At 42.3% G+C, this 57,671-nt stretch carries 60 protein-coding genes (2 of these 60 cut by a window edge); 31 read left to right on the forward strand and 29 right to left on the reverse strand.

Annotation, left to right across the window (positions count from 1 at the left end; translation table 11 throughout):
• The 6 genes from ACTHPA_RS13005 to ACTHPA_RS13030 form a co-directional block, all read right to left on the reverse strand.
• Window positions 1-380, reverse strand: the beginning of a protein-coding gene (locus tag ACTHPA_RS13005) for an MBL fold metallo-hydrolase (RefSeq protein ID WP_440500776.1). It extends 541 nt beyond the left edge of the window; 380 of the gene's 921 nt are visible here — the first part of the coding sequence; it begins with the start codon at window positions 378-380; the stop codon falls past the left edge of the window.
• Between the two features lie 364 nt (window positions 381-744).
• The gene (locus ACTHPA_RS13010) at window positions 745-2,025 is read right to left on the reverse strand and encodes an amidohydrolase (protein WP_440500778.1); all 1,281 of its coding nucleotides are present in this window, start codon (window positions 2,023-2,025) and stop codon (window positions 745-747) included.
• Between the two features lie 37 nt (window positions 2,026-2,062).
• Window positions 2,063-3,580: an AbgT family transporter gene (locus ACTHPA_RS13015; RefSeq protein ID WP_440500779.1), complete on the reverse strand. Its 1,518-nt coding sequence runs from the start codon at window positions 3,578-3,580 to the stop codon at window positions 2,063-2,065.
• A gap of 9 nt (window positions 3,581-3,589) precedes the next feature.
• Window positions 3,590-5,035, reverse strand: coding sequence for a M20 family metallopeptidase (locus tag ACTHPA_RS13020; protein WP_440500781.1), 1,446 nt, complete (start codon window positions 5,033-5,035; stop codon window positions 3,590-3,592).
• Between the two features lie 18 nt (window positions 5,036-5,053).
• The gene (locus ACTHPA_RS13025) at window positions 5,054-6,319 is read right to left on the reverse strand and encodes a M20 family metallo-hydrolase (RefSeq protein WP_440500782.1); all 1,266 of its coding nucleotides are present in this window, start codon (window positions 6,317-6,319) and stop codon (window positions 5,054-5,056) included.
• A 3-nt stretch (window positions 6,320-6,322) separates the two neighbouring features.
• A complete protein-coding gene (locus tag ACTHPA_RS13030) occupies window positions 6,323-7,645 on the reverse strand; it encodes a hypothetical protein (RefSeq protein WP_440500783.1) in 1,323 nt (440 codons plus the stop codon).
• Window positions 7,646-7,943: 298 nt separating this feature from the next.
• On the opposite strand from ACTHPA_RS13030, the gene ACTHPA_RS13035 reads away from it, so the two are divergent.
• The gene (locus ACTHPA_RS13035) at window positions 7,944-11,588 is read left to right on the forward strand and encodes an ATP-binding domain-containing protein (RefSeq protein ID WP_440500784.1); all 3,645 of its coding nucleotides are present in this window, start codon (window positions 7,944-7,946) and stop codon (window positions 11,586-11,588) included.
• Window positions 11,589-11,816: 228 nt separating this feature from the next.
• Here the strand turns inward: ACTHPA_RS13035 and ACTHPA_RS13040 are convergent, their stop codons facing one another.
• Both ACTHPA_RS13040 and ACTHPA_RS13045 read right to left on the reverse strand, forming a co-directional pair.
• The gene (locus tag ACTHPA_RS13040) at window positions 11,817-13,283 is read right to left on the reverse strand and encodes a hypothetical protein (RefSeq protein WP_440500786.1); all 1,467 of its coding nucleotides are present in this window, start codon (window positions 13,281-13,283) and stop codon (window positions 11,817-11,819) included.
• Window positions 13,276-13,785 carry a sigma-70 family RNA polymerase sigma factor gene (locus ACTHPA_RS13045; protein WP_440500788.1) on the reverse strand — a complete coding sequence of 170 codons (510 nt, stop codon included), beginning with the start codon at window positions 13,783-13,785 and terminating at the stop codon, window positions 13,276-13,278. Before ACTHPA_RS13045 ends, ACTHPA_RS13040 begins: the two co-directional genes overlap by 8 nt.
• A 160-nt stretch (window positions 13,786-13,945) precedes the next feature.
• Here ACTHPA_RS13045 and ACTHPA_RS13050 point away from each other — a divergent pair, with 160 nt between their 5' ends.
• Together ACTHPA_RS13050 and ACTHPA_RS13055 are read left to right on the forward strand one after the other, a co-directional pair.
• On the forward strand, window positions 13,946-14,116 hold the full coding sequence (locus tag ACTHPA_RS13050; protein WP_440500789.1) for a hypothetical protein: 171 nt from the start codon (window positions 13,946-13,948) through the stop codon (window positions 14,114-14,116).
• Between the two features lie 36 nt (window positions 14,117-14,152).
• Window positions 14,153-15,532 carry an S-layer homology domain-containing protein gene (locus ACTHPA_RS13055; protein WP_440500791.1) on the forward strand — a complete coding sequence of 460 codons (1,380 nt, stop codon included), beginning with the start codon at window positions 14,153-14,155 and terminating at the stop codon, window positions 15,530-15,532.
• Window positions 15,533-16,029: 497 nt separating this feature from the next.
• Here ACTHPA_RS13055 and ACTHPA_RS13060 read toward each other — a convergent pair whose 3' ends face one another.
• The 4 genes from ACTHPA_RS13060 to ACTHPA_RS13075 form a co-directional block, all read right to left on the reverse strand.
• Entirely contained in the window at window positions 16,030-16,404 is a 375-nt protein-coding gene (locus ACTHPA_RS13060) for a hypothetical protein (protein ID WP_440500792.1), read from the reverse strand.
• 480 nt (window positions 16,405-16,884) lie between these two features.
• Window positions 16,885-17,424 carry a GNAT family N-acetyltransferase gene (locus tag ACTHPA_RS13065; RefSeq protein ID WP_440500794.1) on the reverse strand — a complete coding sequence of 180 codons (540 nt, stop codon included), beginning with the start codon at window positions 17,422-17,424 and terminating at the stop codon, window positions 16,885-16,887.
• A 270-nt stretch (window positions 17,425-17,694) separates the two neighbouring features.
• Entirely contained in the window at window positions 17,695-18,288 is a 594-nt protein-coding gene (locus ACTHPA_RS13070; protein ID WP_440500795.1) for a hypothetical protein, read from the reverse strand.
• Between the two features lie 96 nt (window positions 18,289-18,384).
• Window positions 18,385-18,702 carry a hypothetical protein gene (locus tag ACTHPA_RS13075; protein ID WP_440500797.1) on the reverse strand — a complete coding sequence of 106 codons (318 nt, stop codon included), beginning with the start codon at window positions 18,700-18,702 and terminating at the stop codon, window positions 18,385-18,387.
• Between the two features lie 464 nt (window positions 18,703-19,166).
• Between ACTHPA_RS13075 and ACTHPA_RS13080 the strand changes: the two genes are divergently transcribed.
• From ACTHPA_RS13080 to ACTHPA_RS13110, 7 genes are all read left to right on the forward strand, one after another.
• Window positions 19,167-19,763, forward strand: a complete 597-nt coding sequence (locus ACTHPA_RS13080; RefSeq protein ID WP_440500799.1) for a histidine phosphatase family protein — start codon at window positions 19,167-19,169, stop codon at window positions 19,761-19,763.
• A gap of 43 nt (window positions 19,764-19,806) precedes the next feature.
• On the forward strand, window positions 19,807-20,382 hold the full coding sequence (locus tag ACTHPA_RS13085) for a hypothetical protein (protein ID WP_440500800.1): 576 nt from the start codon (window positions 19,807-19,809) through the stop codon (window positions 20,380-20,382).
• Window positions 20,383-20,399: 17 nt separating this feature from the next.
• A complete protein-coding gene (locus ACTHPA_RS13090; protein ID WP_440500802.1) occupies window positions 20,400-20,597 on the forward strand; it encodes a hypothetical protein in 198 nt (65 codons plus the stop codon).
• A 724-nt stretch (window positions 20,598-21,321) separates the two neighbouring features.
• Window positions 21,322-21,639, forward strand: a complete 318-nt coding sequence (locus tag ACTHPA_RS13095) for a hypothetical protein (RefSeq protein WP_440500804.1) — start codon at window positions 21,322-21,324, stop codon at window positions 21,637-21,639.
• Between the two features lie 69 nt (window positions 21,640-21,708).
• Window positions 21,709-22,158 (forward strand): hypothetical protein, encoded by a 450-nt coding sequence (locus tag ACTHPA_RS13100; RefSeq protein ID WP_440500805.1) that lies wholly within the window; start codon window positions 21,709-21,711, stop codon window positions 22,156-22,158.
• Window positions 22,159-22,307: 149 nt separating this feature from the next.
• Complete coding sequence (locus tag ACTHPA_RS13105; RefSeq protein WP_440500806.1) at window positions 22,308-22,628, forward strand: hypothetical protein; 321 nt, start codon at window positions 22,308-22,310, stop codon at window positions 22,626-22,628.
• A gap of 216 nt (window positions 22,629-22,844) precedes the next feature.
• Window positions 22,845-23,075, forward strand: coding sequence for an ATP-dependent Lon protease (locus ACTHPA_RS13110; RefSeq protein WP_440500808.1), 231 nt, complete (start codon window positions 22,845-22,847; stop codon window positions 23,073-23,075).
• A gap of 84 nt (window positions 23,076-23,159) precedes the next feature.
• On the opposite strand, the gene ACTHPA_RS13115 is transcribed toward ACTHPA_RS13110, so the two are convergent.
• The 4 genes from ACTHPA_RS13115 to ACTHPA_RS13130 form a co-directional block, all read right to left on the reverse strand.
• Window positions 23,160-24,389, reverse strand: a complete 1,230-nt coding sequence (locus ACTHPA_RS13115; protein ID WP_440500809.1) for a dicarboxylate/amino acid:cation symporter — start codon at window positions 24,387-24,389, stop codon at window positions 23,160-23,162.
• Between the two features lie 35 nt (window positions 24,390-24,424).
• A complete protein-coding gene (dapF, locus tag ACTHPA_RS13120; RefSeq protein ID WP_440500810.1) occupies window positions 24,425-25,291 on the reverse strand; it encodes a diaminopimelate epimerase in 867 nt (288 codons plus the stop codon).
• A gap of 21 nt (window positions 25,292-25,312) precedes the next feature.
• Window positions 25,313-26,326 (reverse strand): D-cysteine desulfhydrase, encoded by a 1,014-nt coding sequence (locus tag ACTHPA_RS13125; RefSeq protein ID WP_440500811.1) that lies wholly within the window; start codon window positions 26,324-26,326, stop codon window positions 25,313-25,315.
• Between the two features lie 280 nt (window positions 26,327-26,606).
• Window positions 26,607-27,749, reverse strand: a complete 1,143-nt coding sequence (locus tag ACTHPA_RS13130; protein ID WP_440500813.1) for a glycosyl hydrolase family 18 protein — start codon at window positions 27,747-27,749, stop codon at window positions 26,607-26,609.
• 210 nt (window positions 27,750-27,959) lie between these two features.
• On the opposite strand from ACTHPA_RS13130, the gene ACTHPA_RS13135 reads away from it, so the two are divergent.
• Window positions 27,960-28,340 carry a KGG domain-containing protein gene (locus ACTHPA_RS13135; protein WP_440500814.1) on the forward strand — a complete coding sequence of 127 codons (381 nt, stop codon included), beginning with the start codon at window positions 27,960-27,962 and terminating at the stop codon, window positions 28,338-28,340.
• Between the two features lie 101 nt (window positions 28,341-28,441).
• Here ACTHPA_RS13135 and ACTHPA_RS13140 read toward each other — a convergent pair whose 3' ends face one another.
• Window positions 28,442-28,993: a hypothetical protein gene (locus ACTHPA_RS13140; protein WP_440500816.1), complete on the reverse strand. Its 552-nt coding sequence runs from the start codon at window positions 28,991-28,993 to the stop codon at window positions 28,442-28,444.
• A 73-nt stretch (window positions 28,994-29,066) separates the two neighbouring features.
• Window positions 29,067-29,243, reverse strand: a complete 177-nt coding sequence (locus tag ACTHPA_RS13145; protein WP_440500818.1) for a hypothetical protein — start codon at window positions 29,241-29,243, stop codon at window positions 29,067-29,069.
• A gap of 223 nt (window positions 29,244-29,466) precedes the next feature.
• Here ACTHPA_RS13145 and ACTHPA_RS13150 point away from each other — a divergent pair, with 223 nt between their 5' ends.
• The 5 genes from ACTHPA_RS13150 (at window position 29,467) to ACTHPA_RS13170 (ending at window position 35,346) form a co-directional block, all read left to right on the forward strand.
• A complete protein-coding gene (locus ACTHPA_RS13150) occupies window positions 29,467-30,600 on the forward strand; it encodes a polysaccharide deacetylase family protein (RefSeq protein ID WP_440500819.1) in 1,134 nt (377 codons plus the stop codon).
• A 23-nt stretch (window positions 30,601-30,623) separates the two neighbouring features.
• A complete protein-coding gene (locus tag ACTHPA_RS13155; protein ID WP_440500821.1) occupies window positions 30,624-31,121 on the forward strand; it encodes a sigma-70 family RNA polymerase sigma factor in 498 nt (165 codons plus the stop codon).
• Window positions 31,118-32,194, forward strand: coding sequence for a S26 family signal peptidase (locus ACTHPA_RS13160; protein WP_440500822.1), 1,077 nt, complete (start codon window positions 31,118-31,120; stop codon window positions 32,192-32,194). Before ACTHPA_RS13155 ends, ACTHPA_RS13160 begins: the two co-directional genes overlap by 4 nt.
• 193 nt (window positions 32,195-32,387) lie before the next feature.
• Entirely contained in the window at window positions 32,388-33,875 is a 1,488-nt protein-coding gene (locus ACTHPA_RS13165) for an S-layer homology domain-containing protein (RefSeq protein WP_440500824.1), read from the forward strand.
• 70 nt (window positions 33,876-33,945) lie between these two features.
• On the forward strand, window positions 33,946-35,346 hold the full coding sequence (locus tag ACTHPA_RS13170) for an S-layer homology domain-containing protein (RefSeq protein WP_440500826.1): 1,401 nt from the start codon (window positions 33,946-33,948) through the stop codon (window positions 35,344-35,346).
• A gap of 48 nt (window positions 35,347-35,394) precedes the next feature.
• On the opposite strand, the gene ACTHPA_RS13175 is transcribed toward ACTHPA_RS13170, so the two are convergent.
• The 3 genes from ACTHPA_RS13175 to ACTHPA_RS13185 all read right to left on the reverse strand — a co-directional run bounded on the left by ACTHPA_RS13175 (window position 35,395) and on the right by ACTHPA_RS13185 (window position 37,666).
• Window positions 35,395-35,652: a hexameric tyrosine-coordinated heme protein gene (locus ACTHPA_RS13175; protein WP_440500827.1), complete on the reverse strand. Its 258-nt coding sequence runs from the start codon at window positions 35,650-35,652 to the stop codon at window positions 35,395-35,397.
• 123 nt (window positions 35,653-35,775) lie between these two features.
• Entirely contained in the window at window positions 35,776-36,666 is an 891-nt protein-coding gene (locus ACTHPA_RS13180) for a DMT family transporter (RefSeq protein WP_440500828.1), read from the reverse strand.
• A gap of 223 nt (window positions 36,667-36,889) precedes the next feature.
• Window positions 36,890-37,666, reverse strand: coding sequence for a YheC/YheD family protein (locus tag ACTHPA_RS13185; protein ID WP_440500829.1), 777 nt, complete (start codon window positions 37,664-37,666; stop codon window positions 36,890-36,892).
• Window positions 37,667-37,849: 183 nt separating this feature from the next.
• On the opposite strand from ACTHPA_RS13185, the gene ACTHPA_RS13190 reads away from it, so the two are divergent.
• The 6 genes from ACTHPA_RS13190 (at window position 37,850) to ACTHPA_RS13215 (ending at window position 42,767) form a co-directional block, all read left to right on the forward strand.
• Complete coding sequence (locus ACTHPA_RS13190; RefSeq protein WP_440500831.1) at window positions 37,850-38,623, forward strand: APH(3') family aminoglycoside O-phosphotransferase; 774 nt, start codon at window positions 37,850-37,852, stop codon at window positions 38,621-38,623.
• A gap of 181 nt (window positions 38,624-38,804) precedes the next feature.
• Window positions 38,805-39,770: a UV DNA damage repair endonuclease UvsE gene (gene uvsE / locus ACTHPA_RS13195; RefSeq protein ID WP_440500989.1), complete on the forward strand. Its 966-nt coding sequence runs from the start codon at window positions 38,805-38,807 to the stop codon at window positions 39,768-39,770.
• Window positions 39,771-40,001: 231 nt separating this feature from the next.
• Window positions 40,002-40,457 (forward strand): GNAT family N-acetyltransferase, encoded by a 456-nt coding sequence (locus tag ACTHPA_RS13200; protein WP_440500833.1) that lies wholly within the window; start codon window positions 40,002-40,004, stop codon window positions 40,455-40,457.
• Between the two features lie 15 nt (window positions 40,458-40,472).
• Complete coding sequence (locus ACTHPA_RS13205; RefSeq protein ID WP_440500834.1) at window positions 40,473-40,910, forward strand: hypothetical protein; 438 nt, start codon at window positions 40,473-40,475, stop codon at window positions 40,908-40,910.
• Between the two features lie 75 nt (window positions 40,911-40,985).
• Window positions 40,986-41,363: an SET domain-containing protein gene (locus tag ACTHPA_RS13210; protein WP_440500836.1), complete on the forward strand. Its 378-nt coding sequence runs from the start codon at window positions 40,986-40,988 to the stop codon at window positions 41,361-41,363.
• Between the two features lie 180 nt (window positions 41,364-41,543).
• Window positions 41,544-42,767 (forward strand): stalk domain-containing protein, encoded by a 1,224-nt coding sequence (locus ACTHPA_RS13215; RefSeq protein WP_440500837.1) that lies wholly within the window; start codon window positions 41,544-41,546, stop codon window positions 42,765-42,767.
• 48 nt (window positions 42,768-42,815) lie between these two features.
• On the opposite strand, the gene ACTHPA_RS13220 is transcribed toward ACTHPA_RS13215, so the two are convergent.
• From ACTHPA_RS13220 to ACTHPA_RS13235, 4 genes are all read right to left on the reverse strand, one after another.
• Window positions 42,816-44,063: a hypothetical protein gene (locus ACTHPA_RS13220; RefSeq protein ID WP_440500838.1), complete on the reverse strand. Its 1,248-nt coding sequence runs from the start codon at window positions 44,061-44,063 to the stop codon at window positions 42,816-42,818.
• 83 nt (window positions 44,064-44,146) lie between these two features.
• Window positions 44,147-44,701: an MEDS domain-containing protein gene (locus ACTHPA_RS13225; RefSeq protein WP_440500840.1), complete on the reverse strand. Its 555-nt coding sequence runs from the start codon at window positions 44,699-44,701 to the stop codon at window positions 44,147-44,149.
• Between the two features lie 106 nt (window positions 44,702-44,807).
• Complete coding sequence (gene guaD, locus ACTHPA_RS13230) at window positions 44,808-46,178, reverse strand: guanine deaminase (RefSeq protein ID WP_440500841.1); 1,371 nt, start codon at window positions 46,176-46,178, stop codon at window positions 44,808-44,810.
• Between the two features lie 182 nt (window positions 46,179-46,360).
• Complete coding sequence (locus tag ACTHPA_RS13235) at window positions 46,361-46,771, reverse strand: hypothetical protein (protein ID WP_440500843.1); 411 nt, start codon at window positions 46,769-46,771, stop codon at window positions 46,361-46,363.
• Between the two features lie 152 nt (window positions 46,772-46,923).
• Between ACTHPA_RS13235 and ACTHPA_RS13240 the strand changes: the two genes are divergently transcribed.
• The 9 genes from ACTHPA_RS13240 (at window position 46,924) to ACTHPA_RS13280 (ending at window position 54,278) form a co-directional block, all read left to right on the forward strand.
• On the forward strand, window positions 46,924-48,462 hold the full coding sequence (locus ACTHPA_RS13240) for a spore germination protein (RefSeq protein WP_440500844.1): 1,539 nt from the start codon (window positions 46,924-46,926) through the stop codon (window positions 48,460-48,462).
• The gene (locus ACTHPA_RS13245) at window positions 48,455-49,549 is read left to right on the forward strand and encodes a GerAB/ArcD/ProY family transporter (RefSeq protein ID WP_440500846.1); all 1,095 of its coding nucleotides are present in this window, start codon (window positions 48,455-48,457) and stop codon (window positions 49,547-49,549) included. The genes ACTHPA_RS13240 and ACTHPA_RS13245 overlap by 8 nt, the downstream gene beginning before the upstream one ends.
• Window positions 49,536-50,768 carry a Ger(x)C family spore germination protein gene (locus ACTHPA_RS13250; RefSeq protein ID WP_440500848.1) on the forward strand — a complete coding sequence of 411 codons (1,233 nt, stop codon included), beginning with the start codon at window positions 49,536-49,538 and terminating at the stop codon, window positions 50,766-50,768. The genes ACTHPA_RS13245 and ACTHPA_RS13250 overlap by 14 nt, the downstream gene beginning before the upstream one ends.
• A 332-nt stretch (window positions 50,769-51,100) precedes the next feature.
• On the forward strand, window positions 51,101-51,649 hold the full coding sequence (locus ACTHPA_RS13255) for a hypothetical protein (protein ID WP_440500849.1): 549 nt from the start codon (window positions 51,101-51,103) through the stop codon (window positions 51,647-51,649).
• A gap of 47 nt (window positions 51,650-51,696) precedes the next feature.
• Complete coding sequence (locus ACTHPA_RS13260) at window positions 51,697-52,152, forward strand: DUF4362 domain-containing protein (RefSeq protein WP_440500851.1); 456 nt, start codon at window positions 51,697-51,699, stop codon at window positions 52,150-52,152.
• Between the two features lie 133 nt (window positions 52,153-52,285).
• Entirely contained in the window at window positions 52,286-52,666 is a 381-nt protein-coding gene (locus ACTHPA_RS13265; protein WP_440500852.1) for a hypothetical protein, read from the forward strand.
• 66 nt (window positions 52,667-52,732) lie between these two features.
• The gene (locus ACTHPA_RS13270) at window positions 52,733-53,035 is read left to right on the forward strand and encodes a hypothetical protein (RefSeq protein WP_440500854.1); all 303 of its coding nucleotides are present in this window, start codon (window positions 52,733-52,735) and stop codon (window positions 53,033-53,035) included.
• 31 nt (window positions 53,036-53,066) lie between these two features.
• The gene (locus ACTHPA_RS13275) at window positions 53,067-53,567 is read left to right on the forward strand and encodes a GNAT family N-acetyltransferase (RefSeq protein ID WP_440500856.1); all 501 of its coding nucleotides are present in this window, start codon (window positions 53,067-53,069) and stop codon (window positions 53,565-53,567) included.
• Between the two features lie 27 nt (window positions 53,568-53,594).
• The gene (locus ACTHPA_RS13280) at window positions 53,595-54,278 is read left to right on the forward strand and encodes a DNA alkylation repair protein (protein ID WP_440500858.1); all 684 of its coding nucleotides are present in this window, start codon (window positions 53,595-53,597) and stop codon (window positions 54,276-54,278) included.
• A 176-nt stretch (window positions 54,279-54,454) separates the two neighbouring features.
• Here ACTHPA_RS13280 and ACTHPA_RS13285 read toward each other — a convergent pair whose 3' ends face one another.
• The 4 genes from ACTHPA_RS13285 to ACTHPA_RS13300 form a co-directional block, all read right to left on the reverse strand.
• Window positions 54,455-55,198 carry an amino acid ABC transporter ATP-binding protein gene (locus tag ACTHPA_RS13285; RefSeq protein WP_440500990.1) on the reverse strand — a complete coding sequence of 248 codons (744 nt, stop codon included), beginning with the start codon at window positions 55,196-55,198 and terminating at the stop codon, window positions 54,455-54,457.
• A gap of 33 nt (window positions 55,199-55,231) precedes the next feature.
• Window positions 55,232-55,888, reverse strand: a complete 657-nt coding sequence (locus tag ACTHPA_RS13290; RefSeq protein WP_440500859.1) for an amino acid ABC transporter permease — start codon at window positions 55,886-55,888, stop codon at window positions 55,232-55,234.
• A gap of 21 nt (window positions 55,889-55,909) precedes the next feature.
• Window positions 55,910-57,070, reverse strand: coding sequence for a saccharopine dehydrogenase family protein (locus tag ACTHPA_RS13295; RefSeq protein WP_440500860.1), 1,161 nt, complete (start codon window positions 57,068-57,070; stop codon window positions 55,910-55,912).
• A gap of 74 nt (window positions 57,071-57,144) precedes the next feature.
• Window positions 57,145-57,671, reverse strand: partial view of a transporter substrate-binding domain-containing protein gene (locus ACTHPA_RS13300; RefSeq protein ID WP_440500862.1) — the 3' portion only. 283 nt of this gene lie beyond the right edge of the window; only the last 527 of its 810 coding nucleotides appear in the window; its start codon lies off the right edge, out of view; the stop codon is at window positions 57,145-57,147.

Genomic DNA, 57,671 nt, shown 5'->3' on the forward strand with positions numbered 1-57,671 from the left:
AATCTTTTGATCGTTGGAAAATCCAAATGATCATAATGTCCGTGGGAAATGAAGACGACATCGATTTCAGGCAGATCCATCATAGCAATCCCTGGTGCCGTCAGTCGTTTCTGAAAGCCCATACGATTGGCCCAGACAGGATCGGTAAGCATATTGAGGCCATTCATCTGAATGAAAAACGTGGAATGCCCAATCCATGTAATCGACGTGTCCATTCGATTGCTCTTTAGTTCTTCGATTTGCTTGTATGGTGCCTGCTCGATTCGGATGCTAAGATCCTTTTTATTAATCTTGCGCTCCTTCTGCCAACGGCGAAAATCTGTAAATGTTTTTGTCGTTTCCACTTCATCCAAATTTACAAAACGGTGCTTCCGTGACATGACATACCTCCATTGGTTGTAATTGCTACTATTTTAACACTCGACCCAGTCGCATTACAGAATGTCTGACTGCTGTTTAAGGTTTTAATTTTATCCAACAGTATCGTTCATTTCCAGTGAGTTATCGGTCATTTCCCGGAAGTTATCGGTCATTTCGCGAGAGTTATCGGTCAATGTCACAAAGTTATCGATCATTTCCCGAGTTTTATTGTCATTTCGTGACTTAGGACCTAACCAAATTTGCGCTCAATATCCGATTCTCGAAGTCGCAGAATCGAGCCACCAACGAAAACAATTTCACGACAATAAAAAAAGCCGTTCCATTCAAGATTTCTCTCGAATGGGACGGCTTCAAGTCGTTCATTTACTTTGAGTGGCTTAATTCCTTCGCTGCTGCAAATAAAATTTCGACAGCAGGGAGGAGGGAATCTTCGTTGATATCGAAACATTCGTGGTGATGGCCGGCAGCGAGGTCGGTGCCGAAAATGCAGTATGTTGCTTGGCCGCCACGCTTTTGGACCGCTTCCAAGAAGTAGGTGGCGTCTTCTGAACCTGCGTTTGCTTCACTCGTGACTTCCACTTGTTCAATGAAAGCGTGCTGCTCGGCGATGTTGGCTAATTTCTTTGCCAAGTCTTCGGAGCATTTGCAGCTGATCGCTTCCCCTGCAGTTTCGATCGAGTACTCGATGCCATACATTTGTGCAGCGCCTTTTACGATGTTTTCAACTTGTTCTTTCATATAGTTGTTCACTTCGCTTGTTTCCCCGCGTGTTTCAGCGATGAGAGTGGCGCGGTTGGCGATGACGTTTCTTCCTGATCCGGCGTGGAGTTCTCCCACGTTAATGCGAGAGTCCCCGCCGGAATGACGGCAAATGGCATGCATATTCAATGCGGCGCTTGCAGCGGCAAGCAATGCATTTTTGCCGACTTCCGGTTCACCACCTGCGTGAGCAGCTTTTCCTGTGAACGTAATATTTAACTTCGTTGTCGCAAGAAAGCCGTTATTTGAAGCGACGAAATGATGTTGCGGCACGCCGGTTCCGATATGGGAAGCGATGAAGAAGTCTGTATCGTCAACAACCCCTGCACGAGCCATCGCTTTTGCTCCGCGTGTGCCTTCTTCGGCTGGTTGGAAGATCAGCTTGATGACACCGCTTAGCTCATCTTGCTTTTCAGCTAACAAAGTAGCAAGTCCGAGGCCGATGGAAGTGTGTGCATCGTGTCCGCATGCATGCATGGAGCCTTCCGCAGTAGAACGGAATCCTTCGGTTGCAGGTGTATGGTGTGCCGCATCAGATTCTAAAATCGGTAATGCGTCCATGTCCACACGGAACGTAACAGTAGGGCCGGGACGTTTCGTATCGAGCGTTGCGACGATTCCGGTGAACCCTTCCTCAAAATAAGGGAGGAAGCGTTCCACAGCTCCGTTTTCTTTTGCCCATGCGACATGTTCTTTCGTTTTTGCAGCGTCGGGTTTCCCCATGCATTCGTCTGCTTTCATCACTTCTTTGCCGAGCTGTAAATCAAAACCTAAGGATTCTAATATGCTTGCTACGATGGATGCCGTACGTATTTCTAGAAAACCTTGTTCAGGAAATCGGTGGAAGTCACGTCTCCAGTTAATGAGTTGCTTTTCTAGTTGCATAATAATGCCTCCTATAATGGTTGAAAGTCTCTATCAATTATAAGCGTGCGTGAATACCAGGTCCAAATGGAATTCCTAAGTAGAAGAATACGATGATCAAAATGATCCAAGTAACTAGGAAAACAAGGCTATACGGAATCATGAGGGACATATACGTTCCGATGCTTGCCTTCTTATCGTAACGTTGCATGAATGCCAATATGATGACCATATAAGGGAAGAGCGGCGTAATGATATTTGTTGATGAATCGGCAACACGATAAGCGACTTGTGTGAATGCCGGGTGGTAACCAAGTTCCATGAACATCGGTACGAAAATAGGTGCTTCAATTGCCCATTTCGCTGAACCGGATGTGATCAAGAAGTTCATGAGTGATGTGAAAATAATATAACCGATGATGAGCGGCATTCCTGTAAAGTTAACGCTTTCAAGGAATTCTGCCCCGTTAACGGCTACCCATGTACCTAGGTTAGACCAGTTGAAATAAGCAGTGAATTGTGCGATTGCAAAAACGAGTACGATATAGCTGGACAAGTCTTTGACGGATTCGGACATGTAATGGCTAACGTCTTTACTAGACTTGATTTTACCAATAGAAATTCCGAATGTGATCCCGATAATGATGAAGAAGAACAAAATGATCGGAATAATACCGCTCAAGAATGGTGAACTAGGAATTAATCCACCTTCTTCATTCGTCAATGGGCTGTTCGGAATAAGAATAGCTCCTACGACAACGGCAATATAGATAAGACCTGCAATGACAGAGTTTATAAACGCTTTTTTAGCATGCGGATGTTCTTCGGTTTCTTCGTCTTCCAATGCTTCGCCTTTATACGTACCGAGACGCGGTTCGATAAACTTGGAAGTTAATAGACCGCCGACGATCGTCAACACGATAACAGAAGCGATATTGAAGAACCAGTTATCTACAGGTGATACTGTGAATGATTCATCCATAATGCGCGCGGCTTCTGTAGAGATACCGGCAAGTAATGCGTCTGTTCCTGCAATAAACAAGTTTGCAGTGAACCCAGCGCCTGCACCAGCAAAACCGGCAGCAAGTCCGGCCAAAGGATGGCGTCCGACTTTATAGAAGACTAAGGCTGCAAGTGGCGGAATGAGCACGACGGCAGCATCGGAAGCAAGGTTCCCCATGATCCCTACAAATACGACTGTGTAAGTTAGTAAGAAAGGAGGTGATTTCAAAATCGTTTTACGTACTGCATAGTCTAGCAAACCAACTTTTTCTGCTAATCCAATCCCGAGCATCATAACGACAACAAGGCCAAGCGGTGCAAAGCCAGTGAAGTTATCGAGCATTGAAGACAACATGAATTGTAAACCTTCAGCGGAGATCAAGCTCTTAATCGGCATGACCTCTCCCTTGCCAGGATGGACAACGGAAGCGTTGAAAAGACTGAAAATCCAAGAAGTAATAATCATCAACACTGCTAAACCGACAAATAATGCGAACGGGTCAGGTAGTTTGTTACCAACCTTTTCAACAACATCCAAAAATCTTTGGAATAAACCTTTTTTCTTTTCCATCATTTCACCTCTTTAGTAGATTCTTTTTCCGCCCAGCGTAGATGGACTAACATCTTTCGGGATAGGGGGATTGTATGGGTTTTGGTGCTCAAATTGAGCATGTTCTTTTTTCACTTGTTCAAGTTTTTCGCTTGAAGTGAGTAGGTCGATGCCTGTCAAAGCCATAGCGGAAGCTGCACGCATCATACCGCGGTTTGCAAAATCGGAAAGCCCTTGTGCAGTCATTTGCCATGTGTGTAAAGCAGTTCCAAGAGTGCTTGTTGCAGCAGTGAGTTGGGCAGTAGGAAGCACCCAGCTGACATCCGCTACATCTGTCGAGCCGTAGAAAATTTCCTCGGATGCTACATAATCAGAAATTCGGTCATTCAAATATTTTCCTTCGAATTCACTGCCGTCTCCGATATAGCCAAATCCATTCATGACGTCTAAGTAAAATTCCTGCTCATCAGATGAGAACGTCTCCCAAATCTGTTTTGCATACGCCTCTTCTTCAGCTGACACTTCGCCAGCTCCGACTTCTTTCAAGTTTTTATGAAGGATTTGTTCCAAACTTCTATTTGGCACGTAGTTGGAGCATGCTTTAATGAATTCGATTTCCACGTTTGTTTCCGTCATGAGTGCAGCACCTTCAGCGATTTTGCAAATCCGTTTATAAATCCCTTCCACCTGATTGTTTTTCGGTGCACGGATCAAATAGAGAACTTCCGCTTGAGGTTGCACGACAGCAGGGGACAAACCGCCTGTATCCGTAATCGCATAGTGGACTCTTGCATCTTGAATGATATGTTCACGCAAATAATTGACACCGACGTTCATTAATTCAACAGCGTCCAGTGCACTACGACCGAGGTGCGGGGAGTTTGCTGCGTGTGCAGAAATTCCTTTGAAACGGAAAGCGACTTGGTAGTTTGCCAATGTCGGTCGGCTCATAATGGCGTTGCCGGGTGACGGATGCCATGTCAGTGCCGCATCGACACCTTCAAATGCACCGTCTCGCACCATGAACGTTTTCCCGGATCCGCCTTCTTCGCCTGGGCAGCCGTAAAAGACGACAGTTCCTTCTAAGTTGTTCGCTTCCAAATACGCTTTCGTTGCGCAAGCCGCTGCAAATGCGCCTGTACCGAGCAAGTTATGCCCGCATCCATGTCCGAAATGAGGTGATTCTTCAACGAGCTCTTTTTCAGCGGTTCCCGGCGTTTGGCTCAGTTCTGGTAAAGCGTCATATTCACCTAGAAACGCAATGACGGGTTTACCGGAACCATACGTTGCTTTGAAGGCAGTAGGGATATTTGCGAGATTGCGCTCAACCTCGAATCCTTGTTTTTCGCATTCTGCAGATAGAAATGCGGCAGATTCATATTCTTCAAATCGTGTTTCTGGATGGCGGAATATGTAGGCGGATACCTCGTTAAAGTAATCTGCTTTTTCTTCCATATACTTTTTGATGAATGTATTCATTTGATGTCCTCCTAGTTGTTATTCTAATGAAAGTGAGTTGTTGCCAGTTGTTTCTCGTAAATATTCAGCTAGCACCCTAGTTCCTTTCAAGAGATCTTCACTATCGGCGTGCTCTGACGGATGGTGGCTAACTCCATCTCGGCATGGGATGAATAAGAGCCCGCACGGCCAGCGTTTGGCCAAATTCATAACATCGTGTCCAGCCCCGCTATCTAGCGGCAATGAAGACAAGCCGATTTTCTCGCAAATATGTGTGAGCTTTGCTTGTATGGATGAATCGAGTTGGGTCGGTTCATCATCAACGAGCGTTTCAATGGTAATCGTAACCGGCCGATCCTTTTCAATGGATCTTGCATAGTCGGTAATTCTTTTCACGAGTTCGTGTTTTTCTTGTAAACGCGTACTTCGGATATCGACGCCTAACACGACTTCCCCTGGAATCATGCTTATTGCATTCGGGCTGTTTTGAATCGTGCTGACCGTCGCCACAAGCGGAACTTGTTGTTGTGCGATGATATCAACCGTTGCTTCCTCAATGAACGTAATGATTGGTGCAATGGCAACGAGTGCGTCTTGGCGTTCTTCCATCGGCGTAGTGCCTGTATGGTTTGTTTTCCCGACAGTAGTGATACGGAGTCGAGTTGGCTGCGCGATTGCCCGGACAATTCCCAATTCCTTTCCGGACTTCTCCAGCTTCGATGCTTGTTCAATATGCAATTCGACAAATTGTTCAAGCTGATGATCTTCGAGTCTGGCTTCGTGTAGCAGCTCCCAGTCCAAACCACAGTTTGCAAATGCTTCCCTCAAGGTGATGCCGTTATTATCTTCTAGAGAAGCATGTTTGGTTTTATCCAATATCCCGCAAATTGCTTTACTGCCAATCGTAGAAACATGGAAGCGCGCAGCTTCCTCGCAGGCAAATGCAATAACGGCAATGTTCTTTTTCGGTTGGAAGGACGCCTCTTTTAGTAGTTTCACTGCAGCGAGACTTGCCACTACACCCGCGGCGCCATCGTAACCTCCGCCGTTGTAAACGGTATCGAGATGTGAACCGGTGGCAATCCAGCTTGCTGAATCATCGACTTTCCACAAAGCCCATTGGTTGCCTGCCGCATCTTGATGCGTTTGAAGTCCAAGTTCCTTGGCGATGCAGCGGAATTGTTCCTGAGATGCCTGCTCTTCCTTCGTATAGCCAAGTCGTGAAAACCCGTCTGCCTGGTCCATCGTGTTGACAAGATTGACTTGCAGCAGCTTTTCTTCAATCCACGTAATCAGATGATGCATCGCTTACTCCTCCTTTCCGAAGAGGAGTTCTTGGTCCGAAAAACGGTACACATTGCTAGGGCGTCCTCTTGGTGTTGTTTGCGTTTTATCGTAAATTTCGATGATACCGGCTTGCTGCAATTCTAGTAAAATCCGGCGGGCGTTTCGCTTCGTGTTTGAGAACCATTGCGCCACATCATCAGCAGTGAATTCCTGTTTGTTGTATCTCTGGCAATAAAACGCCAACCGCAGCACATCTCGAGCGTTGCTGTCCGTCATTTGGAATCTTTCTTGCAAGATTGTACGCAACTCGGTCGTGTTCAACATACTTGCATAATCGCTGCGTACTTTTTGCGTAATGTCTTTTTTCGTTTTCACGATTAGAAGAGAGGGCTCTTCATCCGCTTTTAATTGATTGAGCCCATGTCGCACATGTTGTTCGGCTTCTAAAACGGTTTGTCCATAGCCGATTGTAAAACCGATATCCAATTGATCATTTAACTTGAACGTTTCGATCGTCGTAAGCAAGGATGATTCAATATCTTCATCGATTTCGCCTTTCGTCGTATAAATCGAGTAAAGTCCGTCTGCAATTTCTACGAAGGATCCATTCAATTTCTGCGTCAATGTGAAAAGGTGTTTTTTAACGACTAAGTCTTGAAGTTTCCACTCAAAGATCGATTTCTCGATATTATCATTGGCATTTAACACTTGGCATCCAATCACGGCCATCTGCAAGTTTTCAAAGCGTTTTGACTGCGCTTTTTTAATGAGCAGTTCAATTGATAACTTAATTGACATGTAGGAGGGGGTCAGCCGGTAGACGGGAACGTTGGATTCTTTTAGCCGATCATATACTTCTTTCATAGCAGTAATGGCAACTTCGGTTTTCTGATTTTTGTACCGTTCTTCGTGAAGGGAAGCGATCTTTTTCCCATCACCGTTACAAGAAGGAATCGTTTCGAAATGAAGATGCGTTAAGTCGTAAAAGGAGACTACTTTTTGCACTTCTTCAGCCGTAATATAATCAATGCTGACCGATCGAATGATCCGACCTTCTTTTGCTTGTATTTCCAATAGTTTTCCGAAGAAGCTTGAACCGTGCAAATAAGGAAAACTCGCTTGCTCTTGCTTCACTAAGCCATGTTGCAACGCGTACATATGATTCATAATTCCGGAAAATAGCCACTGATCTACGATTAGGCGTCCTTGCTCAATCAATGCAGGCAATTCGCGCACATTTTCGTATATGAAAGGAATGCATTTCGTGTTCGGAAACTCCTCCGCAACTGACAAAATCTTACCGACCGATTCGGCAGGCCCGACAACACCTATTGTCACTATCAATTTTCCACCCCCTCTGCATTGTAAAAATCGATTTAAGGTCAAATTCCTTTAAGTTTCCTTATACGTTACTATAAAGCGCTTACATTGTCTATATTTTTTTCTTTGGAAATATTAGATAGTTCACAAGAATATTGTTAGGGCATGTTTTAGAAAGAGTAATCATTTTCATCTTTCTTTGTTAACTTGCCTCGGGGTTTATTTACAGAAAAATAAGGAATCATTTCAAAAAATCAGGTATAATGTAGGATATATAGAGATATGAAAAAAGTAGGCTAATAGATTATAAGCGGGTGACATGATGAGGTTGTTCGGATTCTTATCTACTAAGCGAGATGATAAGGAAAAAGAGCTGAAAACGATAGATGAAGAAAGAGTGAAAAGCGCTTCACCGGTAGCCAATCCAGTAAAAGATCCGGATATCCACTATCTTGAAATGCAAAATCAACAACTGTATTTCGACTTAGAGATGAAAGATCAAACGAATAGGCAACTAGTTGCAGAACAAAAAAGATATGAAGAGCTATTTCAAAAGCAGTCTGCTGAACTGGAAAACTATAAGAAGATGATCCGGACGCTCGAAGGAGAAATGGAGAGGCGGCCGACGAAAGAAGAGCTTGACCAGAAAGACGAGCAAATTCAACGGTTGGCAATGCGGCTGAAAGCAGTTGGCCAGGGGCTCGTTTCAAAGGATGCCTATGAACTGGCACAATCGGAAACCGCGAAGGTGGAGCAACGACTTCGTATGATGACAGCTGCGGCCGAACAGTTGAAAGTTAGGGCAGATCGGCTCGAGGCGGAAGTTCAGTCAAATACGGCTGCGCCCTTACTTAAGGAATTAGAGAAAAAGTACGCTATTTTGCAGATGAGCCATTCATTACGAATCGTGGAAAACAATCGTTTAGCTCAACAGTTGGATGAAACAGAAATGAAATTCAAACAGCTGGAACAACTTTTGGAAAAATTGGAGATGCCTGCACCGATTACGATGGAGCAAGACGCCGGTTTTGAACAAGCGATCCACAACAGTGTTTCGATGAAGGACGTTGTCATGACTATCCTTGAGGAAGCCATTACCGTACAGATGGAGTTGGAAGAAGAGGAAAACGAGTTTTTGAAGGCGGCTGACATAGTACCGGAATTACAAGTGGATGACCAACCAATGCATGCCGAGAAGGAAATCGATGAAAAGAAGATGTTGCAGTCGATGTCAAAAGAGTTGCTGAAGACTGTTTCTACATTAAAAGAATCGAAGGTGCAAGAAGTATCTAAAGCACCTTCATTCCCGGCTTATAGTGAAGCCTCGTTTTTCCCACGTGATGACAACTCAGAGGTTGGCTTTTTGCGGAAAGTACTTAGTAAAGTAAAGTCCTTAATGAGACCGATCCGAAAAGTGGAGTTCGACAGTACATATAGTGTGGATTATGCATCTGCCTATGCTGAAGGGATTATACGGAAACGTTCATACGAACATAACAGCCGACTAAAAACAATTGAAGATTCCCCGTATTTGGCGCGTGTCGATTATGTCACTCGAAACGGCGCGGAAACGATGTATATCGGGGAACAAGGCATCGACGGCTATGTGACGAACTGGAAAGCGGAAGCGGCCTCGCTCTATTATTTGCGGACAGTCGGCCAACCGATTTCCCATAAGACGCTTGGCAATGTCATCGTCGATTACAGCCGGCAGATAGATATACGAAGAGGAAGTATTTATAAGCTCCATCCTCCACTTACGGCATCGAGCCAATACTTCCAAGATGAAGGTCTCATTTCCGCACTTTCGGACAAACGTGGTGTGGACATGCAAGCAATTGTCGCGACGTTGCAACGTGAGCAGTATGAAATCATCCGACTTCCGATGACAAAGCCGATCATTATCCAAGGTTCGGCGGGAAGCGGGAAGTCCGCAATCGCCTTACACCGATTAAGCTATCTGTTATACAAATACGAAGATCTTTCGCCGGAGCGTGTGGCCATCTTAGGACCGAATGAGGCCTTCTTGGCTCATATTAAAAACGTACTTCCTTCGCTAGGGGACTTCGGCATTAAACAGATGACATTCCTTAACATGGCTTGCGATATTCTTGGCTTATCACCGGCTAATATAAAGCGACATGGCTTAAACGAGCTTGAACTCATTCAAGCGAAAGGATCGTTGGAGTTCCAGTCGATTGTACAAAGGACGACCATGAGGAAACTCAATGATCTCCGTACATGGGCTGCACAGGTTTTGGTAGGTACAATTGCTGTTCCTATCTTGCCGATTTTGCGTGAAATGGAGAAGTATCCTGACCTGTCGCTGAAAGAGAGGGAAAACCTCTATTTCAACTTCTTTCTGAAGAGTCTTCAAAAAGAGTTGAAAGATCGGAATGAAGCGTCCCACGAATGGAAGCAATGGGTTCGGGAACAGGCGAAAGAGTTGGAGAAGCAGGAAATTGTCACTCTGCCTCTCTTCCAAAGCGAGTTTCTGTCAGAGCGTATCACCGAATTGGGGAAAAAATGGACGCAGGACGCGGTCGGTTATGCAGAGGACGCCTCCGCTGCGATGAAAAAGAAGATGGAGGAAAGCCGGCGTCAGTTCCTTGCGGCCATCCAGCATGCTGTCCAGGAGAAAATGGAGGAGCATAGCGCTATTTTAAAGGACAGTATCCTCGGAGTGATGGACGAGTCATTCATTATGGATGCATGGCGACACCAGATGAAGTGGAGGATGCGTGAACAGCGGGAAGAGGTTATTCTACAGCATATCGCATCGCAAACGGATGAGGTGTTGAATGCGGCCGGTCTCCTGGATGAGCCCGCCTTGAAAGCACAGCTGGAAAAAGTGCAAGGACAGCTGCTGCAGGAGTTTGCTGCAGAAAAGCAAGATTTTGTTGACGAACGGAAAGCCATGCTATTCGACGCTTTGTACAAAGAAAGCCTCGCGGGAATTGAACGAGCGTATTACAGACAGATTATGGGTGCGATCAAACGGGAGTACAATTACAATTACAGTTTCAGTAGTCGCTATCCGAGTTTTGCGTTTGAGGAAGACATCGTCATGTCTGATGCAGATCAGGCCAAGCTGCGAAGCTATGTGAAAAAGAACTTGAAAGCAAACTTGTTTGAGTGTTGTGAAGCCGCGGCCCAGACAGCGAGAGAGGAAGGGGTCTTGCCCGTGCAAGAGGATCCGTTCGGTGTGTATTATGAAGACTTGCCGGCATTGTTGCATGTCGACAGGCTGTTAAACGGGTCTCCGAAAGCTCATCTGCTGTCGTATTTGATCATCGATGAAGCGCAAGATTATATGCCGTATGAAATTACGGAACTGCATGCACTCACTCGGAAAAATGGCATTATGCTCATAGGGGATCTCGGACAGAATTTGAACCGAGCAAGCTCGCTGGAAGACTGGAATGTGCTAGGTGAATGGATTGGGGACCTATCGCTCCATGAATTGAAAGCCTCTTACCGGTCCACAGCACAAATTGTTAATGTGAGCAATGAAATCATTGAGCCTTTCGCGAACGGGAAATATTCACTTTCGAAGGAAACGTTCCGGGAGGGCGAACCGGTTCAGCTGACGGAGTTCACGGCCGGGACAGAAGAGGAGAAACTGATTGCCATTCTGGAAGAAGCCGTCTATGAACACCATCACGAGCCGGTCGCTGTCATTGTGAAGGATGAATCGATGATTGAGCGGTACCATTATATGATCGATCCGTATTTCTCTGTCGCCATCCAGACTGCGGGCGAACTGCCGACGGGCAAAAAGGTAGTGATCACCACTCCTTCCGCCGTCAAAGGGCTCGAGTTCAGAGCAGTTGTCATTGCCGGTTTCAATGACTATCAACCGACGGACGACGACCGGAAATTGGCCTACGTGGCAACGAGTAGGGCATTGCATCGTCTATATTTGATGGTGGAAAAAGGAAAAGGCAGTTTAGTAATGAAGCAATAATGGACCGGAAAACAACTTTTTAATGCAAGTAGGAATGGGCAGGAATTTCCTCAGCCTGATTGAAAACGCTTGTCAGCCTAGGCGCGAAGTCGAGCGAAGACGCGAATAGAACTAAAGTTCATGAGCGGACGAGCGAGACGAGCAACAACGGATGCGAGCGTTTGTCAACAGGCTGAATCCATCCTTGAGTGAGAACTCCAATAGGATGATTTTTTCTATTGCTTACATTCAATCAGTTATATTCGTAAACTTTTTTACCCATTCCCGGTCATTCCAAATATCCGGATCGTCTATCGTTTCATTTTCTCCGCGAACGATGAAATCATAACTATCTTTTGCACCTGTATACCAATCAACGATAACTAGCTTGCCGTTTTCATTACGGACAAGAAATTCGGTAGGTTCACCATAACCACCTTGGTATTTATTAATTGCGACAGGCAAGTGCAAGTAGAGAAATCCTCCATCCGCATCATCCGTAAATTCAACTTCCCACGCTTCGCTAATCTCAATATTTTTCACCTTATTATTAAAATGGGCGTACTTATCAGATTGGGACTGAACTTTCTTTTGCATATACTGTTTGAGGTTTTCATTTGTCACAAACATATTCAAGTCGATATCCGAGCCGTTCCAGACCGCTTTATAATAGTCAGTGAGCGCTCGTACACACATTTCAAAAGCCGTTTCAATATCCGCTTCAGAAAGTCCCTCGTCACTATTAGGCAGATATTTGGAATCGGGGGATTCGATCCTTTCCCAGTCCATCACCTTCTCATAAACAATGGGGTTTCCTTGCGTTCCGACGGGGTAAGCAAGTGCATCGTAAACCACTCTGATTTCCATGCCGGGGACAAGTTCTTCCGACATATCATCGATGACAAACCGGGAAGCGAGTCCTTTTAGTAACAACTTTTCCTTTTTCGAGGGAGCGTCCTCTACGAAGCCTTGCGTGACTAGGACTTGGTCACCCTCGATTGCGGCTACTGTCCCTTCGAGTTCGTCGTATTTCACGGACAAGTCAAAAGGAGGAATCGATTTTTGTTCCATGAACTCACTGATGGCACGCTCGTTTTTATTCTGAAATAAACGAATCGCTTCACCTCTCGTTATAGATTCTTCCTGTGAATGGCGAACGAGCCAATTGGATGCCCTTTCAGCCCTGGCTGTCCACGTAAGCAGGACATTGAAATACTCATCATACGTTATTCCAAAAGCGTCCGTCTGCGCTTGAAGGATGTCGTTCTTTTTCTCTTCTACTTCTTTTTCCAAATCAGCATAGAAAGCATCCCGTTGTTCCGCCACGGTTTCATCGATCGCTTCCATGTCTTCCGTGTAGCCGAGCGTTTTGGCATAATCAATTAGAGCGTCAATTTGCAACATGCTCTGCAAAACCGTCTGCCTCATCTCGTCGGAAGCCTCTGCTTCATTGCCGGCCGATTCAGTCCGAAGCATGAAGTCATAGATCAGTTCATTGACCTCATATTTCTCATCATCCGCAGTGGAAAAACCGTCCTGCAGAACGTTGAATGCAAAAAACAAGATTGCTGCGGCCACAAGGGCGGTAACTGCCGCTGGAATTGGATTTCTTTTTTTCTGCCTCTGTTTTCCGGTAAGGACTCTTTGTTTCACTTCTCCCAAGTCTTCCGATGTAATCCCGGACACGGCATCTAAACCTTTTTTCACTTCATTCACTAGATAGCACCTCCCAATCATCAGGTTTCAGTTTTTCCTTCAGTAGCTGCCGTGCCTTCACCATTCGTGCTTTCACAGTGTTTTCGGATAGATTTAATAAAGCGGCGATTTCTTTTATTTTGTAGCCTTCGTAATAATAAAAAATGATAATTTCTCGATACTTTATCGGCAGCTTCAATATCGTAATGGCGAGTTCTGCTCGCTCTTCATTCAAAACAAGCGGGTCTTGCTGCGTATGTATTGTCTCCGCCCAATTATGCGAAAACAGCAAATTCCGGAATGACCAGCTCCGCAAGTGATCTTTGCAACGGTTGACGGTCAGCTTTGTGAGATACGCGCGTAATGTCCCTCGTTCCTCATAATTCGATGAAGTATAAAAGGAAATGAAAACATCTTGCACAATATCTTTCGCCATTTCGCGATCACGCAAATAAAAGAAAGCCATTCTTAATAGATGTTCACCATGCGCATCCATGATTTTCTCCAATTCTACCTGCTCCATTGTCTCCACCGCCTCTTCCTAATAGTAACGGAGCTCAACGGGGAAAGGTTGTCGTTTTTAGATGAAATAAGTACATGTTGAAATTTTTTTAAAAACCTTTGAAACTTTTTCTGAAAAACTCCGTCTGTACAGTGCTAAATTGACAACAATGGGGTACATGATGAAGAAGATAATCGTGCCGTTATTTGGGAACAGCAATTGCTGGGACGGCACCCCCGAGTTCAAAAAGGCGGAAATGAAACACGCAGTAGTACGGAACCTCGGTCGGCATTGTCCAGAAGAAGCTGTCAACCAACCGCTTGAAGTAGAGGGCGTGTCGACTGGGTTTTAGTTGCTTGAGAAGTAGTTTTATAATTGGAGGACAATGATGATGAAAAGTAAACTGACTGCCATCGTGGCGGTGCTGCTCTTTTTGGCGGCCCTTCCACTTCAGGTAAACGCCGCAACGAATTTCTCAGATGTGAAATCGCATTGGGCGAAGAATGAGATTATGTACTTATCGGAACGCAATATTATAGGCGGTTACCCGGATGGCACTTTCCGTCCGAATGAACCGATCACACGTGCACAAGCTTCTGCCATGCTGATCAAGGCATTGAATATACCGTTGACAGAAAGTGCGTCTGTGGAGTTCAAGGACGTTTCGAAAAAGTCGCCGTATTATCAGATTCTAGCGACGGTAAACGAGAAAGGGATTCTACGAGGCGACGCCGGTTTCATGCGCCCAGGGGAAAAGACGTCACGTGCACAAATGGCTGCAATTTTGCGCCGTGCATTCGACATGCCGCTAGACAAGCAGGCGACATTCATTGACGTGACGCCAGCTCACTGGGCCTATCAGGACATTAATGGAATTGCGAAGCAGCGTGTTGCAGGCGGATCGGAAGGTAAATTCATGCCGAGCAATGTTGTTACTCGCGCTCAGTTTTCTGCATTTTTAGTGCGCGCGATGGATGATAAGATGAAACTTAGCAACTATCATACATACGTGAGTACGAAAGGGAAGAGCGTTGAACAGGATGGGTTTTCGTATTTCACTAAGCGGGATTCAGATGGATACTACCAAGTTATCAAAGAAAATAAGGAAACCGGCAAACGGGAAGTGTTATTGAAAGACAAAGAGATTCAGGAAAGCAAGTGGGATTTTGACTCGGTCATTTACTTGCATGATAACACCCGTATCATTCTTTACAACGAAGAGTTGTACATCCCTTACTGGAGAGGCGGGTTTGCGGAAGCGGATGAAGTTCCCTATGCTTTCGCTGTCATGAAGATGAAAACGGATGGACTAGGATTTGAAATTATGAAAGAGCCATCAGGTGAGTCATTCCGTAATTTATTCATATGGAATGATCGCATGTACTTTACGAATGCGGATTCCTACACGCCGCGTACAGCAGGCCCGGATGTTTTTGAGGAGGCGAAGCTTGTACTTTACTCGACCGCTCTTGACGGCATGAGCGATAAGAAAAAGGAACTCACCTTCGATGCGCGTGTGACGTTCGACTTTTACGAGGAGTCTCACAACCAACCTTACCTAAACCGCGAGGCTGGTGGAGAAAACTTGTCCGTACTATACGACCATTCGACGATGTATTATTTTAATAAAAAAGGCGTCTACAAGTACAGCCTGCTAGATAAGAAAACGACCAAGCTTTCGACAATTCTAGGGAAACGGATGGAAGTTACTGATAAGAAGCTGATCGTGACAGATACGGCAGGGAAGAAGCATGAGTTAAATAAATGATAACAAGGCTTGCTTAGCTGAAAGGTTAATCAGCATATACTTCAACAGCGATTTAGCCATTTGAAAAACGAGTAAAAGCGCTCAGATCTGAGCGCTTTTTTGCGTAATATGCTACTATCCTTATTGAACTAAAGCACTCGTTAGTGAAGCAATAAACTCTTAATTAGGCAAATCGAAATTCTTATGCTTATTAATACTTCCTTCTTTAATACCGAACTTCAATAACCCGTAACATAAAATGAGTATTTGTAACAGACTCTCTGTAAATGCATTCAATGGCAGTCCAAAAATAGTTAAAGTAATATCTAAGAGTAAGACAAGAATAACGGCAATAACCAAAAAGATTAATCCGACAAGTACAAATCTAACCAAGCCCCACTACACAAACTCCTTTTTTACTTATTGAATGCTGCCCCGTAAGTTCTAAAAGAATTGAACTCCTCAGCATCTTATCAATCTTCAAGTAAAGCAGCCTTTAGTTGAAGACTAAAGAATTACTATTGTTCCAATATACTTCTTAATTCATTAGTTTGCTCATTAGAAAGGGAAAAGTAACCATTTACACCTTCATTATATAAAATTGAACTACCATCGTTTTGATAGTATACATACAACCACAATTCGGCAATGCCTTCCTTTGGTCTTTCAAGTGAGAAAAATGTCTCTGGTTCATTATCTAAGTCATTCGGTTCTTCAATCTCTCTAACTTTTTTTATGATCGACCTCAAAGCTTCGATTGATTCAGAGTCCTTGATCTCCCTATCAAAACTTATTGCTTTTCCTTTGTCATTAAAAGAAGGAGTGCCAACCCGAATCACCTCTGATGCTGAACAACCTGAGAGCATTACAGATAAGATTAAGAACAATACCATCCATATAAACTTTTTAAATTAAATCATCTCGCTTCAAATAGTAATAATCTCTTTATTTGATATTTGTTCTATAAATCCTTATTCAACTAAACTGCCCTGTTAGTTGAAGAATGACATCTTCAAGCAAAGCACCCGTTAGCTCTACTTGTTTTATGATTCCACTGTCTCCATAAATGAGATTTTCAACATTATCCATTTCTTTTGCATTTTCCGCTTGTTTCTGGGGACTTATCGTAGGTGGAACTTCGGATGTAGCTCCTTTTAACGAGGCGTTATTGATAAATAGAGAGGTTATAACAAATAAAGTTATAATAGTAGTAATTAATGTGATTTTACTCTTTTTCAGTTAGTACACTCCTTTTTCCCTCTCTCAAACGTTTATCTCTCCTCTTTCTCTTTGATTCGTAAATACCTGCGATTAATTCAACTACCGTAGTTATTAGGTCTGCAACCCACATACCATGACACCTCCAAACTGCTTTATAATCCGAGTCTGGCACCTACTTCTGCATACTCTATATCTTTTCTTTCTGCATTCCAATTACCCCCTGTTTGTCCGTCCCATATCGCTCCTGTTTCAACGAAACCGACAGACGCAAACAACTTCCGGGCGGTTTCGTTTACCATCCAATATGATGTAGCAACTGCATTGGCTTTTCCTTGTGGAAACGACTTGATGTAATCAATAACTTTCATCATTGCTTGTTTGCCAAATCCTTTGCCTTGATGCTTTTTATCAATCATAAAGCGATTAAGTCCATAAGTAGATTTATCTCCATATTTTTCACGTAAAATTGAACTTTCCGCCAGTTCGTAAAATCCAATATCGACATATCCTATGACTTCATCGTTGTTGCATATAGCGAAGATCATAGGAGGTTTTTCGTCGTTGAGCATCCTCACATAGGCTCTAGCCAAACAATATATGCTGGAATCCACATTTCCTTTCTGCTCATCTGTTATGCTTAACTTCAACACTGCCTCAAAATTATCGTGGGTAATTTTTCTTAATTCAATCATGTTTCTTCCCTACTTTCGAAAAATTCTATTATTCGTTCTTTGTTATTCAAGTATCCTGACCCGTTAGCAGAAAGGTAGCCGCCCGATTTAACAATTGCACCCGTTTTATTTCTCGCCTGTTAGTATTCAACAGAATGGCCCGATTGTTGAACACAAGTTAAACATCAATCTTCAACTAAACTGCCTCGTTAGTTCAATGAGAAAAAAGATTGCCGATGCATTTTTACTAAAGCACCCGTTAGTTGAATAATATTCACACAATTCCAATCCTCACTTATTAAATTCAGCTTTCAGAAGATAAACTACGTCATATTTTTCTAACTCATTCATATGACCATCAACATCTTGATAAAAATCGGTAGTAAGACTACTCATATGACCATCAGTTGAATAGCAGATACTTGCTAATACTACTTCTCCTTCAATTGAATTGTTCTCTCCTTGGATGTTGCCCCAAACACTTGACATAGCATCTAAATCATCTGAATTTGTCTCGATGCGACTTGTAGAACCAATGCTATTATTACTGCTAATTCCAATATTAAAGGTATATTGCTTTCTGCCAACTGCTTTTGAGGTTGCAAAAATAACAGAACCATTTTCCTCTACCTGTGATGTTATAGAACTTATTCTATTATTAACCAATTTACCTAATTCGTACTTTTCAATCCATACTGATACTTCTTCATACTCACTGTCAACATTGAAATCAAAAACAAATGAATTATCCGAAGTGGTCGAGAGTATCGCATTCTCTCTCTCTGTTAGTTCAACAGCAGAAATAGTATTTGACTTCGCATTGTTAGTAACACAGGCACTTAAAACAAATACCAGTAGAGCCGCCATAATTAATAACCTTTCCATTTATTTCCCCCTTTTAGCTTTTATCTAGACAAATACTTCTTCAACTAACCTGCACCGTTAGTTCGGTAAGGAAAAATGCTGAGAAGTGCATGATAGTCATTGTTTTTCTTCTTTTGTACTCTTGGATTTGATTAGCGAATAAATATCTTTGACATGAAATACAAGCAAGCCTATCATAAGCAACCAAACAAAATATACCTTGTAACCAATATCCTCCAGCATATATTCACGATATTTAAACGTAAAGTAGCAAATAAATATAAATAATAGCAGGTCCCAGACTACGGTCACTATTTCTTTTAGTTCTTTTTTGTCATTCAGTAATCCAGTTAAGATCAGTCTCACGATTAGAAAGGCAAAAATTGCACTTGGATAATTTGACATATCTACATGAAAACCACGAAAAGCATCCATTGATAACCTCCTTTATTTTTATGAATATAGTGATAATTTCATTCGCCATAAAATATAAGGATCTTGCTATGATAGGCGTTGGTACAACCAAATAAACATACATTCTTACTTCCTAGTTTTTAAAACCACCCCTGTTTATAATTTTTTTAAACTAACCCGCTGCGTTAGTTGAAGAACATCATTTCATAATATTCAATATATTTTATCATAAAACTATCATCTACCTTCTATATTTTCTTTCCAATATCTAATCAGCAATTGTTTTAACAAGTGAGCTGTGTCCCCAAATGTTGTACCTTTTGAAGTTTTCTCCATCTTCCGAACCCGTTACTTACTTAGGATAGGTTTCATTATGAATTATTATAGAAACTCAAAATTATACTTCTTTTCTTATTGCGAAAAATATTTCCAAGTAATTATATGGTAAAATAGTTGCGATTGATTTAAAAAAGTGAGGGATTTGGGTGGAGCTACTCGTAATCAGACATGGCCAATCAGAAGCGGATTTATTGGAAGTGCATGAAGGAAGAGCAGATTTTCCGTTAACTGAATTAGGGGAGAGACAAGCGGGAAAAATGGCAGCGACTGTTGCGAAAGAATATCCTCCGGAAATCATCTTATCGAGCACTTTGAAAAGGGCAAGTGGGACAGCGCAAATCTTGCAGGAGGCAATCGGGTGTGAAATTCGATTTTATGATGATTTAAGGGAATTCAATAATGGAGTGTTAGCTGGAATGTCGAGAAAAGAAGCGGCGATCAAGCATCCGTTACCTGAAGGCGGGAGGCCGGTTCATATTCCGATACAAGACGGGGAATCAGCCCTTGACCTACGCTATCGAGCAGAACGGATACTTCGACAGATTCTCCATGATTATCAAGGCTATCAACGGATTGCGATTGTCTCCCATGGCAAAATGATTTCTAATCTGATCAATGCATTTCTCAGACTGCCTGTAGGAGATGTCGCATTTCCTACTGGGGATACGGGAATCCATTTGCTTGAACAAAGGGAAGGCATGCGAGTCGTTAGGTTTATGAATAGGCAGGATCATTTATCTTGAGAATGCTGCATGGAGTGTTACGCATCGTTAGAAGAATAATAAGATGACTAATAGGGACATTTTAGCGGGCATCTTATTTCTATTTCTCTGTTTCCGGTTCTTTCGGTTAGTCATTAAAATGAAACAGCCTACTGTTTTCCCTGTCACAGAGGAAGATTTACAAGTAATCCGGGTACAGCCGAAAAAAACGATTGAGCGGCCTATTATTTCTCAACAAAAGTCTGCTCTTACATGGCTAGGTTTCAATCTATCGATCTTCCTTATCTTGGCTGTTTATAAATTGTTAGATACAACTATCAATCTGCCTTACGACTTTGTATTTATCTGGGCTTTAATCTATTTTAATCACATTTGGAATCTGTTTGCGGTCGTGGAGGACGGGGTGTTATGTCAAGGCAAGTTTGTTTCGTGGAAGAATATTCACTCCTATCATTTTGAGGAAATCGATCAGAACCACCGTTTTTACGGAGATTCTCCCGAAGTGAACAGCGGGTATGAATTGTGGATTATGACAAAGTATTCCGAAGTCAGCTGTGTTGTCACGTCAGAAGTAGTGAAAGAGAAATTGGCAGGTATCTTGGATGCGCATTTGAAAGCCGATAAAAGGAATAAAGAATAAAGGGGGGGCGTAGATAAATGGTATGGGGAACTATTATACTGTGGCTAGTTAGTTTATTCATCCTGTATATCGTGATTTTTGCAGCAGTAAAGGATGGAATTGATCGGTCCGAGGTGGGGCAATTGATCAAAAAGAAATACGGGGTAAAAGAAGAGATTGTACCGGTGAGTGATGAGGAAATTGAAAAGGAATTAGAAGATCGATTTAAGGATTGATCAAACGTAAAATAAAATACAGTAAAAGTAATTTTTCGACAATCGGTTCCAGAATGGGATTCAAATGGGTTAAAATCCGAATAACAAAAGAAGGTACTATAACTCAAGATTTATGTGTCGGTACCTGTAAATTTATACTAATAGATTCAGGGGGGTTATGGAGTGGCAGGATGGTTTGGAATAATATTTATGTCAGTCTTATTCATTTTTATAAGTTTCTTCTTTACTCTGTCATTTTTCGAAAATCTACATAAAAGCGATGAGAGAATTACAAAACAATCAAAATTAGCAGCTCTTATATGTCTTGGCATAGCTTTTGTAATTCCATTCTTGTACGTCTTTTTTACAGGCTAACATCGCAAACTGGCACGATTATGGAAGAAATTACAACAATAAAATATGGTAAGCACAAACGTATAGATAATTACTTAACGGGTTCGGTTTTGTGATATCAACGTTTAGATGATTTAAATAGACATACTGGAACAGAATTAGCACAGGGATTAATAAGAGCACGTAAATTTATGTGCATTTGCTAATTCCCTTGTTAAACACTTGCTGATTGAATATTGGATAGAAAAATATAGCAGGTAATTGAAAAATACATATTAAAATATATGGAAGATTGCGAAATGACGTTCTTCAACTAACGGTGCAGGTTAGTTTAACAACAATTTGAAACTTTAGTACGTAATATGCATCTAATCTTTCAAGGGGGTGCCTTGTGAAAACTAAATTCACAATAAGTTTTACATTATTGATTTGTTTATTTTTTGCTGGCTGTTCGGATGATTATCAAGAAAGTTTTACTTTCACAGGTACAGTAGAAGAAATTCTTGTTGAAGAAGAAATGTTGATTATGAAGGAGTATGGCGGGGTTTCTCAGGGTAGACGAGAAGGAAATGTATACGAAATACCCGTTGAAAATGTAGAGAAATATAACATTGGACAAAAGCTTGAAATAACTGTCTTTTCTAATACTGATGCTGATATTTGGAGGTTAGACAATATGAAATTCGATATAAAAACAGTCGAAAATTAAATTTCTTATTCAACTAACGGGGCAGTAGAGTTAAAGAAAAGATGATTCAAAACTAATAAGGGGGCATTTATGAAAAAGGCGATAATCACTTTAATAATATTAGTTATATTAAGTATTGGGATTTACTTCGTTATCGGGTTATTTAATAACAATCCACCTGAACTGACTATAACTGTTGATGAAAAGAAGCTAGAAGTGGCACGAGGTTCATATTGTTGGGATGGTTTATTTAATTCTGTTTGTGCGGATACGATTTCTCCCCCAATGCTAATTGAACATCATAAAATTAAACCTGTAATTGTATCGTCTGAATCTGAATTAAAAATAGAATTTAAAAAAGAACCTAACGCAAATACATTGGGAGTAAATAGATGGTTTAATGATAATGAAGTGGAAGGCGTTTCGTTAAGTAATAATGTTTTGCTAGCACCAAAAGAAAAAGGTGTTTACATTTACGATGTCCATGCAAGATGGAAAAAGGGAAGTTCGAGTTATGCTTTTGTAATTGAAGTTCGATAAGACTTCTTGAAGTAACGGGTGCTTTACTTGAAGATCGTTGAGCTGCTTCAGACAAATTAGATTCTGAATGGTTCTAATTGAAGATTAGTGATTCAAAACTAAACGGATCAGGTCAGTAGACTATTTTCATTGGAGAGGAGGAAGTAATTATGTTAGATGGTCTTTTTGATTGTAATCCACTTGCCATAATCCGTTTTAAGATTGACGACGAAAAAGAAGAGCATGGGGAGTATATGGGTGGATTTTCAACTTGGCTTCCTTCTGAATTGACTGAACACCTTGAACATAATTTCGGTAAGGTCACACTTGTTCAACAAACCGAAACCGAGATTCGGTACACATACAAGCGTGGGAAAAAAGGCGGGAAGAGAGAAGGGAAAATACTTGTGACGTTCGATCACTTGTGGGATCAGAATGCGGAGAGGGTAAATAAACTTGTCCCCTATTGGATTGCAAAGGGGCGGCAGTAGCCTGGGACAGTAATTAGGAAATTAATTCGTGTGCCTAATTATCGAATGCTCAATTTTTCTTGTTCAATCAACGGGTGCTTTACTTGAAGGAGTAAAGCCTTTTTTCTTATTGAACTAACGCGGCAGTTTAAGTGAAGAGTGTTTCTTAAGTTATGGTCAACAATCGAGTCTTTAAGTGGAATACAGTACAGGTAGTCAGATTAAGGGGGGATTTGTGTGAAGTTGTTGTTATCCATTCTATTAGCTGGGCTTTTAGGTATCTTGGCATTCCTCGGTCCTATTGGAATTTACATCTTATGTGCAATAATTGTTGGAGTCATCTTTAGGTCATTTATTTTAATTAGTGAGGTCCATAAACAAGTAGTACCACCTAATAGTAATGACAGGGTGGAAGATGCGTACGAAAGATATATCAAAGAGAGAGACGAAAAAGAAACGGAAAACTAATGTATGAACGGGTGCATTAGTTCAATAAGATAGTAGACTATTACACTAAAAAGCGCTCAGAAATCTGAGCACTTTTATTTTCTCCTATTCTACATGTACTTTCTCCATCCAGTCTTTCCCTTCCAATTGCCTTGTTACAAGCATACTTGCAACCGTGTCTCCAGTTGCGTTAACCATCGTTGCAGGTGGGTCAACAACGACACCGATTGCTGAGATCATCGGCAATGCCTGAATCGGTAGACCATACAGTGTAACGATGACCATCTCACCGATAAAGCCGCCGCCAGGAATTCCGCTCATCACTACACCTGACAGTAAGGAAATCGCAATTGCTGTCAAGAAAGTGCCGAATCCTGTGAAATCCATATTGAACACGCCGAAGACGAACGCGATTTTGAGAATGGCAGAAAGACAAGATCCATCCATATGAATTGTCGCGCCGAGCGGTAATACAGTTTCCCGAATATCCTTTGGTACGCCGATTTGTTTTGCTGCTTGCAAGTTAATAGGGAGGGTTGCAAAACTGCTTCCCGTGCCAAGCGCAGTTGCAGCAGGTGCAAGAATGTTTTTCCAAAAACGGACAACTCCTTTTTTCCCGCCAGCAATGAATGCGTAAAGCGTAAATCCAATCACAAAATATAGAAAAGCAACAGGGTAATAAAGGATGAAGGCTTGCGCATAATCACCGATCAGTTCTCCGCCAAAGGTGCCGATCAATGCTGCAAAATAGGCACCCAAGCCGATCGGAGCATAATACATAACGAGTTGAATCACTTTCATGAAGATTTCGGAGCCGCTTTCTAAAAAGCGGGCAAATGGCTTTCCAGCCTCGCCTGTCAACCCGGTTGCGATTCCTAATAACACCGAGAATACAATTAACGCGAGCATATGTTTACGTGAGAATAAATTGACAAAGTCCGGAACAGTAAACGTATTTACAAGTTGATCGGATAGCGACAGCACTTCCGTATTTTCTACAACTTCCCTGGGAATATCAACCCCGGATCCAACTGGGAAAATAAGAACGGCTACTAACATCACAATGGATGCAAAAATCCCTGTAATGATAAAAACCGTAAGCATGGAGCCCATGATTTTCCCAAGCCGTTTCATACTGTCCATATTCGCGACAGCTGATGCAATCGAAAAGAATACAAGTGGAACAACAATCATGAAGAGTAAGTTTAAGAATAAATCCCCAAACGGTTTAATGACGCTCGCCTTTTCGCCAAAAATCAGCCCAATTATGGATCCGATGATAATGGAAGCTAGAAGGATGAGCGGGAAGCGATATGCTTTCAATTTTTTTGCCATGCAACTGTTCCCCCTTTAATGTAGAATCTGTATTTCTATGAAGCTTGACGGTTCCAATGGAAGACCCCTTGAATCGTTGTCTCCGCTGGTCCGGTCATCCAAACATGATCATCATCATCCCATGTAATGCATAAATCACCACCACTCAAATGGACAGTGACATCTGTCCCTTTTTCGATAAAACCGTTTAAAACTGCAGCGACGACTGCTGCGCTTGCTCCTGTTCCGCAAGCTTCTGTCACGCCGGAACCTCGTTCCCATACTCTGTAATTCATTTCATGGCGAGAGAGGACTTCAACAAATCCGACATTCACACGATCTGGGAAACGCGGATCTTCAGTAACGATTGCGCCCAACTCATGTAAAGGGGCTTCCTCAATCGCATCGACAAAAAACACAGCATTTGGATTGCCCAAAAATAATGCCGTCACTTGCCATGTTTGTGACGCAACTTGAAACGTTTCCGCAATCACTCGGTTATCGTCAGGACCGTGCATCGGAATTTGACTTCGATTCAGTAGAGGCGAACCTAAGTCTACTGTCACTTGCTCTACACGCTCTCTTTCGCCGTATACTTCGACAGTGACAATTCCCGCCTTCGTTTCGATCCGAAAGATATTGCTAGAAACGAGATGGTTTTCATAAGCATATTTTGCTGTGCAACGTAAACCGTTGCCGCAACTTTGTCCTTCCGATCCATCTTTATTGAAAATCCGCATTCCAACATCCGCCACGTCACTCGGATGGATGACAATGAGGCCATCTGATCCTACGCCTGTATTGACATTTGAGATATCTTTCGCCAGTTGACTGAAAATGGCATCATCGAATTCATGTACAATGGCATCGAGGTAAATGTAATTGTTTCCAATTCCGTGCATCTTCGTAAAAGGTATTTTCATAAGCTAACCTCACTTCAAGCTTTATAAAGTAAACAAGTCCTCATTGAATAAAGTATGGTTTGCATATAAGGACGGGGATCCACCTGTATGAATAAACAGCACGTTGTCTTCCTTCTTGAATGTTCCGTTGCGAATTAAGTCAATAAGCCCTGCCATCACTTTTCCTGTATAAACGGAATCGAGCAGAATACCCTCCGTCCTCGCCAACATTTGTACTGCTTCAATCATCCCTTGTGTCGGAATGGTGTAGCCTTCGCCAACATACCCGTCGTAGCAGTGGACACTAGTAGCTAATTGGTTGTCTTTCACGTTTACATAATCCGCAGTTTGCTGTACTAAATCTGTGATTTTCGGAATTTGTGTTTCGTTTGGCCTGGAAACATTGATGCCATGCACTTTAATCGGCGCGCTGCTTGCATTAAAACCAACGATCAGTCCTGCTTGTGTTCCGCCACTGCCGCTCGCAACGACTACATCGTTAATGACAAGCCCAGTGTTAAAAGTTTGTTGTAGGATCTCTTGAGCGCACGCCACATATCCAACCGATCCTAATTCATTAGATCCTCCGATTGGGATTAAATAAGGTTTTCTGCCCGCCGCCGCTAATTCTTCTCCTAATGCGTGCATGTCCGCTATTACATCCGATCCATGAGGCACAACCTTAATTGATTCAGCACCTATTAATTTAAACAGCAAGTTATTGCCGTTTGCATCTGGATGATAAGGTGTAGCAACACCTTCCTCTAAAACGAGCTGGCATTTTAAACCTTCTTTTACGGCAGCGGCTAACGTCAGTCGGCAATGGTTCGATTGGAGAGCACCGCAAGTGACGATCGTGTTTGCTCCTTTTTGAATCGCATCGGCAATTAAGAATTCGAGTTTCCTCGTTTTATTCCCGCCGCCGGCAAGTCCAAGTAGATCATCTCGTTTTATGTAGATGGAAGGACCACCCAATAGTCTCGATAGATGGGTTAACTTTTCGATTGGGGTTGCTGCGTGCGTATAGATTCTTCGAGGGTACTTTGCGAGTAGCATTTGAGCATCTCCACCTTTCAATTATTTGGAATCAACTAAACTTCTTTTGAAAATTTTAGTTAATTCAAAGTATCGATTAGGAAAACTCTTCTGTCAATGAGCAATTCGACATTCTTCTACAAATATCTGTAGGGGAGTGCTCTATTCAATCACGTAAGTATTACAGTATATTTTAGGAATTATTTATTATGCTGGATGGGATAGGCATGTATATAAAAATAGGTACCGGACGTGAGCAATTTAGCATTGCTCGGGAGTCTGGCACCTTAACGATTTTTATTTACACTCTCTTCCGTATCGTAAAATTATCTCCAAGCAACAACCAGTTTTGCGGGAAGGGATATCCGAGGACCCAATAACTGATGCCTCGAAGCTTATAATCTTTCACCATATTGAACTTCGCTTGTGCGCTGCGGGCGTCTTCAAACCATACTTTATGGGTACGCCCTTGTTCGTCGGCGTAACGGAAAAATGGAGATTGTGCTTTTGTATCATATTGGATGGCTGCTTGATGTTGAATCGCTCGTCGGACAGCTTCCTGTGCGCTGAATGTTTCGGCTTCCTGCCCTTCAACGAAAGGTAGCAGCCAGTCACGTGCATAAATTTGAAAGCCGAACAGAATTTTGTCTCGCGGAATGACGGTGACAGCGTAGTCGAGCACTCGTTTTATTTCATTGATAGGTGAAATTGCTTGGGCAGGCCCTTTTCGATATCCCCACTCATATGTCATCAGTACAACAAAATCGACGATTCTACCATGCGCTTCATAATCATGCGCTTCAAATAGCAATCCTTTTTGTTCACCACTCGTCTTTGGAGCAAGAGCTGATGATACAGAATATCCCTCAGGATGTAACCGATTGACTGCCAGCTGCAAAAACTCATTGTAATGCTCCCGATCACGAGGATATACGTTTTCAAAATCGATATTCAATCCTTCATAGCCTTTCTCTTTCATAACAGCGAGCACATTCGTAATGACCTTTTCCTGAAGTTCGCGACTTGATAAAACAGTATGGGCAAGATCGGATCCAGCTTCTGTAGCGCTGAAATTTGTGATTGCCATTATGGGTACGATTCCTTCAGCTGCAGCAGATTTGAGCATTTCCTCATCATCGAGATCCGTTAAACTTCCATCTTCTTTCACGCTATACACAAATGGCATCCAATACGTTAAGTAACGGCCGACTTCTTGAATTTCCCGCGCGCCTGTTTCCCCAGTATTGATCGTATAGGCATTCACATCAATAACCGGTTTTGAGGCGGTTGAACGGGAAACGGTCGGAATGACAAGGGCTTGACCGATGACTAATGCATTCGGATTTTCCAATTGGTTGGCCGATACAATTTGATTTACAGTAACGCCGTATTGATGGGCAATTGCCCATAAGGAATCCCCCTGTTTGACGACATAAATCTGCAATGCACTTCTCTCCTTATTCTTCATCTCCTGTATGGTATTCCGATAGGAAATAGGATGTCATCACTTTCAGGCGACACATCTACTAGTTCTAGGCAAGAAAGATAGCGCTTTACATATGCAGTAAGCCTTATTCGGAAAATATATGATGTTTTAAATAAGAGTACTAGGGAAGAACATAGTCGTAAGGATAAAACAGAGGAGGAATAAAAAATGGCTAACAACAACAAACGTAATCGATCAGATGAAGGCAAAATGACAGTGGAAGAAGCAGGACGTAAAGGCGGCGAAGCGACTGCTGAAACGCATGGAAGAGAGTTTTATGAAGAGATCGGTAGAAAAGGCGGAGAAGCTACTTCTGAATCTCATGGAAGAGAATTTTACGAAGAAATTGGCAAAAAAGGTGGAGAAGCCCGCGCCAATCAACGTGACGACGATGATAATAACGGCAAGATGAGTAGGGAAGAAGCAGGTCGCAAAGGCGGAGAAGCGCGTGCCAAGCAACGTGATGATAATGACAATGACGGCAAGATGAGCAAGGAAGAGGCAGGACGAAAAGGCGGAGAGGCACGTGCGAGGAAAAAAGATAAATAAACTAGTTTGTAAGGAATATAACAGTTACTAAATGATAAAAATGAGGAACCAAATCAAACTTACATTTGATAGGTTCCTCATTTTTTATGGAGACATTCACATTATTTCAGGCCGCCGCTAAGTAGGTTTCTCAACAATTGCTTGTCGCCGAGATATGACATTTTAGCGATTTTATCTTCACGCATAATGGCAACACCTGTAACTTCGATTGCTGTTGTCTCCCCGTCTTTATCTACATAATCAAGCTTGACCGTGAAGTTATAATTCGATGGCGTCACTTCGTTTTGCTCCACAATGACATCGTTCACCTGTAACTGATAGTCGTATCTGTCGGCTACCGTATGGAACATATCGAATTCATTCGTTCGCGTGTACAGTTCGAAAGTGCTCTCCGTAAAGTAAGGTCCGTATGTTTCCTCTAAATACGTCATGTATTGAGCGACTTCCTCCTCGAATTTTCCTTCATCGTCCGAGAAGTAATTCGCGAAGACTGCTTTTTCTTTCGGTGCATTCATTTGCAGTTCAACAACCGTTTTGACCGTTTCTATGATGTTATCTTGTTCATCGGTCTTCGAGCAGCCTGCACAGACAAGACAGATCGCAAAAAGAAATATGGATGCACCTGTTTTCCAGCGAGAAACTCTATTCATCATCTCCTCACCCCATCTATTCACATTTGTAGTTAGCTAGTATACGGCCGGCGGGCGATAAACGTTTCATTATTATCTAGACTTGAACTTCTAGTCGTCTGTCCGGGTTATTATCGATCATTTCCTGCTGTTTATCGGTCATTTCCCGGAAGTTATCGATCAAGTTCGGAGAGTTATCGTTCATTTCCCAAGAGTTATCGGTCATTTTCACAACTTTATCGTCATTTTGTGACCTTTGACCTGCCAAAACCATCTCTCAAAGAACCCCAAAAAACTTTTTTACAAACCTTTGAAACTTTTTTTGAAAATCTCCGTCTGTACGTTGCTTGAATGACAGTGGAGGTAAAGGTATGAGGAAGAATTCTAGTAAGCTGATACTTGTGTGCTTGTTTGTATTTATTATAAGTATAGGTGCGATATGGTTTTTCGTAGAGTCACAAGGAATAGCTTTTGCGCAAGATAGAGACCGCTTTATTATGAAGAAAGAATTTGAGCAAGTACTGACATTGCAGGAACGCCAGCCGATTTATATGAAAGGTGCAGCCTTGAAGCAGATTGGCGAGTTGGAGGCGAATCAGCCGGTTGCCATTGTCGGTGAAGATGAAGTGTATTATGAGCTTCGGCTTGGAAATATGTCTGCCTTTGTCCGGAAGGGGCACGGGACAGTCGAATCAATGAAGCTATCGACAGTTGTACATAAGGAGCGGTTGGCTGCTATTCTTTCATTGCAAAAAACCGCCGTTTACGAAAATCCCGACTTGCAGAGCAGCGTTATACTGGAGCTTGAGGAAGGTTATCGCTATCCAATCGTGCGAGAGGAAGAAAATTGGTATATCCTTACGATAGGGGAGCGTCCGGGTTATATTCATAAACAGTCCGTTGAAATGGATGAGGGAATGCCTGTACTTGTCTATCATCAAGTGTTGCCGCTAGAGTTGATGAAGACGATGAATAGCACAATTTCGTTGGAATCGTTTGAGCAGCAGATGGAGTATTTGGCGGAGCACCATTTTGAGACGTTGACTGCACATGAGCTTTATGATTATTTGGAAGGACGTCTTGTCGTGCCGGGCAAGGCAGTGCTGATTACATTTGATGACGGTTTGTTATCGACGAAGGAATATGCCTATCCGATTTTAAAACAATACGGCTTTACTGCACTACAGCATATTATTTCTTCACGTACGGGCCGGGCAGAGGGGACGCAGTTGTTTGATGCGGAAGGTCCGCTGCAGTTTTTTACAGCTGCAGATTTGGATGAGCTGGCGGATGTTTTTCAATTTGAAGCACATACGGATGAACTCCATGCACTGAACGGGGATACGGGAGAAGGTGTTGTGTTTGATCATACAAAGGAAGAAATCCTATTGGACTTACAGCAAAATGTTGCGCAAGTGCCGGCAGCGGTTTCGTTAGCCTATCCGTTTGGGCATTATAATAAGGATTTTATTGCGGCGGCGAAAGAGGCAGGGTTGTTGATTGGCTTTACGACGACGGAAGGGTATGCCAATCGAAAGATGTCAAATTATGAAGTTTGCCGATACGGTGTGACAGAGAAAAAGTCGTTCGATCAATTCGTTGCGTATGTGGAAGGGGACATGACTTGGTAGTGAAAGAGGGTGAGGATTCGTAAATGAGTACTATTGATAAAATCATCGATGAGCATTCGCGTTATTTAGTGCGCATCGCTTATTTATATGTGAAGAACTGGTCGACTGCCGAGGATATTGTGCAAGAAGTGTTTGTTACGTATTTTCAAAAGAGTGACCAGTTTCGCAATGAGGCATCGTTGAAGACGTATTTAACGAAAATGACGGCCAACCGCGCAAAGGATTATTTGCGTTCATGGAAGCATAAAAAAGATGTGCTGTTCGATACAATTTTTGTTTCGGAAAAAGGCGCAGATGAAGTTTTGTTGGAGCAGGAGCGGCTGGCATCTCTTGAGAAAAATCTTTTTCAGCTGCCGTTAAAGTACCGGGAGCCGCTAATTTTATTTTATTATGACGAGCAGTCGATCACGGAAATAGCAGCCTATTTGCAGCTCAACGAAAATACTGTGAAAACGCGGCTGCGGAGGGCAAAGCAGCAGCTTAAGGAATTTTTTGAGGAAGAGGAGGTAGAGAGCAATTGAATGATTTTAAGCGTAAGCTCGATCAAATGATGGGCGATACAACGCTGCAGGAAAGGCGGATTAAGCAGCGTGTGCATGAACAATTGAATAGAGCACCGGCGAGAAAGTTTTCTTGGCAAGTGCTGTTTGTCACCGCGGCGCTTCCGGTCGTGGCACTCGTTCTTTTTCTTGCGATTGACCCTACGAATTATCTTTCGGCAGATCAAGGGCCGGGCACCCCATATGACCCGCTGGACGATTTGGCGCAAATTTCGGCATTGCAGAAGAAGAAACAGTTGTCAGCCGTTGATTATGAAGTATTCGCGGAGCTTCCGCATTTTGATCAAGTCGATGGTCTGCATTATGTGGATAAAGAACAGTTTTCATTGAAAGGAAGTTCGGATACTTTCCATACAGTCATCGAGCGGAAAGCGAATTTATTCGACGAAGTTGTATACGAGACGGGCGACATTGTTCGCACAATGACGAATACGACGAGCCATTTGCCGACATATAATGATGCCTATTATGAGGTGATTGCGGTTCCAGGAGATCGAGTCGTATTGAAAAATGGCAAGCTGCGCATAAACGGCAAACCGGTAAAATCTGACCTTATGGATCGTTATGAAAAACACGGAGTCGAAATTGTAGGCGGATACGACCAGCTGTTGAATGCGCGGGAATATTTATTGTTAAACCATTTCCCGGCAAGTGAAACAGTACAAGGGGCGACAATTACACCTGTACACAAAATTTACGGGCAAGTAGTAGGCGTAGCGAGTGAAGAAGGTACTGATTCGATTTATATCGATTACTTAACCGGACAGCTTGCGGATGAATACACACCGGAACAGTATTTTGATTTGTATTTGTATGACGATTTGTTAGGCTATGGCAATTTGCCGGAAACGCCTCTGTTTTCGCAACTGACGAGGTTAGGTGAATTGTTCTTAGAGGCATCGTATCGAACGACCGCTTCTGTTTCTGAAAATGAAGTTGAAATCCGCTACGAATATGGACGAGAAGGAGTAGCGGAGCAAGTGTTTCATATGAAATGGGATGTAAATGCAGGTCGCTGGGTAATAGAAGAATAATGCTGGAGGGGGATGGGACCCCCGATATCATCATTTATAGAAACCAGGTTGGCAACCTCCCTAAAATAACCGTCAACCAACCGTTTAATATATAGGACGCGCTAATCTGGTTTCACGGTACCTTTTCACGGTGCCTGTGCAATGCATGCGCAGCCACCTCAATAATTCTGTAAAGTAGAAAGGGAGATTGAAAGTGAGGAAGAAGATATTTATTGGATTAGGGGCGTTGCTGCTTGCTTGCAGTCTGCCTTTATCCGGCACAATTGCTGCTAGCACGGAAGAGCGATTTTCAGATGTACCCTCATCAAAACATTTTGCTGAAGCGGTTAATGATCTAGCAGAACGCAAAATTATTGGGGGCTATCCGGACGGCACTTTTAAACCGGGGAACTCCATTACGAGAGGGCAGGCAGCTGCTATCATCGCCAAAATGACCGACTTGGACACTTCGAACGTGAAGAATCCAGGGTTTAAAGATGTCTCGACAGCGAATGGCTATTACAAAGCGATTGCAGCGCTTGCAGAAAAAAGCATCATTAGCGGTTATGGTGATGGACGTTATGGTCCGAACGATCCGATCACCCGTGCACAGATGGCTTCGATAATTGTGAAAGCTTTTGATTTGCCTCGTTATGACTTCACGTCATATAAAAGTCCATTCGTAGATGTGAAACGGGGAACGGGTCACGATCCGAGCATTATATCCATCTACAGACTTGGCATCACGGGAGGAACGACTCCGGAAACATTCAGCCCGAACTCGCCCATCACAAGGGGGCAAGCAGCCAAAATGTTGAAAGCGACCGAAGAAGCGAAGTCGCAAATTGTAACCGTACGGGCAAGTGATTTCGGTTGGGAAGAGTTTAAAATGTTTGATTCCAACCATGAGGATACCGGCTTGTACCATGCGGTTGTAGGAAGTGATAAACCAATGGGCAGCACTGCAGACAAGATCCACTTAGTCCCGCTGAAAGAGGGGGAAGGTACATTCCAAGTCGCATTAGTGTATTCGGGAAATCCTGATAAAAAATACTATCGCAAGTATTATGCGCACGTCAAAGAAGTGGACGGCAAGTTAAAGCTGACATTAGAAGAGACGCAAGATTTCCTCACAACGCCGGCTATCCTTGATGTAAGGGGTAAAAAACAGGTCCAAAACATATCCCTTGCCACGATGGACGGAAAGGAACTGTCTGACAATGTGGCGTTCAGGAAGTGTATCTCTTTCAGTCCTTCCGATTGCCGGGAATCTGATGCAACTGATAGTGAGGGCAAGTACTATAATATCCGCTTTGGTATTGATGAGCCGGGTCGATATATTGCCACGGTCCGATTCGAGGATGGAGAAGAAGTACGGTACGGCATCGAAGCGGTAAGCCTTACACCGCATTTTTATTACAGCATTCGGACATTGGAGGAAAGGCCGACTGCGTCAGTGGATCTAGGCGCAACATATGATATTGGAAAGCATGTCTTACCGAAAGATGCTGAACAGATTGCCACTGTCACAAGAGATGCGGGAACCAATGTATTCCATGCCGTCGGTAAGAAAAAAGGTTCCTTCAATATTAAACTTCCAGACCATAACAAGACTGATTTACTTGGAATCGGCGTGCATGTCCAGACATTGGGACCTATTATCAATGTCCAGATCTATGAAGAAATCGACACGCATATGTGATTGAATGTGAGTGGTATGACTGCAGGGATGACGAATGCGCAAGCATATCAATAGAAAGAGGTGTACGAAATTGAAAAAAATCTTCATTTCTTTTCTAACTTTATTCCTTTTCTTTTCAGTAACATCAACGGTTGACGCAGAGACAGAATATCCGCCGTACAACGATCCGATTCCGTTCAAGGATATGCAGAAGGGCAATGGTGCTTCGTGGGACATCATGTTCCTATACAAAAAGGGGATTATCGGGGGCTATCCGGATGGGACATTCAGGCCGAATGAACCAATCACCCGTGCACAAGCTTCCTCCATGCTCCTAAAGGCGCTTGATATTCCATTGGCGAAAAACCCGACTGTCACTTTCAAGGATGTGTCGAAACAGTCGACTCACTATCAGACGCTTGCGACCATTAATGAAAAGGGAATCCTGCGTGGGGAAAACGGCTATATGCGACCGGCAGAACAGACGACGCGTGCCCAAATGGCTGCGATTCTACGCCGGGCATTCGACCTTCCATTGGAACAGAAACCGATGTTTAGAGATGTCTCGCCGGCACACTGGGCATTCGGGGATATTAACAGCGCGGCACTGAATCGGATAGCAGGCGGCTACCAGGACGGTACGTTCAAACCAGGAAATCCGGTTACGCGCGCCCAGTTTTCTTCTTTCCTTGCACGAGCGATTGACGACAAGATGAAGTTGCCTACCCCGTTTTCCTATGTCAGCCAGAAGGGGATTGTCGTAGAAGAGGACGGGTTCCAGTATACGATCAAGGGCGAAAAGCTCGTAAAGATTAATAAAAAGACGAAAGAGGAAACTGTACTGCTGACGGAACAGGATTTCCCGACACAAGATGGACTTTTTGACGTCCACCTGGAAACAGGGTTTCCGATCATCCTCCAAAACAACATGATATACGTTCCATACTGGGCCGCTGTATCTCAAGTGGCCGATTATCCATATGCGTATGGTGTATTTCAGACGAATAAAAATGAAGTAGTAAATAATACGAAGTATATGGACATGGGAATCGATGCGGATCATGCAATGAGTATGCGGAATTTCAACGTCTATGGACATGACTACTATTATACTATAGAAAAAAACGTACGGTATTTCGATTACAATCCGATCTTCGACGAATCCGTAAATATAGACCAGACACTAATCCTTTACCACTATAGTCCAGACAAAATGGAACCAGTAAAAGTGATAGAGTTCGATGCACGCGTCATTTTCGAACGGCTTGATGGGTCCACAAGATTTTCAACTAACATTACGCAAAATAACAAGTCCGTCAAATTCGACCCGAGCACGATGTTTTATTTCAATAAAAAAGGTGTGTTTGCATACAGCTTGCTGGACGGGAAAACGAAAAAACTATCGAGTATCCAAGCGAAGGATATGAAACTGACAGCGGCAACCGTGGAAATTGTTGATGTGAACGGGAAAAAGCATTCGTTGAAAAAATGAACAGGAAGCAGACATGCCGAGCATGTCTGCTTTTTGCGTGCCCTTCTACTAGTAGTTTTGCCAATACTGTGGTGTCCAGGTTCTCCAGTAGTTGTTTGCAGCTGCAATTGTTTGATAATGAATAGCGATCACTTGTGATACTGCTATTAAGCTATCCGGATCTCTCGAATAAACAGGACGCAATAGTTTTCTAGTATCTTCTGAAGGCTGTGTGACTTCAACCCCTTTTTGCGCAAGCTTTATTGCTAATGCAAACCCTTCTTCTGGCGTTTGTGTAAGCAGCGTTTGCAGTTCAGCTTTTGCCATGCAGTGCACCTCCCAGGGTAGTTGCTATCGCTATACATATGCATAGGTAACCCGGTGGGTGTCACTTCTTCAAAAAGAAATAAAACCCCTAAAAAGGGGCTTCATATATTTCTAGTGATTGTATTATGAAACCGGTTTTAACCTTTTCCGTAATGTGATTGACTTATTTTCGCTTACAAATGTTGAACCTAAAAGCAATGCCCCACCAAGTAGTTGAACGAATGTCGTTTGTTCTTGCAAGATCATAACTGATATGACTAATGAGGTGATGGGGTCTGCATAGCTTAGTGCAGCCATGCTTTGTCCTTTTAACTTTTGCATACCAGAGAAGAATAACAAAAATCCAACCCCGGTGTGTCCAATCCCTAAAATCAGTATAAATGGAATGGAAGCACTCGATACTTCCAAAATCCCGAATCCTTCCGTGAAGAAAACATATGGCACTAGAAGGACTGTCGCAGTTCCAAGTTGAAGTACTGTCTTTTCTAAGCCATCCATGTTCTTGATGAATTTATTCAGGATCATTAAGGAAGCGTAGAATACAGCTGCCAGAAGTCCATACCCGATGCCGATTAGATCATTCAATCCAGATGTACTGACACGGCCATTCCCGACAATGAAAAGCATGCCTAGCATGGCGACACCGATGCAGATAATTTTCTTCGCTGATAATTTTTCCTTAAGTAAAAGTGGGGAAAGAATCAAGACAATAACTGGTGCAAAATAGTAGGTTAATGTTGCATTGGAAAGTGTTGTATGCTTGATTGCTTCGAAAAAGAAAATCCAATTTCCACTTAATGCAATACTCGAAAGTACGATTACTACAGCATTTACTTTTACCATGGTCCATGGAATTTTCTTCTTCATTATGATAAGGACTGCCGTTAAAAACAAACTGCCGATAAAACCACGTACTAAAGCTATTTCGCTTGAGGATAAATCAATGTATCTTACAAATACACCAATTGTCCCGAAGATAACCATAGCTAGTAAAAACTGAATTTTAGATGACATCGTCTACTCCTTCGGCTCTTTATGCATAAATCGCTGCATATATTGGTGCATTCATTATACTAAATAACAATGGACTTTGTAATAATTCCTCCAATATTTCGAAACCTTCAACAGGAATTTGTAGATGTCCGACAAAAGATACTATTACCCGGGAAATACCGACACTTTTTGAAAAGAGTTGCGTGTATTTGTCGAATAAAACCTTTTTGTATCACTTTCACTATTACGTTTTATCTAACTCGCTCTGCATTTTTCGCAAGGCAACAATCCGTTTCCAAATGGCTTTATTCTCAATTTGCGCAAATCCGCCGATGCCTGGTGTCGTATTCACTTCGAATAAAATAGGTGTACCTTCTTGATTCACACCGAAGTCCATTCCATATTCTCTATTAGGCAGAACGGAATAGATGACTTTTGCGGCTGCCAGTGCAATATCTTCTAACTTATTAACTGTCTTCTTTTGATTTCTGACTTTCGTCTGGGACAAAACTTCGGAGACAGTCATCACCCTAGCGCCCCTATGGAGATTCACAATCCCGCTTTCCGACACATGTTCCATTGCAGTCGTCCCATACATCCCGCCGATGACCCATGCGCCATTTAGTTTTTGGATATGAACTCGTATCGAACAAGGCTGTCCATTTTCAGTGAAGCTTTGAATATCTTCTTGAATAATATACAGGCCGCTTTCTCTCCCGAATTTAATAAATGGATGAAGGAGCTCCTGAATTTCATTGGCGTTCGACATGGATTTTCGGACAGGCGTTCCTTGAATGGTAAATCCATTTACATAGTATTTCCCACCGTCGTTTTTGCGGATCTTGAAGATTGCTCTGCCTTGGCCTGTCGTATTATGTTTCACGAAGACAGACGGATAACGGTTCAATAAGTCATCCAAATTGTCTTTACTGTAAACGGTCGTTTCAGGAATATGCTCTGCGACAAATGGGTCTTGCTGTAATAATACATGTTGCTCCCATTTCCCCAATGTTCTTTTCATGTGCAATAGTACCTCCCTATATGTAGCCGTTGTTAAAACGGATGTCTATTCCTATTTTATGCACGCGGAATGAAGGTAGCTGGATTTTTGGGAAAGGTGATGTGGAAAGTGAAGGTTGCTATCTAGGGTACCTGTCGAGTAATGTGGAAACTATAAATAGATTGCGAAAAGGCTGTGATTCATTTGATAGATGTTCCTTCAAGTTTAGCGGAATTGACAGATGGGTTCTCTTGGGAACCGATTACAATCGGACATTCGGAGGCGATGACCTTTTTGTTGAGAGGCTCCCACTCGAATCGCTACTTAAAAATGCAACGGAAAAACTTTGTTGAACGGCTATTTGCAGAAAAAGAGAAATTGGAGTGGTTGGAAGGAAAGCTGCCTGTGCCACGCGTGATTTTCTATGGCGAAGACGAAGCGAATGAATATTTGTTAATGTCTGAAGTGAAAGGCGTTAATGCATCGGATTCATCACATCAAGGAGCATTGCCTGCGATTTTGACGTCGTTAGGTGCTGGGCTTAAAACAATTCATCGCGTCCCTATCGACGATTGCCCTTTTGATCAAAGTCTGGGTGTGAAGATTGAAGAGGCGAAAAATAGGGTGAATCAAGGATTGGTCGATGAAGATGATTTTGATAAGGTGCGAAAAGGGAGGAAGACTAGAGACCTTTTTAAAGAGCTCATCACGAAAAGGCCATTACATGAGGAGCTCGTTTTTACGCATGGTGACTTTTGTTTGCCGAATGTCATTGTGGAAAATAAAAGAGTGAGCGGCTACATTGATTGGGGTAGGGCAGGAGTAGCTGACAACTATCAAGATTTGGCTTTGGCGATACGAAGCATCTCCAGTAATTTCGGCAAAGAATATGTGTGTTTCTTTCTCCAAGGCTACGGGATGGCTGGTTTGGATGAAACTAAGGTTGACTACTATCAACTAATGGATGAGTTTTTTTAATAAGAGTTTTGCTGTTTATTCACACTAACCTTTCGACCGTAAAGTCGTTAAAGAGTTGGTGTTTTTTGTTCGCCATTTTCCGTGTTGACAAAGAGCGTCGTATATTTGTCCAAGTAGGGAAGAGACTATCTTGAACGGACATCCGTTTAGGTATTCATTGACGGAAGAGACGAGGTGGAACATGACGATTGTACGACTGGGATATGTGGCGATGAGTATGGAGCTTACAAATGCATCACCGTCTAAAACGATGACATTTGCACAGTTCCAAAAACAAGAGGACCGTGAAGCGGCTATCCGTAAATTGGAACGGATTGCATTGGAGAATCTGGAAAACACATTTAGACTACTGAAGCATAATCTCTTTAATGACATCCATTTCTATCGCTTCTCCTCAAGACTGATTCCTTCAGCCACCCATGATGAGCTTGCGGGTTGGGATTATATGAAGCCTTTGAAAGGGAAGCTTTCTGAGCTTGGTAACTTTATCGAAGAGCATCAGATGAGGGTTGATTTTCATCCAGACCATTTTGTCGTATTGAATTCCCCGAAAAAGGACGTACTCATCAATTCAGTAAACAACTTAAAGATGCATCATTTGCTATTAAGCGGGATGAAAATAAATCCGACCCATCGATGTGTTCTACACGTCGGCGGCAACTACAAAGACACGGCAAAATCGTTGGAGCGTTTTGTTGAAAATTGGAGTGAAATTCCACTGCCAATTCAAAAGATGATTATGCTGGAAAACGACGATACATCCTTCACGCTTGAAGACACGCTTTATCTTTGCGAGAAATTGGAGATTCCTCTCGTATTTGATTACCATCACCATCTGGCATTCCACCGAAACCCAAACTGGGAAAACGACTGGGACCGTGTCGTACAGACGTGGAAAGCCTCTTCACTTCCAATCAAAATGCATATTTCCAGTCCGAAAAGCGAAGATAAATTCCGTCACCATGCGGATACTGTTGATGTGGATATGTTTTTCACATTTCTACATGAAATCAAAGGTTCAGTCCCGCAGATTGATTGTATGATTGAGGCGAAACAAAAGGACGTAGCTCTGTTTACGTTAGTCGAACAAATTAAGGAAAGAAAAGATGTAGAAATGATCGATAGCTCGACATTTTATTTGAAATAAAAACAGGTGCCTGTGCAAGACACAATTCAGATAATGCACTACAATTGTATAAATGCAATAGGAGACCTAAAGACGATCATGTTTAATGGGTTTTCTATTGCATTTTTATTATTTTCAATGAATTGTCATAAATGCATCTTGCACAGGCACCGACACAATTTACGCAATTGTTCTGAAAGATAATTATGGTAATGTAGTAACAAACAGTGCTTTCAGAAAGGGACGGTAAGTGTGAAATGGGAAATACGCAAGGTGACTGATGACAAAAAGAAAGAGATCTTATCATTGCACGTTGCTGAAGGTCAAAGGCAATTCATCGAGACGATAGAGGAATGTTTGATGGATGCAGAGCAATGGAAGGAATTTCGACCGGTTGGATTATATGTCGATGACGTGCCGGTCGGATTTGCAATGTACGGTTATTTGGGAGATGGCAAAGGTGGCGGCAATTTGTGGATCGACCGGATGATGATAGATGAGAACTTTCAAGGCAAAGGATACGGCCGTCATTTCATGGAGTTGTTAATGAAAAGAGTAGTAGATGAATATGGAGAGCAGCCTATATACTTAAGTGTTTATCCTGAGAATACAGATGCTATCCGATTGTACGAGAGGCTGGGATTTGTGTTTATCGGTGAATATGATTCGAAAGGCGAACAGATTATGGAATACAAAGGTAATTCCTAAAGGAGGCAACTTACCATGATATTTATTTTGCTTGGTTTCGTTGTGATCCTGCTAACCGCAACAGTCATTGTTAGTGTCAAGCACTACAAGAAGGAACTAGTGAGCCAAGATTGGTATGACGAACTTTATTATAAATTCCAGTCGATCGAATGTCCGCACGAGAAGCACATCAAGTTCTCGGAAACGAATTGGAAGTTCCATTTCACTTTTCAGCGTGAGAAGGCTATCACCGTACAAAAAGGGCTGGTCTCCAAACAAATACGACAACATCATTTTCGATTCTTTTGCGAGGAATGTAGGCAACAACGTTGGTTCGAGCATAGCAATTCTAGCGCAGAAACGAAAGGTCTATATAGCTTGCGTCTCAAATATTTGTTCCTGACTGGCGCCTCGATCATGCTCATTTTATTCCTTACTGGGAATCTGTTCAATTGGTTGCTTCGATTTCAGTAAGTAATTAAAACCACTCACGGCGTCAATTAGTGTTATAGTTAGAAAGTAAATTTTTTAAGTGAGTAGGTGGACAGCATGATTGAAATAAAAACATCTTCACTCAGTGACGGTGAATTCAACAGAGGCGTATTTGCGACGTGTGATATTCTCAAAGGAACGATGGTGCATGAAGCTCCTGTCATTGCATACCCGAATGACCAACATCCGCATATCGAGCAAACGCTATTATCTGATTACGCTTTTGAATATGGCGTTAATCATTCCGCGATCTTGCTTGGCTACGGGATGCTTTTCAACCATTCTTATAAGCCCAACGCTACGTATGAAATCAGTTTTGAAAAGCATACGTTTGATTTCTATGCGTTTACAGATATAAAAGCCGGTGAAGAGATTTTGATTAATTATAACGGTGACGTGGATGATAAAGAATTACTTTGGTTTGATCAGGAGTAAGAAGGATGAAATTAAATAAGAACCACTTTGTGAACGCAGGAATGAACGTATTCTTGTGTTTTTTTTATTCCCTCAATGGCATTCCTCCCGCCCCGATTCGTGGTGGACGTTCATAACTATCAAATCTCCCGAGTACACATATACTACATATTCAATGTTCAATCAGAGAGGAGACTATAATTGGCTGTACGGATTTTCCGCTTCATTATTTGCTTTGCAGCAATATTGGTCATTGGGTTAGGTGCGCAACAATTGAAAGCATCGGCAAGCTCTTCAGATTCTATTATTAAAATCTTTTTGAATACGAAAGAGCTGGAAACGAAAACACCTGCTAAGGTCAAGGATGGGACAACGTTCGTACCAGTACGGGCAGTATTTGAGTCATTAGGAATGAAGGTTAGTTGGGAGCCGAAGCAACAGTTGCTTACTATGAAAGATAGCGAGAAGACAATTATGTTAATTGTCGGAGAAAAGACGGCGACAGTAAATGGCAAGACGGTTGCACTTGAAGCTGCGGCTGAAAATATCGACGGAGCTTTGCAAGTGCCTCTTCAATTTGTAGGTGATGCGACAGGGACTGTGGTGTACTGGGACCCGTATAACGCCGAAGTTTCATTGCTGACCCGGAAATTCATTAAGGAAAGCAATATTGATATGGTAGAGCTTGATAGTTTAATCAAAGAGTATATGGACAAAAAAGCGAAGGATGAAGCTGCCAAGAAAAAAGAAGATGCCCAAGCGAAAATAAAGAAAAAACCAAAGACGCCTGTCGATTTGAATAAATTAAGCGGGATGTATGCAGGGTTCCGGAGTGATTTCGGCGGGTATGAATGTGGCGGCATGTGTTGGGATATGTATACATTCTTGCCGAATAAAAAAGTATTTATCGGCGTGCCTGCAAATGGAGGTCCAGAGACGATTAATTGTAAAAAGGAAGAATGTCTCAACTACTCGATCAGTAAAGGACAGTTGAAGTTAAGCAACGGGAAATCCCTTTCGATTAAAAAATCGGATAGCGGTTTTCTCGTCATAAATGGGATCACGTTGGATAAGGTGCAGACTGTGCCTAAAGGAACGAAGTTCAATAATACGTACAAATATATGGGGTATTCGGGCTTGATTGGCATTACGCCGGCCGCAAACTCGTGGACGTATAAATTAACTCTTCGAAAGGATGGAACGTTCGAGCTTTCAGGTGTGAGCATCGGGAGCTTGGCGGCAAATAGTAATCCTTCTACACATACGAGCCATACCGGTAAAGACGAGAAAGGAACGTATACGATTCAAAATAATACGATTACAATGAAAGGCAGTGATGGTAAGGTTCTTAAATCCCTGTTCTTCATTCATGATTCCGACGTGGATGATATCCAGATCGGGTTGAGGAATTACTATGTTAAATAGAAAATAGAAAAACAGCCAGTGGAGGCTGTTTTTTTTTTGACCTATCTCCTATAAATCCCGAAGTTCTACTACTTCGCCAGTGACAGCATCGATAGCTAGTTCAGAGTCGAGCAGCCCGCATAAGATGTATTTTTTCAGCTCCGCATCATACACATAGACAGGGTCCAACGTGATGTACGGAACCATCTTTTCGAAGGCTGTTTCATGATCGATGCGCGGCTCCGGCGCTGGGGTGAATGAATTGAATACGTCGAACATCGCTTCATTGTCGATCATATTGATGACTTTCATTGTTTCCCTGTCGATAATGAGGGCGAGTTTTGGCCGGAAAAGTGTGTTTTCGGCTTTGTTTGTATAACAGAAAGCCTCAATATATGAATGGGCTATGCGAAGCTCTTTCAATCTCCATTTGCCGCTATCGTCTGGGTACTCCATCCGCAGTGCATCATGGACAAGTGCAATGCACGCAACTATTTGTTCATTCGTCAGTTCGTAGTTATCCTGTCTATCGTTATGGAAAGCTTCGTCCGCGGTCACATCTTCCGCAAAGTTAATGAATTGACGTTCGATGCTTCCTCTTAACGGTTCGTCCCACTCCATGAGATGATCCACTTTGGCCATCCGTTCATCTGATAAGAATGGGATGCAGCGTTTCCCGTCCGCTGTGACATACACTTCATCGATTGCATAGACCGGCACGAATTTCTCCTCCGCTTCAGAAGGAATGTTGACAAGCGTGAGATGCTTCTTGACGGTCGGCTCGATTTCTTCAAGGGTCAGCTTGAATTCCTGCTTTTCGACAAGCTTTAGGTCCGGTGCATCGCCATAAGCGGAGAAGACAAGAAGCTTCCCGTCATCGTCAAACTCTACATTCAATTGGAAGCTCGGGGAAAGCCGGATGCCGTCCACGCGGGATGTGAACTGGAATCCGTTATCACTTGCTTGCTCTGCAAAGAAATCCTGCTCGTATACGAGGCCCGTTTGTCTTTCCAACCAAGCGGCTGCTTCTTCGATCGTCTTTTTTGTAAAAGGACGGACCGTTGAAAAGGTTGTCCCCCTTGTAAAAATGACACTTTGAAAACGGTCCTGCTGGATGTTGTAATCAATGCTCACGGTGCCATCCGGGTTTATATCTTCCTCAATAGGGGCTTCCGTATCATTTGGAAACCACTCCATATTTAATTCATAATCTGTCCCATTGCGCTTTGTGTAAAATGAATATCGGCCAAGGTGATAATGGTCAAGACCGAATTCCATGCTCGCCTTATCAGCAATAGCTTGTACACGTTTATCCATACAACTCGCCTCCTGTATATACGTGGTTTCATTATAGGCATGGAGTGGCGTTGTTTACAATTTATGCAAGCCGGCACGGGTAGTTAACGCGAATCCTGTTGGCTGATCGCAAGGTCCTCTTCTGCTATGACATAGGAATGAACGCTCACTAATAGTTCGGCAAGTTCCGCAGAGATTCGTTTCTTGCCGTACGCACAAACGTGTGGAAAAGCATATTCGCTAATAATTTCCTCGCAAGCGGTTTCGCACTCTTTAACAATATGGTGAGGCTCCTCATTGCTTGACCATTCCACATGCGCCCATGATCTGAAGAGGACATCTTTATCGACATAGGGTTGAATCGTCTCGAGAAAGAACTCGATAATTGCAGGGGGGCTGTAACTGCCGCTTGACCTGTAGAAGTATAGGCTGTTGACGAAATGGACGACATCCAAATCCGAGGCGGAATGACGGCGATTAAGGTCCCGGAGAAGTCCAGCGGTGATTTTATCATTTTCTACGATTATCACCTGTTCTCCAGCAGCTATCCCTTCTTCGATAAACGTCAAAACCTGGCGGAAATACTCCTTTTCATCATTGTACAAATATAATAAATGTAAGTCTCTCTTCTCTAATAGAAGCTGATTCAAAGTAATCATTCCATGACCCCTATCATTATTCGATAGTTCAATTATACTTATATTTCACAAAACCAACTAGAGGTAATTTAGCAGGGTGCCTGCACAATTTGCAACGTGCAGCTAATCATGAGGAACGGGTATGAACCAATTCACCTTGGACCCATACTTCCCGAATATTTTCGGGGCGCGTTAAATAGATGATTTTCTCAAAAATGTCCATTTTGCTTTCATTTGCATCGTAAAGCGGTAGACGTGCATTTGCCGTTCTCGTGTCAATGACTTGTACATCCCAAGCAAATCCTTCTTGCAAGCGCCCGACCGGAAGGCTAAGGCTCTCACCGCCGCCAGCAGTTGCGAGGTAGAAAGCTTCATTAATTGTAATGCGGGAGTTAGGAACACCACGTTGTTCTGCTGATAGACTAGTGTCTACGCCATCTTCCAACATTCGTGAAGATATGACCGCTTGCCTTGTATTGTCGTATAAGCTTGGCGAGAAACCGCCTGAAATATCAGAGCCTAGTCCGATGTCAATGCCCATCGACATGAATCGGGCTACTGGGAGAACACTATTTGCAAAATACGCATTGGAAATTGGGCAATGCGCGATGGCACTACCTGTTTCGGCGAATAGTTCGGCATCTTCATCCGTCAGGAAGTTGGAGTGAGCCATAACGGTCTTTTCTTGTAGTAAACCGAAATCATCAAGCGCTTGTGCATCGTTTTTGCCGAAGCGCTCCCTGACGTAGCCATGTGCCCAGTCGCTCTCACTGCAATGGGATTGGATATGGGTATCATATTTGGCTGCCAGCTCGCCTAATCCACGTAGTGCTTCATCCGTACAACTTGGAATGAACCTAGGAGTGACGACGGGATAGACGCCTTGTTTGGCTTGCTTCCCTATCTCTTTTACAGCTAATATGAATTCTTCCGTTTCAGCAAGAGCTGTTTTTGTATCGGAATCACGATAAAAAGAGGGCGTCTGTTCAGGATCGTCCATAACGACTTTCCCGACAAGTCCACGCTGTCCTTTCTTCGCACAAATGTCTGCTAAGACGATGCTCGCTTCTTTGTGGATCGTTGCAAAATAAAGGGCTGTTGTCGTACCGTTTGCTAGCAACGTTTCCACAACATCTTCATACACTATTCTAGCAAAATTTGCATCCGCAAACTTTGCCTCCGTTGGAAACGTGTAAGTGTTCAACCAATCATTCAATGGTATATCGAGTGCAGTACCTGATTGGATCCATTGCGGCGCATGGATATGGAGGTCGACGAAACCGGGGAGGAAGTACATACCTTCTTCGAGCCGATGGAAAGCATTTGTGTTTTCATAGTCATGGATAACTTCATTGTAAGCTGCATCTTCAGGATGTAAAACCTTCGCAATTTCACCTTTGTCATTAATACAAAAGAGACAGTCATGTAAAACGTTGACCTCTTGCGGTGAGTTGCTAGTAAAAGCGGTGCCTTGGAATACTTTTGTAAATCTGTTCATAGGTGGGCTCCTTTTGTTATGTACTTTGCTTATTAAAATATATACGAAAAGCGAGCAATTCAAAAGCCATCCGAATCATTCCCATGTGTACTAAATGTAAATATCTCTACTTTGATGAATTGTCATAAATAAAAGTACCATGCACAGGCATCACCTGCGCAATGGCACCTGTGAGGATGAAATTACCAGCTGAGGGCCATGCGTAAGGTGCAGCAGTTGTTTTGGGTATCGCTGTTTGTGAAATCGATTCGGATGCCGCTGGGCGTATACTCGAGGGTGTATTTGATTGTAACGCCTGTTGAGCGGACGAGTCGTTCGACTTCGCTTTTGTCAGATCGTTGGGCGGCGTCCATGAACCTGCGGGCGAAATCATTGGAAGACGTTATTGTGCCGATGAATAGATTTGCTTGATTCATTACTTGCTTGAACCGTTGTGCCGACTCATTGAATTTCCGCGTATCTACTGGAGGATAGGGATTCCCTCCATTTTGCGGTGTACCCGAGGGTATCGCCGTATATCCCGGGTGAACCGGTATGAAAGCCGGTTGCTGGGAATTATAGCCGTAGCCATGGGGAAAAGAAGAATAATACATAGGCAACCTCCGTATTCCTTCGATGCCTCAGTATATGCCTATTGTCGAAAACTCGTGTGCCCTTATGCTTTAAGTTACAGTCCGCTTTTTGAATAAATCACCTGCAATTCGACGAGTACTATCGTAACTGGTGAGTAACTGGAGGAATTAAAGTGCGCACACCCAAAAGCAGTACCCCTTCAAAAGACGAAAAGAAAATGAAGCAATCCTTTATTAATGACCTTGAAATGAATGTCAATCTTATAAAAGAAGCATTTTCATATCCAACCAATCAATCGCTTAAAATTCGAAATATTTCTATTTTGCAGGGGGCAAAAAAAGGCGTTATTGTCTTCCTTGAAGGAACCGTCGATAAAACTACGGTTGAAGCATATATTGTCGAACCACTATTGAGCGCAGCTGACCTCCCGAAAGATGAGAGCGGCATGACTGACGTAGCGGATCGCGTGTTCGTGGCAACAGGTACAAAGAAACTTGCGAAACTCGATGATGCTGTCAACGATCTATTGGGAGGCAACACCCTTATTTTATTGGAAGAAGAGCAAACAGTACTATCTGTGGCAACAGCAGGTTTTGAAAACCGGAGTGTAACCGAACCGACAGTGGAGAATGTAGTCAGAGGACCGAAAGAATCATTCAACGAATCAATGCTAGTCAATCAGTCGTTAATCCGAAAACAGATTAAAGATAGTCGGCTGGTAAGCGAATCGATGACGGTCGGAAATAGTGCCTTAAAAGAAATCTCGATTATGTATATAAAAGATGTTGCTGACGAGGAACTGTTGAACGAAGTGAAAAAAAAGATTGGTGAAATCGAAAGCGATGTCGTCCAAAATCTTTCCATACTGGAACAATATGTAGAAAGCAGAACCTATTCAATCGTACCTTCCACACTGTTGACAGAACGGCCAGATCGGGCTTGTTCCTTTCTTTTAGATGGTCATATTGTGTTGTTAATGAATAGCTCGCCATACGCATTAGTCGTTCCCGTTACTTTTTGGAGTTTATTCCATACGATTGAAGATCAATACCTCCGCTGGGCATACGCGAACTTTATTCGCGTTATTAGTGTAATCGCTATTTTTATCGCCCTTTATACACCCGCAATCTACTTGGCGGTCAGTACGTTCCATATCGAAATGCTGCCTCCGGATCTTTTGTTTGCTATCGCTGCAACAAGGGAAGTCGTACCCGTCCCGGTTTTATGGGAAATCATTTTACTGGAAATCGTATTTGAAATATTAAGGGAGGCAGGTATACGAATTCCGTCGGTAATCGGTCCAACGATCGGCATCGTAGGGGCGCTCATATTAGGGCAAGCTGCAGTACAGGCGAATCTTGTCAGTCCGATCCTAGTCATCGTTGTCGCAATTACAGGGTTGTCCTCATTCGTCATCCAAGATGTGAACTTAGGTTTCATGATTAGAATCCTTCGTTTTGCCTTTATTTTCATTGCGAATTTTATTGGCTTTTTCGGGATATTTTTAGCCACTGCCTGTCTATTCACTTATATGGTGTCTTTAAAATCGTATAATGTTCCTTTTTTTGCACCGTTCGCTCCTTATTTTCGTTCACCAAAAGGTTTGATTTTCCGTCCGCCAGTATGGAAACAGGTTTTGCTTCCTTTTTATTCGAATAGCCAAAATGAACAAAGGGGCAATAAATCGAAAGAAGGTTCAAATGATGATTAAGGCTAGCGACGGCAAAATTCGGAAAAGGGAACTAGTAGGCATCGTCATTTTCTTATTTACTATTCAAGTCATGGATACAACTCCGGACTTGCTTTTAAAATACGGAAAAAATGCGGCATGGATGATGCCTATTATTTCCTTTCTATGTATGCTGATTCCCTTCCTCATTCTGTTAAGAATCGTGAAAAGAAGGAATACAGGTCTGACAGAGCTTATATTTATGCTGATGGGGAAACGAATTGGCTCCTTCATCATGCTCCTGTTTTTCATCATTATTTTTAGTGCCACGGTGATTAATAGTAGGAATTATACGGACATTTTCAACACGATGTTTTATCCGAAAACCCCTATTCCATACCTCTATATCATGCTATTGGGGGCAAGCTTCTACATAGCAAAACGTGGATTGGAGAATATCGGTAGAACTGCTTGGATCTTTACGCCTTTATTGTTAATTCTTATGTTTGCTCTCATTGGTTTTGTGTGGGAGGAAATTTCATTCATTCGTATATTCCCGATTGCGGGTCCGGGCTTAAAAACAATACTGAAAGAAAGTGCAGTTCACAGTTCAATTTATGGGGAGAGCATTTTTCTGCTAGTGCTGTTTCGATTTGTCAAAACGTATAAAGATATGCGGTTTGGCTCTTTGCTTGGATGGATCATTTCTGTCTTTACGCTTGTTGTATTCATGATAGTGTATGTGGCAGTTTTTGACTATCCGGCAAGTCAAAATATCGCTTATCCTTTTCAACAAGTAAATCGCCTAGCGACCATCGGAACAATAAGCCATATAGAATCCATTTATTTAGCTAGTGCGACGGTTGCTTCGGCTATTCATTTTTCGATTTACTTGTACTTGTCGGCGTATTTCTTATCGAAAATGCTGCATCTGCATGAATTTGAACAGTTGCTGCTGCCATTGACGGGGCTTGTAATATTGATAGGATTAATATCACCAAACATTTTTGTTGGAAACACACTTAGGGAATCTTTAGTCCAATCTAGCTCAATTATATTGATGCTTTTTCCGTTCGTCTTATGGATAGTGGATCGCCGGAAAGGAAAGATGGAAAATGAAACGGCCTAAGCTATATTTATTGTTGCTGTCGATGTCATTCGTCTTATCAGGCTGCTGGGATAAAGTGGAGTTGGAAGAACGAGGATATGTTGTCGTATTAGGGATTGACAAAAGCGACAAAGACCATATGGTCGATGTCACATTTCAAATTGAAAATCCGCAAGTCGGTTCCTCAAGCTTGTCGATGTCGCAAACTGAACCACCGAGTGACATCCTAACGATTACTGCGACAGATATTTTAGCAGCGAAAGAATTGGCAAATAGTATCGTCTCAAGGGAAATTGATCTTTCACAATTGCTGACCATCATAATAGGAGAAGAATTTGCGAAAAGCGATTACTTTCACAATGTCATCGCTTCTTCCGTACGTGATCCGGAAATACGGAGAAAAAGTATTATGATTGTAAGCAAAGAAAAAGCAATGAAATTTATTAATAACAATCATTCCCGAATGGAAACGCGTCCGCATAAATATTACTCTTTTATGAGCGACAGATGGAAAGATACAGGGTTTGTTCCGGTATCCGATTTAAACCGTTATTTTCAAAGAACTTCAGGCGCCTTATTTTTAGCTATTTATGCGACTTCGGAGAGAGATGAAAGATACCGGGAAAGTCCCGATAATTATGAAGCAGGACAAGTTCCGCAAAAAGAGGGAGATCCTGTTCAAATGATTGGTTCTGCAGTGTTAAAGGAAGGTAAAATGATTGATGTTTTAACCGGAGAGGAAACAAGAAGCTCACTCCTGTTACGGGAAAAAAGTCTGGCCCATCACTATATAGATTCATTTGAAGATCCGAAAAAGGCCGGTCATAGAATTACTGCAAGGCTCATAAAGGAAGATCGTACGGATGTGAAAATAAATGTGGAAAAAAGTACTCCGGAGGTGCATGTCACCGTCCCACTGAAAGTTCAAGTTCTTTCGATTCCAAGTTTAACGGATTATGCAAGTGATGAAAGAAACCAAGAGCTTTTAAAGAGAGAGATTCGTAAAAACCTGGAAGATAACATTTCAAGTCTCATCACTAAAACACAAGAAGAATATGGTGCAGAACCTTTCGTCTGGTATGAAGCGGCGCGCCGTGAATTTTGGACGATGCCGGAATTTTTACAGTATGATTGGCAGTCAAAATATCGTGATGCAGACGTACATGTAGATTTCAAAATTACAATTGAAAGTTTTGGCAGCCAATTGAAGCCTCAAAAAATTGAAGGGAAAAAGGAGTGATTGTATTGCCATTTCCATTAGTATTCGTATTTTTGTATGTCATGGTTTATACGGCAATCTATGGACGTATGATTTGGCGTTCTGGGAATAAATTTGCAGGCGTTATTGTGTTGTTAATGGCAGCAATGATACCTGCTCTTTTAATGCTACTGAGGTTTTACAGTTGAAGAAAGAGGAAAGTGAAAGGTGCCTGATTTGCATTCGCAGGCACCTATTTTTATGTATTGGTTTTCATTTGATTCCCAAAAACATATTTTAGCACTCTAAGGAATAATGGTTTTGCTAGCATGTTGGGATAGTAAGTGAGTAAGATATGAAGCGGGGTGAATAGTATGCAAAACAAAAACTCAAGAAGAAAAGAAATCCGCATTTTGCTCATTCTGATAGGCATCGTTTTATTCAAGCTCTTTGTGTGGGATGAATACATCGTAAATTCAACAGCGGATGCTGCGTTGAACGGTGTAGAAGGCGAAGCGGGTGTTATGCATGTCATTAGTGAAAAGCAGGAATTGGCAATAAGGTCTTATGATGATGGCTTCAAGCTATATGCCGTATCCAAAGGGTTTTGGGGTTGGTCCATCACAGATGAAATGTGGATTGGCAATGAAAAGGACAAGACTTTGGAAATAACTGAACAGACATTGCAATTCAAGCCGGATCAAAAATTATATATGAGCCTTGTAGTGGATAAAAAGCAGTCTTTTGATAAAGTCACTGCCGACTCGACTACTATGGGGGCCATCAATTTTAATAGAACAGTTGGAGATAATGCATTTGTCTACTACTATTATAGCAATGAATCATTAGGGGATATCAATTATGAAGGCACTCGGTTAAATGGGGAAACGGAGAAATTGGCACGTGATAACGAGCCCAATTGACGCATATAGTGTAGGCGTAGCAAGAAGTACGTCATTGGAGGGGTTATATGCCGAAAAAGTTGTATTTCCTTTTGTTGCTTGGAATATACCTACTAGCCGCTTGCTCATATGATAGCGAAAAAGCGGTGAAAAATGGGGATGTCATTAATATGAATGGCCCCATTTTCAACTTTGATCGATTTGAACAGTTTTTGGAAAGTGTCAAAGCCGATGAAGCAGCCTTTGTCCGGATTGCCAACTACACTCTTGAAGGAAATCCGACTTTGTACGATTTATCTTTCAACGGATCCGAATTCGAGTTGGAAATTGATCGGTCAAAAAATAAAGAACGGGGAGACAACCCTGCCAAAGTGAACATGTCGTGTACTGATCTCGTTTCAGAGGAGGGACAGCAATTGTTCATCTATACATTGGAAGGGTGCGAGCAAGGGTCAACCGATGATAACTTCCTTCTATTAAACATCTTGAAAGAGCAAATAGAAGACCACGACCATGAGCATTAAACGTTACGGAAGTGCATATCACGCACTTCCTATTTAGTTAATGAATATAAGTCAAATAAACCATCATGATTCCTCAGTTTATTCATAGTTCCTCCAATCAAGTTTCAAGAGTTTTTGATGAAAAAGCAGTGGAATGCTACAATTTATTTTAACGGATGATGAAGTCTATCTACCTTCTAGAGATTTATCGACAGACTTAACAGCAAGGAGTGAGTATATGTTTTTCAAGAAGAACAATCCTTACAATAGCCAATTGGAAATTGAAGACGTTAGTAATGATACATATGCCGTCATTCTTCATTTTACACCATCCGCGGTCTACGTGTACGAAGACAAGATGGACTCTCATATAGTAGAGGGAAACAATATTGAAATGTGGGATGACCATGATACGGTTCTTACCGGAACACTCATCGTCACTTATGTAACTTCCACTCAGGAGGCACTTGAGAAATTTAAAGTAAATGACCTTGGTCTTCTCGTAATTCCGGTTGATCTATCCTATGAAGGCTAATAAATGAAACCTTGGATATCAAAAGAAAGTCATTACAAAGGAGGGACATGAAAAGGGGGAGAGAATATGTATGGTTGGTTGAATGTCGGCAGTCTTGTGCTCGGTCTCATTGCTTGGATACTGCCGGTTGTTGCTCTCATGCGAATGAGTAAACACTGGGTTGCATTCTCCATTATGAGTTTGAGTGCTTGTTCAATTTCAGTCTGTTTTCAGATTTACTATAACTATCATCTCGTGCAGATCAAGGATTGGGCAGCTCTTATGGATACTATGAGGGCGGTGGTAATAGCGGCTACCGTACTGCTTGTTGTGACGCTCTTATTAAATGTAGTTACGCTGATTGTTTACCGGGGAAGAACTGCAAAATAGCCAGTATGGAATGTAGAATGGGGGAGTTGCAATGCATCTCGAAAGACCGTCTTTGAAATGGGAAGCGGAACATATTGCATATATGCAAGAGTGGGATGAAGACCGGATGACGCCTAGCAGCTTTCATTTGAAAGAGGACATCCCCTACGAAGTGTACCTAGAGGAACTGGCAGCAAAGGAAGCAAGGCATGGTAATCGAGTCCCGAATACGAATTATTTCTTAGTCGATGACGACGAACGGATCATTGGGATGGTCAACATCCGGCATAGCTTGAACGACTATCTACTTCAAGTCGATGGCCATATCGGTTACGGAATCCGCCCGTCTGAACGGAGGAAGGGGTATGCGACCTATTTGCTTTCTGAAGCATTGAAGGTAACAGATCAGGTAGGTATCCGCTCTGTGTTAGTCACATGCAATGAAGACAATATCGGCTCCGCTGCGGTTATAATAAACAACGGTGGCGTGGAAGATGCGAGTTTTACGGAACCGCATGGCAATGTCGTTAGGAGATTTTGGATTGAACGGTGAAACAGCAATCATGTGGAGTTGACGTCAGTGAAAAAACAATGGAATCATAAGGGGATTGTCGAAAAGTTTGAAATGTGCCGTAATGCTGAGAATGCAGATCCGATGAAAGCATATATGAAACACCATTTCCCGTTTCTCGGCATTAAAAGTCCGTTGCGAAAAGAGCTGTTGCGTGCGCAATTTCAGGAATATGCTCTTCCGGAAGTGGATGAGATTTTTAACGAGGCGTGGAAACTATATGAATTACCCGAGCGAGAATATCAATATGCCGCAATTGCCTTGCTCGATAAAATGAAGAAACACTTCACTACCGCCGATTATCCGAAACTATTGAAATTCATCGAAACGAAATCATGGTGGGATAGTGTTGATTCAATCGCGCCGCATCTTGTCGGTCATGTCGTCAAATTGGACCGCGTATACGGTAAAACCGTGATGCTTGAATGGTCGCAATCCGATAATATGTGGACAAACCGCTCCGCTATTTTGCACCAATTAAAGTTCAAAAAAGAAACAGATACGGAGCTTCTATTCGATATTATTTTGCAGCATACGCAGTCAAATGAGTTTTTCATTCAAAAAGCAATTGGTTGGGTATTAAGGGAATACGCGAAAACAGACCCAATTGCAGTGAAGAAGTTTGTGGAAGAAAATACGTTGAAGCCATTAAGCAGGCGAGAGGCTATGAAGCATATAGGCGACATGACGTGATGTGTTAGGTGGGAATATGATAAACAGATTTCACCTATATAAAATGAATAATAATTGGAGAGAATTTTGTTTTACAGGAGCCGACTTTCTAGTATGACATTCAATATTTAGTTATTAACTTCGGAAAGTGCACCTAAACAATTACATACTGTTCAGGTGCCTGTTTCTTTTCTTTATTAATTCACTTTAGTAAGGAATCTCTTAGTTCGTTCTTCTTTTGGCTGATTAAATATTTCCTCAGAAGTACCCTGTTCTACAATTAATCCTCCATCCATAAAGATGACCCGATCTGCCACTTCCTTCGCAAAATTCATTTCATGCGTAACAATGACCATCGTCATCCCTTCCTCTGCAAGGTCTTTGATTACTAAGAGCACTTCGCGAACAAGTTCGGGGTCTAGTGCAGACGTTGGTTCATCATACAACATGACTGTAGGACTCATTGATAGTGACCTGGCTATTGCTACCCTTTGTTGCTGGCCTCCTGATAATTGGGAGGGATAGTGATCCGCTCTATCACTAAGTCCTACTTTAGTTAAAAGTTCTAAAGCTAGTTCACGGCTCTCGGCTTTGTTTTTTCCCTTTATTGTAATAGGTCCTTCCATAACATTTTCAAGTGCTGTTTTGTGTGGGAATAAATTAAAGGATTGAAAGACAAATCCCGTTGATTTACGCAAATCCCTAATTGCTTTTTTGTATTTACGATCGTGCCTTGCCTTGGCATCAATTTCTTGATTCCCTAGTCTTATAACTCCTTCGCAAGGCTCTTCCAAAAATGTTAGGCAACGTAAAAAAGTTGATTTGCCAGAACCGCTGGGTCCCATGATGACGACCACTTCACTTTTATTTACAGTTAAGTCTATCCCGCAAAGAACGTCATTTTGACCAAACCGCTTTTTTAAATTATTCACCTGGATAATACTCATTTTGGTTCTCGCCTCCTGACCTTTTGCTTAGCGTACTAGATGTCTTGAACTCCTTACTTCGAACTTATCTAATAGAGTGGTAAAGAAGGTAATGATAACCCAATATATAGCTGCTGCCATTAAATAGATGGTAAGTGGTTCGAATGTTTTGGCAATAACCAAGCTAGACATTTGAAGTAATTCCGTGACCGTGATGACAGACACAAGAGATGTATCTTTGATCAAAACAATGAATGAATTGGATAAGGTCGGAATTGCAATTCGAATACTCTGAGGCAAAATAATCCTTTTGAGGGCTTGCCAGTATGTCATTCCCATAGACATAGCGGCTTCCATCTGTCCTTTATCAACTGCAAGTATGGATGCCCGGAATGATTCCGATAAGTATGCTCCTGCATTTAGACTTAAAGCTAAGATACCTGAAGGAATTGGATCTAAAGATACCCCTATTTGAGGAAGTCCGTAATAGATTACAAATATCTGTACCAGTAATGGGGTCCCGCGGATAATAGATACATAAGCACTTGCAATTTGATACAATATTTTAATTTTGATTATCCGAATCAATGCTGTTAAAAAGCCAATGATTAAGGCAAACAGAATTGAAAGGACGGCAAGGAAAATTGTCATGAGTGCTGCTTTTAAAAGGGCCGGCAAAGAATCGATTACGATTGTGGCATCCATTTGCTCACCTCCTATCAGTTTCTAAACGGTAGACGCGGCATTTGCATTGTATTTTATTTGAATGCCTAACTCATTAAGTTCATCTACAAACGGTTGAAACCGTTCATTGATGATCAAGTTTTCCAGTGGCATGATTCCTGTTTCATAAATTTTTCCTTGAATAATCCATTTGGCGGCGACGGTTGCGGGCAATGCAGTTGTCTTTGCCATTGAAGTTATTCCTCTTTCTTTATCATAAAAATCTACTATCTCCCAGGAATGCTTTGCTGGGATTCCATCTTTAATTCCATTTACTTCGACACGGACTACTGTGACGTCTTCATTGGAAGAGCCAATTAATTTTGGAGCTAGCACAGACTCTGTAAAGGCTCTCGGTATAGTTGAATGTCCATTAAACATAATTGGCTGACTATCCAAAAATCCTAGTTCCGCAAGCACCTTCATTTTTTCCCAATGGCCCGGATAGCGAACGGTCTTTTCGTAAAGATTTTTGACTTTACCTTTAAGGGTGAATGCGGTGCTATGAGCATCAGTATTCACCATTTCACATTCGCCAACGGGGTCAGGAAAACTTATTTTTTCAAGTCCGGTCAGTGGTGGTAACTTTACTACTTCACCATTTTTTAGAGCTATGGCTGGTTTTGTATAAAGACCTAATACACTTTCCAATCGGAAGACAACTTGGTACCAAAGAGGGGGAATTGGATGCCGCGGGATCCCTCCGCAAATCATGGTTGCTTCTTCTGCTTCATCGAGCAATTCAATTCCCTGAGCGGCCAAGAAGTTCGTTATACCTGGAGCCACGCCAGAACCAGGTATAATAATTACACCGGCCTCTTTTGCTTCCTGATTAAGTGCAATTTTTTCTGGGAAATTTGATCCGACCAAATCGACAAGATGGCAACGGGAACTGATTGCGGCTTTGATTGCGTTTAGACTTAAGGAGTGGGGAAGACAGGCTATTGCTAAATCTGCATCTGATAAAATGGCTGCTATATCCTCTTCTGTTGCGAGGGAGGCCGATTGACCTTGGACTTTTGTGCTTTTTGCTATTTCAAGACATTTTTTTATTCCTTCTTTTCTAACATCAACAACAGTTACTTTCTCAATCTCTGTAAAATTACTAATTTCTCGGACGACAGTGGTTCCGATCATTCCCGCACCTAATACGACGACATGCACATTAATTCCCCCCTGTAATATGTAGTTTTCAAATAGGCGTAGCGGCATCTATAAAGATGCCACTACATTGTTTATCAGTTTTCTAGCGGATCTGTTCCAAACCATTTTTTATATATTTCTTTATAAGTTCCATCCTCTTTCATAGCCGCAAGAGCTTCATTCACTTTAATGATAAAGTCCTCATTCCCTTTGTTAACTGCCATGGCGATTTCATCTTTGTTTAAAATATCGCTTGCAATTTTAATTGGTAGATCCATTTCTTGGATGTTATAGCTGATCAATAATTGATCGTTAATTATGACGTCCAGTCGTTGATTTGATAAATCTTGAAGATAATCGCTTACTGTTTTATAAAGTTTGACATCGGCTCCGTCGACGCTTCTTGCTACTTCTTCAAATGTTGTTCCTCCGCCGACACCAACTTTTTTCCCTGAGATATCTTCTAATTCTTTAATATCATCGGTGTCATTTCGGGTAACCAAGACAGAGCCGGTAATAACATATGGATCTGTGAAATCGACACTCTTTTTCCTCTCCTCAGTTACAGTCATTTGACCGATAATAATATCGAACTTGTCAGCTTTCAGTCCACCGATCAGTC

Source organism: Sporosarcina sp. SAFN-015 (genome assembly GCF_051966875.1).
Lineage (GTDB): Bacteria > Bacillota > Bacilli > Bacillales_A > Planococcaceae > Sporosarcina.

Excerpts from the sequence above, each read along its gene's own strand:
- guaD (WP_440500841.1), bottom strand. The coding sequence starts at position 46,178 with ATGAACAGATTTACAAAAGTATTCCAAGGCACCGCTTTTACTAGCAAC.
- ACTHPA_RS13235 (WP_440500843.1), bottom strand. The coding sequence starts at position 46,771 with ATGTATTATTCTTCTTTTCCCCATGGCTACGGCTATAATTCCCAGCAA.
- ACTHPA_RS13050 (WP_440500789.1), top strand. The coding sequence starts at position 13,946 with ATGAAGAAGATAATCGTGCCGTTATTTGGGAACAGCAATTGCTGGGAC.
- ACTHPA_RS13090 (WP_440500802.1), top strand. The coding sequence starts at position 20,400 with ATGGTATGGGGAACTATTATACTGTGGCTAGTTAGTTTATTCATCCTG.
- ACTHPA_RS13155 (WP_440500821.1), top strand. The coding sequence starts at position 30,624 with ATGAGTACTATTGATAAAATCATCGATGAGCATTCGCGTTATTTAGTG.
- ACTHPA_RS13105 (WP_440500806.1), top strand. The coding sequence starts at position 22,308 with ATGTTAGATGGTCTTTTTGATTGTAATCCACTTGCCATAATCCGTTTT.
- ACTHPA_RS13140 (WP_440500816.1), bottom strand. The coding sequence starts at position 28,993 with ATGATGAATAGAGTTTCTCGCTGGAAAACAGGTGCATCCATATTTCTT.
- ACTHPA_RS13010 (WP_440500778.1), bottom strand. The coding sequence starts at position 2,025 with ATGCAACTAGAAAAGCAACTCATTAACTGGAGACGTGACTTCCACCGA.
- ACTHPA_RS13045 (WP_440500788.1), bottom strand. The coding sequence starts at position 13,785 with ATGGAGCAGGTAGAATTGGAGAAAATCATGGATGCGCATGGTGAACAT.
- ACTHPA_RS13135 (WP_440500814.1), top strand. The coding sequence starts at position 27,960 with ATGGCTAACAACAACAAACGTAATCGATCAGATGAAGGCAAAATGACA.
- ACTHPA_RS13035 (WP_440500784.1), top strand. The coding sequence starts at position 7,944 with ATGAGGTTGTTCGGATTCTTATCTACTAAGCGAGATGATAAGGAAAAA.
- ACTHPA_RS13250 (WP_440500848.1), top strand. The coding sequence starts at position 49,536 with ATGAAACGGCCTAAGCTATATTTATTGTTGCTGTCGATGTCATTCGTC.
- ACTHPA_RS13225 (WP_440500840.1), bottom strand. The coding sequence starts at position 44,701 with ATGATTACTTTGAATCAGCTTCTATTAGAGAAGAGAGACTTACATTTA.
- ACTHPA_RS13260 (WP_440500851.1), top strand. The coding sequence starts at position 51,697 with ATGCCGAAAAAGTTGTATTTCCTTTTGTTGCTTGGAATATACCTACTA.
- ACTHPA_RS13290 (WP_440500859.1), bottom strand. The coding sequence starts at position 55,888 with ATGGATGCCACAATCGTAATCGATTCTTTGCCGGCCCTTTTAAAAGCA.
- ACTHPA_RS13185 (WP_440500829.1), bottom strand. The coding sequence starts at position 37,666 with ATGAAAAGAACATTGGGGAAATGGGAGCAACATGTATTATTACAGCAA.
- uvsE (WP_440500989.1), top strand. The coding sequence starts at position 38,805 with ATGACGATTGTACGACTGGGATATGTGGCGATGAGTATGGAGCTTACA.
- ACTHPA_RS13075 (WP_440500797.1), bottom strand. The coding sequence starts at position 18,702 with ATGGATGCTTTTCGTGGTTTTCATGTAGATATGTCAAATTATCCAAGT.
- ACTHPA_RS13015 (WP_440500779.1), bottom strand. The coding sequence starts at position 3,580 with ATGATGGAAAAGAAAAAAGGTTTATTCCAAAGATTTTTGGATGTTGTT.
- ACTHPA_RS13055 (WP_440500791.1), top strand. The coding sequence starts at position 14,153 with ATGATGAAAAGTAAACTGACTGCCATCGTGGCGGTGCTGCTCTTTTTG.
- ACTHPA_RS13245 (WP_440500846.1), top strand. The coding sequence starts at position 48,455 with ATGATTAAGGCTAGCGACGGCAAAATTCGGAAAAGGGAACTAGTAGGC.
- ACTHPA_RS13070 (WP_440500795.1), bottom strand. The coding sequence starts at position 18,288 with ATGGAAAGGTTATTAATTATGGCGGCTCTACTGGTATTTGTTTTAAGT.
- ACTHPA_RS13205 (WP_440500834.1), top strand. The coding sequence starts at position 40,473 with ATGATATTTATTTTGCTTGGTTTCGTTGTGATCCTGCTAACCGCAACA.
- ACTHPA_RS13210 (WP_440500836.1), top strand. The coding sequence starts at position 40,986 with ATGATTGAAATAAAAACATCTTCACTCAGTGACGGTGAATTCAACAGA.
- ACTHPA_RS13265 (WP_440500852.1), top strand. The coding sequence starts at position 52,286 with ATGCTACAATTTATTTTAACGGATGATGAAGTCTATCTACCTTCTAGA.
- ACTHPA_RS13145 (WP_440500818.1), bottom strand. The coding sequence starts at position 29,243 with ATGGTTTTGGCAGGTCAAAGGTCACAAAATGACGATAAAGTTGTGAAA.
- ACTHPA_RS13180 (WP_440500828.1), bottom strand. The coding sequence starts at position 36,666 with ATGTCATCTAAAATTCAGTTTTTACTAGCTATGGTTATCTTCGGGACA.
- ACTHPA_RS13100 (WP_440500805.1), top strand. The coding sequence starts at position 21,709 with ATGAAAAAGGCGATAATCACTTTAATAATATTAGTTATATTAAGTATT.
- ACTHPA_RS13085 (WP_440500800.1), top strand. The coding sequence starts at position 19,807 with ATGACTAATAGGGACATTTTAGCGGGCATCTTATTTCTATTTCTCTGT.
- ACTHPA_RS13220 (WP_440500838.1), bottom strand. The coding sequence starts at position 44,063 with ATGGATAAACGTGTACAAGCTATTGCTGATAAGGCGAGCATGGAATTC.
- ACTHPA_RS13065 (WP_440500794.1), bottom strand. The coding sequence starts at position 17,424 with ATGATTGAATTAAGAAAAATTACCCACGATAATTTTGAGGCAGTGTTG.
- dapF (WP_440500810.1), bottom strand. The coding sequence starts at position 25,291 with ATGAAAATACCTTTTACGAAGATGCACGGAATTGGAAACAATTACATT.
- ACTHPA_RS13175 (WP_440500827.1), bottom strand. The coding sequence starts at position 35,652 with ATGGCAAAAGCTGAACTGCAAACGCTGCTTACACAAACGCCAGAAGAA.
- ACTHPA_RS13020 (WP_440500781.1), bottom strand. The coding sequence starts at position 5,035 with ATGAATACATTCATCAAAAAGTATATGGAAGAAAAAGCAGATTACTTT.
- ACTHPA_RS13125 (WP_440500811.1), bottom strand. The coding sequence starts at position 26,326 with ATGCTACTCGCAAAGTACCCTCGAAGAATCTATACGCACGCAGCAACC.
- ACTHPA_RS13115 (WP_440500809.1), bottom strand. The coding sequence starts at position 24,389 with ATGGCAAAAAAATTGAAAGCATATCGCTTCCCGCTCATCCTTCTAGCT.
- ACTHPA_RS13255 (WP_440500849.1), top strand. The coding sequence starts at position 51,101 with ATGCAAAACAAAAACTCAAGAAGAAAAGAAATCCGCATTTTGCTCATT.
- ACTHPA_RS13275 (WP_440500856.1), top strand. The coding sequence starts at position 53,067 with ATGCATCTCGAAAGACCGTCTTTGAAATGGGAAGCGGAACATATTGCA.
- ACTHPA_RS13270 (WP_440500854.1), top strand. The coding sequence starts at position 52,733 with ATGTATGGTTGGTTGAATGTCGGCAGTCTTGTGCTCGGTCTCATTGCT.
- ACTHPA_RS13025 (WP_440500782.1), bottom strand. The coding sequence starts at position 6,319 with ATGCATCATCTGATTACGTGGATTGAAGAAAAGCTGCTGCAAGTCAAT.
- ACTHPA_RS13150 (WP_440500819.1), top strand. The coding sequence starts at position 29,467 with ATGAAGAAAGAATTTGAGCAAGTACTGACATTGCAGGAACGCCAGCCG.
- ACTHPA_RS13060 (WP_440500792.1), bottom strand. The coding sequence starts at position 16,404 with ATGGTATTGTTCTTAATCTTATCTGTAATGCTCTCAGGTTGTTCAGCA.